Origin of the sequence: Pseudomonas sp. PDM18, from assembly GCF_014852585.1 — a bacterium.
Lineage (GTDB): Bacteria > Pseudomonadota > Gammaproteobacteria > Pseudomonadales > Pseudomonadaceae > Pseudomonas.
The window spans coordinates 57515-113507 of sequence record NZ_JACVBX010000004.1 but is presented as its reverse complement, the minus strand read 5'-3'; the positions used below and the strand labels follow the sequence as shown (position 1 = coordinate 113507).

The 55993-nt window shown below is 63.4% G+C and carries 55 protein-coding genes (1 of these 55 only partly in view); 15 read left to right on the top strand and 40 right to left on the bottom strand.

Translation table 11 applies throughout. The features are described 5' to 3' along the window. Positions 1-579 carry the 3' portion of an SDR family oxidoreductase gene (locus tag IB274_RS10555; protein ID WP_192431884.1) on the top strand. The gene continues 195 nt to the left of window position 1, outside the view, so 579 of the gene's 774 nt are visible here — the last part of the coding sequence; the start codon falls outside the window, past its left edge; its stop codon occupies positions 577-579. Between the two features lie 58 nt (positions 580-637). Continuing rightward, positions 638-1336 carry a tRNA (N6-threonylcarbamoyladenosine(37)-N6)-methyltransferase TrmO gene (gene tsaA / locus IB274_RS10550; RefSeq protein ID WP_192431883.1) on the top strand — a complete coding sequence of 233 codons (699 nt, stop codon included), beginning with the start codon at positions 638-640 and terminating at the stop codon, positions 1334-1336. Between the two features lie 8 nt (positions 1337-1344). Here the strand turns inward: tsaA and IB274_RS10545 are convergent, their stop codons facing one another. Further along, positions 1345-1647 (bottom strand): putative quinol monooxygenase, encoded by a 303-nt coding sequence (locus IB274_RS10545; RefSeq protein WP_192431882.1) that lies wholly within the window; start codon positions 1645-1647, stop codon positions 1345-1347. 60 nt (positions 1648-1707) lie between these two features. Between IB274_RS10545 and IB274_RS10540 the strand changes: the two genes are divergently transcribed. Beyond that, on the top strand, positions 1708-2121 hold the full coding sequence (locus tag IB274_RS10540; protein ID WP_192431881.1) for a VOC family protein: 414 nt from the start codon (positions 1708-1710) through the stop codon (positions 2119-2121). A gap of 190 nt (positions 2122-2311) precedes the next feature. Here the strand turns inward: IB274_RS10540 and fpr are convergent, their stop codons facing one another. Further along, the gene (fpr, locus tag IB274_RS10535; RefSeq protein ID WP_192431880.1) at positions 2312-3088 is read right to left on the bottom strand and encodes a ferredoxin-NADP reductase; all 777 of its coding nucleotides are present in this window, start codon (positions 3086-3088) and stop codon (positions 2312-2314) included. A 222-nt stretch (positions 3089-3310) separates the two neighbouring features. Here fpr and IB274_RS10530 point away from each other — a divergent pair, with 222 nt between their 5' ends. Next, positions 3311-4237, top strand: a complete 927-nt coding sequence (locus IB274_RS10530; protein WP_081517925.1) for a LysR family transcriptional regulator — start codon at positions 3311-3313, stop codon at positions 4235-4237. Between the two features lie 111 nt (positions 4238-4348). Here IB274_RS10530 and IB274_RS10525 read toward each other — a convergent pair whose 3' ends face one another. Both IB274_RS10525 and erdR read right to left on the bottom strand, forming a co-directional pair. Next, positions 4349-4720 carry a diacylglycerol kinase gene (locus tag IB274_RS10525; RefSeq protein ID WP_017518000.1) on the bottom strand — a complete coding sequence of 124 codons (372 nt, stop codon included), beginning with the start codon at positions 4718-4720 and terminating at the stop codon, positions 4349-4351. Between the two features lie 108 nt (positions 4721-4828). Continuing rightward, complete coding sequence (gene erdR, locus IB274_RS10520; protein ID WP_024765291.1) at positions 4829-5479, bottom strand: response regulator transcription factor ErdR; 651 nt, start codon at positions 5477-5479, stop codon at positions 4829-4831. A gap of 265 nt (positions 5480-5744) precedes the next feature. On the opposite strand from erdR, the gene IB274_RS10515 reads away from it, so the two are divergent. Then, complete coding sequence (locus IB274_RS10515) at positions 5745-6629, top strand: DMT family transporter (RefSeq protein ID WP_192431879.1); 885 nt, start codon at positions 5745-5747, stop codon at positions 6627-6629. 65 nt (positions 6630-6694) lie between these two features. On the opposite strand, the gene IB274_RS10510 is transcribed toward IB274_RS10515, so the two are convergent. Beyond that, positions 6695-7411 carry a tRNA-uridine aminocarboxypropyltransferase gene (locus IB274_RS10510; protein ID WP_192431878.1) on the bottom strand — a complete coding sequence of 239 codons (717 nt, stop codon included), beginning with the start codon at positions 7409-7411 and terminating at the stop codon, positions 6695-6697. A 364-nt stretch (positions 7412-7775) separates the two neighbouring features. On the opposite strand from IB274_RS10510, the gene IB274_RS10505 reads away from it, so the two are divergent. After that, positions 7776-8183 (top strand): quorum-sensing-regulated virulence factor family protein, encoded by a 408-nt coding sequence (locus IB274_RS10505; RefSeq protein WP_017518004.1) that lies wholly within the window; start codon positions 7776-7778, stop codon positions 8181-8183. A 9-nt stretch (positions 8184-8192) separates the two neighbouring features. Next, positions 8193-8408, top strand: a complete 216-nt coding sequence (locus IB274_RS10500; RefSeq protein WP_017518005.1) for a DUF3820 family protein — start codon at positions 8193-8195, stop codon at positions 8406-8408. A 40-nt stretch (positions 8409-8448) separates the two neighbouring features. On the opposite strand, the gene IB274_RS10495 is transcribed toward IB274_RS10500, so the two are convergent. Continuing rightward, positions 8449-10854: a xylulose 5-phosphate 3-epimerase gene (locus IB274_RS10495; protein WP_192431877.1), complete on the bottom strand. Its 2406-nt coding sequence runs from the start codon at positions 10852-10854 to the stop codon at positions 8449-8451. A 125-nt stretch (positions 10855-10979) separates the two neighbouring features. Here IB274_RS10495 and IB274_RS10490 point away from each other — a divergent pair, with 125 nt between their 5' ends. Beyond that, on the top strand, positions 10980-12401 hold the full coding sequence (locus IB274_RS10490; RefSeq protein WP_192431876.1) for an MBL fold metallo-hydrolase RNA specificity domain-containing protein: 1422 nt from the start codon (positions 10980-10982) through the stop codon (positions 12399-12401). A gap of 166 nt (positions 12402-12567) precedes the next feature. Beyond that, positions 12568-13641 (top strand): TIGR00730 family Rossman fold protein, encoded by a 1074-nt coding sequence (locus IB274_RS10485; protein WP_192431875.1) that lies wholly within the window; start codon positions 12568-12570, stop codon positions 13639-13641. A gap of 61 nt (positions 13642-13702) precedes the next feature. Here the strand turns inward: IB274_RS10485 and recX are convergent, their stop codons facing one another. From recX to IB274_RS10470, 3 genes are all read right to left on the bottom strand, one after another. After that, the gene (gene recX, locus IB274_RS10480; protein WP_192431874.1) at positions 13703-14167 is read right to left on the bottom strand and encodes a recombination regulator RecX; all 465 of its coding nucleotides are present in this window, start codon (positions 14165-14167) and stop codon (positions 13703-13705) included. Positions 14168-14172: 5 nt separating this feature from the next. Continuing rightward, the gene (recA, locus tag IB274_RS10475) at positions 14173-15234 is read right to left on the bottom strand and encodes a recombinase RecA (protein WP_192431873.1); all 1062 of its coding nucleotides are present in this window, start codon (positions 15232-15234) and stop codon (positions 14173-14175) included. An 85-nt stretch (positions 15235-15319) separates the two neighbouring features. Next, positions 15320-15832: a CinA family protein gene (locus IB274_RS10470; RefSeq protein ID WP_192431872.1), complete on the bottom strand. Its 513-nt coding sequence runs from the start codon at positions 15830-15832 to the stop codon at positions 15320-15322. A gap of 82 nt (positions 15833-15914) precedes the next feature. Between IB274_RS10470 and mutS the strand changes: the two genes are divergently transcribed. Continuing rightward, on the top strand, positions 15915-18488 hold the full coding sequence (mutS, locus tag IB274_RS10465) for a DNA mismatch repair protein MutS (protein WP_192431871.1): 2574 nt from the start codon (positions 15915-15917) through the stop codon (positions 18486-18488). A 65-nt stretch (positions 18489-18553) separates the two neighbouring features. Then, positions 18554-18877, top strand: a complete 324-nt coding sequence (gene fdxA / locus IB274_RS10460) for a ferredoxin FdxA (protein ID WP_192431870.1) — start codon at positions 18554-18556, stop codon at positions 18875-18877. A 434-nt stretch (positions 18878-19311) separates the two neighbouring features. On the opposite strand, the gene rpoS is transcribed toward fdxA, so the two are convergent. The 8 genes from rpoS to IB274_RS10420 form a co-directional block, all read right to left on the bottom strand. Beyond that, positions 19312-20316, bottom strand: coding sequence for an RNA polymerase sigma factor RpoS (gene rpoS, locus IB274_RS10455; protein ID WP_045210031.1), 1005 nt, complete (start codon positions 20314-20316; stop codon positions 19312-19314). Between the two features lie 95 nt (positions 20317-20411). Then, entirely contained in the window at positions 20412-21260 is an 849-nt protein-coding gene (locus tag IB274_RS10450; protein WP_401087222.1) for a peptidoglycan DD-metalloendopeptidase family protein, read from the bottom strand. Positions 21261-21333: 73 nt separating this feature from the next. Further along, entirely contained in the window at positions 21334-21969 is a 636-nt protein-coding gene (locus IB274_RS10445; RefSeq protein ID WP_139791561.1) for a protein-L-isoaspartate(D-aspartate) O-methyltransferase, read from the bottom strand. 25 nt (positions 21970-21994) lie between these two features. Continuing rightward, a complete protein-coding gene (gene surE / locus IB274_RS10440) occupies positions 21995-22753 on the bottom strand; it encodes a 5'/3'-nucleotidase SurE (RefSeq protein ID WP_192431868.1) in 759 nt (252 codons plus the stop codon). Continuing rightward, entirely contained in the window at positions 22741-23799 is a 1059-nt protein-coding gene (truD, locus tag IB274_RS10435) for a tRNA pseudouridine(13) synthase TruD (protein ID WP_192431867.1), read from the bottom strand. The genes surE and truD overlap by 13 nt, the downstream gene beginning before the upstream one ends. Then, positions 23796-24269, bottom strand: coding sequence for a 2-C-methyl-D-erythritol 2,4-cyclodiphosphate synthase (ispF, locus tag IB274_RS10430; RefSeq protein ID WP_192431866.1), 474 nt, complete (start codon positions 24267-24269; stop codon positions 23796-23798). Before ispF ends, truD begins: the two co-directional genes overlap by 4 nt. 59 nt (positions 24270-24328) lie before the next feature. Next, positions 24329-25180: an S-formylglutathione hydrolase gene (gene fghA / locus IB274_RS10425; protein ID WP_192431865.1), complete on the bottom strand. Its 852-nt coding sequence runs from the start codon at positions 25178-25180 to the stop codon at positions 24329-24331. Positions 25181-25225: 45 nt separating this feature from the next. Next, positions 25226-26338, bottom strand: a complete 1113-nt coding sequence (locus IB274_RS10420; protein ID WP_192431864.1) for an S-(hydroxymethyl)glutathione dehydrogenase/class III alcohol dehydrogenase — start codon at positions 26336-26338, stop codon at positions 25226-25228. 216 nt (positions 26339-26554) lie between these two features. Here IB274_RS10420 and IB274_RS10415 point away from each other — a divergent pair, with 216 nt between their 5' ends. The 3 genes from IB274_RS10415 (at position 26555) to yedF (ending at position 28957) form a co-directional block, all read left to right on the top strand. Then, on the top strand, positions 26555-27448 hold the full coding sequence (locus IB274_RS10415; RefSeq protein WP_192431863.1) for a LysR substrate-binding domain-containing protein: 894 nt from the start codon (positions 26555-26557) through the stop codon (positions 27446-27448). A gap of 68 nt (positions 27449-27516) precedes the next feature. Then, positions 27517-28743, top strand: a complete 1227-nt coding sequence (gene yedE, locus IB274_RS10410) for a selenium metabolism membrane protein YedE/FdhT (protein ID WP_192431862.1) — start codon at positions 27517-27519, stop codon at positions 28741-28743. Further along, a complete protein-coding gene (gene yedF, locus IB274_RS10405) occupies positions 28709-28957 on the top strand; it encodes a sulfurtransferase-like selenium metabolism protein YedF (protein ID WP_081517905.1) in 249 nt (82 codons plus the stop codon). The genes yedE and yedF overlap by 35 nt, the downstream gene beginning before the upstream one ends. 195 nt (positions 28958-29152) lie before the next feature. Here yedF and ispD read toward each other — a convergent pair whose 3' ends face one another. The 23 genes from ispD to rpsB form a co-directional block, all read right to left on the bottom strand. After that, positions 29153-29851: a 2-C-methyl-D-erythritol 4-phosphate cytidylyltransferase gene (ispD, locus tag IB274_RS10400; RefSeq protein WP_192431861.1), complete on the bottom strand. Its 699-nt coding sequence runs from the start codon at positions 29849-29851 to the stop codon at positions 29153-29155. Continuing rightward, positions 29848-30132, bottom strand: a complete 285-nt coding sequence (gene ftsB, locus IB274_RS10395; RefSeq protein ID WP_017521200.1) for a cell division protein FtsB — start codon at positions 30130-30132, stop codon at positions 29848-29850. Before ftsB ends, ispD begins: the two co-directional genes overlap by 4 nt. 61 nt (positions 30133-30193) lie before the next feature. Next, a complete protein-coding gene (gene eno / locus IB274_RS10390) occupies positions 30194-31483 on the bottom strand; it encodes a phosphopyruvate hydratase (protein WP_192431860.1) in 1290 nt (429 codons plus the stop codon). Between the two features lie 107 nt (positions 31484-31590). After that, positions 31591-32436, bottom strand: a complete 846-nt coding sequence (gene kdsA, locus IB274_RS10385; RefSeq protein WP_192431859.1) for a 3-deoxy-8-phosphooctulonate synthase — start codon at positions 32434-32436, stop codon at positions 31591-31593. 2 nt (positions 32437-32438) lie between these two features. Next, complete coding sequence (locus IB274_RS10380) at positions 32439-34067, bottom strand: CTP synthase (protein WP_192431858.1); 1629 nt, start codon at positions 34065-34067, stop codon at positions 32439-32441. A gap of 171 nt (positions 34068-34238) precedes the next feature. Next, complete coding sequence (gene tilS / locus IB274_RS10375; RefSeq protein ID WP_192431857.1) at positions 34239-35558, bottom strand: tRNA lysidine(34) synthetase TilS; 1320 nt, start codon at positions 35556-35558, stop codon at positions 34239-34241. 69 nt (positions 35559-35627) lie between these two features. After that, the gene (accA, locus tag IB274_RS10370) at positions 35628-36578 is read right to left on the bottom strand and encodes an acetyl-CoA carboxylase carboxyl transferase subunit alpha (protein WP_192431856.1); all 951 of its coding nucleotides are present in this window, start codon (positions 36576-36578) and stop codon (positions 35628-35630) included. A 114-nt stretch (positions 36579-36692) separates the two neighbouring features. Beyond that, positions 36693-40223, bottom strand: a complete 3531-nt coding sequence (gene dnaE / locus IB274_RS10365; protein ID WP_192431855.1) for a DNA polymerase III subunit alpha — start codon at positions 40221-40223, stop codon at positions 36693-36695. A gap of 154 nt (positions 40224-40377) precedes the next feature. Next, a complete protein-coding gene (gene rnhB / locus IB274_RS10360; protein ID WP_192431854.1) occupies positions 40378-40989 on the bottom strand; it encodes a ribonuclease HII in 612 nt (203 codons plus the stop codon). Continuing rightward, positions 40989-42131: a lipid-A-disaccharide synthase gene (gene lpxB, locus IB274_RS10355; protein WP_192431853.1), complete on the bottom strand. Its 1143-nt coding sequence runs from the start codon at positions 42129-42131 to the stop codon at positions 40989-40991. The genes rnhB and lpxB overlap by 1 nt, the downstream gene beginning before the upstream one ends. 2 nt (positions 42132-42133) lie before the next feature. Next, on the bottom strand, positions 42134-42910 hold the full coding sequence (lpxA, locus tag IB274_RS10350; RefSeq protein ID WP_192431852.1) for an acyl-ACP--UDP-N-acetylglucosamine O-acyltransferase: 777 nt from the start codon (positions 42908-42910) through the stop codon (positions 42134-42136). After that, positions 42907-43347, bottom strand: a complete 441-nt coding sequence (gene fabZ / locus IB274_RS10345) for a 3-hydroxyacyl-ACP dehydratase FabZ (RefSeq protein ID WP_081517895.1) — start codon at positions 43345-43347, stop codon at positions 42907-42909. The genes lpxA and fabZ overlap by 4 nt, the downstream gene beginning before the upstream one ends. A 48-nt stretch (positions 43348-43395) precedes the next feature. After that, positions 43396-44457, bottom strand: a complete 1062-nt coding sequence (gene lpxD / locus IB274_RS10340; protein WP_192431851.1) for a UDP-3-O-(3-hydroxymyristoyl)glucosamine N-acyltransferase — start codon at positions 44455-44457, stop codon at positions 43396-43398. Beyond that, positions 44457-44960, bottom strand: a complete 504-nt coding sequence (locus tag IB274_RS10335) for an OmpH family outer membrane protein (protein ID WP_045210010.1) — start codon at positions 44958-44960, stop codon at positions 44457-44459. Before IB274_RS10335 ends, lpxD begins: the two co-directional genes overlap by 1 nt. Positions 44961-45008: 48 nt before the next feature. Then, entirely contained in the window at positions 45009-47384 is a 2376-nt protein-coding gene (gene bamA, locus IB274_RS10330) for an outer membrane protein assembly factor BamA (protein ID WP_192431850.1), read from the bottom strand. Positions 47385-47457: 73 nt separating this feature from the next. Then, positions 47458-48810, bottom strand: a complete 1353-nt coding sequence (gene rseP / locus IB274_RS10325; protein WP_192431849.1) for a sigma E protease regulator RseP — start codon at positions 48808-48810, stop codon at positions 47458-47460. Positions 48811-48826: 16 nt separating this feature from the next. Continuing rightward, positions 48827-50017 carry a 1-deoxy-D-xylulose-5-phosphate reductoisomerase gene (gene ispC / locus IB274_RS10320; protein ID WP_192431848.1) on the bottom strand — a complete coding sequence of 397 codons (1191 nt, stop codon included), beginning with the start codon at positions 50015-50017 and terminating at the stop codon, positions 48827-48829. After that, positions 50014-50829 (bottom strand): phosphatidate cytidylyltransferase, encoded by an 816-nt coding sequence (locus tag IB274_RS10315; protein WP_192431847.1) that lies wholly within the window; start codon positions 50827-50829, stop codon positions 50014-50016. Before IB274_RS10315 ends, ispC begins: the two co-directional genes overlap by 4 nt. Further along, the gene (uppS, locus tag IB274_RS10310) at positions 50823-51578 is read right to left on the bottom strand and encodes a polyprenyl diphosphate synthase (RefSeq protein ID WP_192431846.1); all 756 of its coding nucleotides are present in this window, start codon (positions 51576-51578) and stop codon (positions 50823-50825) included. The genes IB274_RS10315 and uppS overlap by 7 nt, the downstream gene beginning before the upstream one ends. A 16-nt stretch (positions 51579-51594) precedes the next feature. Beyond that, the gene (frr, locus tag IB274_RS10305; RefSeq protein WP_045210004.1) at positions 51595-52152 is read right to left on the bottom strand and encodes a ribosome recycling factor; all 558 of its coding nucleotides are present in this window, start codon (positions 52150-52152) and stop codon (positions 51595-51597) included. Between the two features lies 1 nt (position 52153). Beyond that, a complete protein-coding gene (gene pyrH, locus IB274_RS10300) occupies positions 52154-52891 on the bottom strand; it encodes a UMP kinase (protein ID WP_017521181.1) in 738 nt (245 codons plus the stop codon). A gap of 206 nt (positions 52892-53097) precedes the next feature. Further along, on the bottom strand, positions 53098-53967 hold the full coding sequence (tsf, locus tag IB274_RS10295; RefSeq protein ID WP_192431845.1) for a translation elongation factor Ts: 870 nt from the start codon (positions 53965-53967) through the stop codon (positions 53098-53100). 125 nt (positions 53968-54092) lie between these two features. Then, complete coding sequence (rpsB, locus tag IB274_RS10290; protein ID WP_045210003.1) at positions 54093-54833, bottom strand: 30S ribosomal protein S2; 741 nt, start codon at positions 54831-54833, stop codon at positions 54093-54095. Between the two features lie 303 nt (positions 54834-55136). On the opposite strand from rpsB, the gene map reads away from it, so the two are divergent. Further along, positions 55137-55934 carry a type I methionyl aminopeptidase gene (gene map, locus IB274_RS10285; protein WP_225594795.1) on the top strand — a complete coding sequence of 266 codons (798 nt, stop codon included), beginning with the start codon at positions 55137-55139 and terminating at the stop codon, positions 55932-55934. Positions 55935-55993 lie beyond the last annotated feature (59 nt).

The following is a 55993-nucleotide window of genomic DNA, read 5'->3' as shown; positions in this document are numbered from 1 at the left end:
CTCGCCACCGAGGAAGGCGCCCGCGCGCTGGCCGCCGAGCTGAACGAGCGCCTCGACCACCTCGACATCCTGGTGAACAATGCCGGCACCACCTGGGGCGCACCGCTGGAAAGCTACCCCGCCTCGGGCTGGGAGAAGGTCATGCAGCTCAACGTCACCGCCGTGTTCAGCTGCATCCAGCAACTGCTGCCGCTGCTGAAGAAGGCCGGTACTGCGCAGAGCCCGGCGCGGGTGATCAACATCGGCTCGGTGGCCGGCGTCACCTCCCACGGCGAGAACGCCTACGCCTACGGCCCGAGCAAGGCCGCGCTGCACCAGCTGTCGCGCATGCTCGCCCGCGAACTGGTGAAGGACCACATTAACGTCAACGTCATTGCCCCCGGCCGCTTCCCCAGCAAGATGACCCGGCACATCGCCAACGACGAGCAGGCCATGGCCGAGGACACCGCCGTCATCCCCATGGGCCGCTGGGGCCGCGAGGAAGAGATGTCCGCCCTGGCGATCAGCCTGGCGAGCGCTGCCGGCGCCTACATGACCGGCAACATCATCCCCATCGACGGTGGCTTCCACCTCTGCTGAAACCAGCTACGAGGGGGAATCAGGTACCATGGCGGCCCCTGCAACAGCCCGTGCCGCCATGTCCCACAGCATCTCGCCGATCGGCCACGTCCGCTCCTGCTTCAAGGAGAAGTTCGCCATCCCGCGCCAGCCGCAACTGGCCCCGGCCGCGACCGGCGTGCTGGAACTGCTGCCGCCGTTCGACACCGGCGACGCAGTGGAAGGCCTGGAGCAGGTCAGCCACGTCTGGCTGATCTTCCTCTTCCACCAGGCGCTGGAAGACAAGCCGCGACTGAAAGTGCGCCCGCCGCGCCTGGGCGGCAACCAGTCGATGGGCGTATTCGCCACCCGCGCCACCCACCGGCCCAACGGCCTCGGCCAGTCGGTGGTGAAGCTGGAGAAGGTCGAACCCGGCCGCCTCTGGCTGTCCGGCATCGACCTGCTCGACGGCACCCCGGTCATCGACATCAAGCCCTACGTGCCCTACGCCGACATCGTGCCGGACGCACGCAACGCCATCGCCGACGCGCCGCCCGCCCCCATCGCCGTGCACTGGATCGACGAGGCCCTGTGCCAGGCCCATGAGCACGGCCTGCGCCTCGGCCAGCCGGTGCGCGAACTCATCGAGCAGTGCCTCGCCCAGGACCCGCGCCCGGCCTACCAGAAGCCGCCGCCCGAGCGCCGCTATGGCGTGCGCCTGTGGGACCTCGACGTGCACTGGCACTACCCCGCCGACGGCGAGATCCGCGTGCTGGACCTGCAACGCGCCGCTGACTGAAGCCTGCGTCAGTCCACCGGATTGAGGGCGATAACGTCGCTCTCGAAGCACTCCTGCTCGACGATCAGCGACTCCACCAGCGGGCGGCTGTCGCGGAAGTGCGCCGTCTTCGTGTGGGTCTCGTAAGCCGCGTCGTCGCGGTAGATCTCGTAGAGGTAGATCACGTCCGGATCGAGGCGATCCTGGGACACATCGAAGACCAGGCAGCCCGGCTCGCTGGACACGGAAGCGGCGGCATTGGCCTTGATGGTGTGGAGAAAATCCTCGGCGCTGCCAGGCTTCACTCGGGTCTTGATGAACAGACTGTACACAGGGTGTTCCTTTTGTTTTAAATTTGAAAACAAATTGTATACAAAAAAGGAACCGCGTCCATGTCCGATCTCCCTGCCCGCCCCGGCCGCCTCAACGGCCTGCGTCACCTCGCCCTGCTGGTGCCGAATCTCGAGGAGTGCGAGCGCTTCTACGTCGACGTGCTTGGCATGCAGGTGCTCAACCGCGCCAACGAAGACCTGGTCTACCTCACCTGCGGCAACGACAACCTCTCCCTGGGTCGCGGCTTCGGAGCGGCCAACGGCCTGCAGACAATGGATCACTACGGCTTCATCGTCGACAGCGTGGAAGAGCTGGAAGCCTGGTACCAGTATTTCAAGGCACGCGGTGTGACCCTACTGGACCGCCCCTTCGACCATGGCGACGGGGCACGCAGCTTCCACCTGCTCGACCCGGCGGGGAACAAGGTGCAGCCGCTGTCTCACCCGGCGGTGTCCGGCCAGCGCCTGGTGTGAGCCGTGCCTCGGCGCTTGCGTAGGGCGCATAACCCGGCACGGGTTATCCGCCAGTTCGGCGGATAACGCCGCTGGCGTTATGCACCCTACTCCCTGGCCTGGGCCTGCTCTGCAAAAACACCACGCAATAAAAAACGCCGCGCTCCCAAGGGAATCGCGGCGTTGTTTCGACTGAACTGTCGTGCGCGGTTTACTTCTCGACGAAGGCGCGCTCGATCAGGTAGTCGCCCGGCTCACCCATGCGCGGGGAGATCTGCAGACCGAAGCCGTTCAGCACTTCGCTGGTCTCGTCGAGCATGCTCGGGCTGCCGCAGATCATCGCGCGGTCGTCCTGCGGGTTCATCGGCGGCAGGCCGATGTCGGCGAACAGCTTGCCGCTGCGCATCAGGTCAGTCTGGCGGCCCATGCTGTGGAATTCTTCACGGGTGACCAGCGGGCAGTAGATCAGCTTCTCTTTCACCATGTCGCCGAAGTACTCGTGCTCCGGCAGAACCTTGGTGATGAAGTCCGCGTAGGCCAGTTCGCTGACCCAGCGTACGCCGTGGACCAGGATGACCTTCTCGAAGCGCTCGTAGACTTCCGGGTCCTGGATGACCGACAGGAACGGCGCCATGCCGGTGCCGGTGCTCAGCAGGTACAGGTGCCGGCCGGGCTTGAGGTCGTCCAGCACCAGGGTGCCGGTGGGCTTGCGGCTGACCATCAGTTCGTCGCCTTCCTTCAGGTGCTGCAGACGCGAAGTCAGCGGACCGTCCGGGACCTTGATGCTGAAGAACTCCAGGTGCTCTTCGTAGTTCGGGCTGGCGATGCTGTACGCGCGCATCAGCGGACGACCGTTGACTTCCAGGCCGATCATCACGAACTGACCGGTCTTGAAGCGCAGCCCCGGGTTACGGGTGGTCTTGAAGCTGAAGAGGGTGTCGTTCCAGTGGTGCACGCTGAGAACGCGCTCGGTGTACAGGTTGCTCATCAAGGACTCCTAGGAGAAACGTGGCGCACCCCAGCAGATCCCGGACGTAGCGCAATTGCGCGACATTTTATAGGCGGCGACAATATCCGCAAAATAAATTATCTGGATATTGCTAATCCAAAACGCAGATAAGGCCGCTCAGTCGCCGCAAAAGGATACCGTCAGGTGCTTCCTGCGCCGGGGTGACGAAATGTCGCGCAGCCTACTCCGGAGCCCCACAGAATGAAGTTCACCCTGCGCCAGCTCGAAGTCTTCGTCGCCGTCGCCCAGCAGGAAAGCGTCTCCCGCGCCGCCGAGGCGTTGTCCATGTCGCAGTCGGCCACCAGTACCTCGCTGGGCGAACTGGAGCGGCAGTTCGATTGCAAACTGTTCGACCGCTCCGGCAAGCGCCTGACCCTCAACGCCCTCGGCCGCCAGTTGCTGCCCCAGGCGGTGGCCCTGCTCGACCGCGGCAGCGAGATCGAAAACATGCTCAACGGCAAGAGCGCCTTCGGCTCGCTGGACCTGGGCGCCACCCTGACCATCGGCAACTACCTGGCGACCCTGCTGATCGGCACCTTCATGCAGCGCCAGCCCGACTGCCGGGTACGCCTGCACGTGCATAACACCGCCCACGTGGTGCAGCGGGTGGCGCACTACGAACTGGACCTGGGCCTGATCGAAGGCGACTGCCAGCACCCGGACATCGAGGTGCAGCCATGGATGGAGGATGAACTGGTGGTCTTCTGCGCACCGCAGCACCCGCTCGCCCGTGAAGGCCGCGCGAGCCTGGAGCGGCTGACGGAGGAAGCGTGGATTCTGCGGGAACAGGGCTCAGGCACGCGGCTGACCTTCGACCAGGCCATGCGTCACCACGTGGAACCGCTGAACGTGCGGCTGGAGCTGGAACACACCGAGGCGATCAAACGCGCGGTGGAGTCGGGGCTGGGGATCGGCTGCATCTCGCGCCTGGCCCTGCGCGACGCCTTCCGCCGTGGCAGCCTGGTGCCGGTGGAAACACCGGACCTGGACCTGCGCCGGCAGTTCTACTTCATCTGGCACCGGCAGAAGTATCAGACTGCGACCATGCGCGAGTTCCTGGAGCTTTGCCGCAGTGAAACGGCGGGAGTAACCCGCAGCGACGATATCGTCCTGCCGATGATTCCCTGACGGGAAACCGAACGGTGCGTAGGGCGAATAACCTGGAACAGGTTATCCGCCGGCTCTTCGCGGCGGATAACGCTGACGCGTTATCCGCCCTACAAAGGCGAAGAGGAACGATCAACCCAGCAGAATGCCCGCCCAGGTCACGGTGATGATGGTCAGCGCCACGAACTGGGCGGCGCTGCCCATGTCCTTGGCGTTCTTCGACAGCGGGTGGCGCTCCAGGGAAACCCGGTCCACCACCGCCTCAATGGCGGAATTGAGCAGCTCGACGATCAGCGCCAGCAGGCACACCGCAATCAACAGCGCGCGCTCGCCGCGGGTCACGTCGAAGAAGAACGACAGCGGGATCAGGATGACGTTGATCAGCACCAGCTGGCGGAAAGCTGCTTCACCCTTGAAGGCGGCGGCGAAGCCGGCCAGGGAGTAGCCGGCGGCGTTGAAGATGCGTTTCAGGCCGGTCTGGCCCTTGAAAGGGGAAGCGGACACGTGTGGTTCTCACAGGCAAAGGTCGCGGCACTCTATACCAGCGATCGTCAAAAAGGGGTCAAGGCCATTACAGAATGTGACGGCCTCAGGGGCTGAGTGTGACAGCGCTCAGGCGCCCGGAACCGACTCCATCTGCGCCAGCAACAGCGCCGCCTGGGTACGGGTGCGCACATTCAGCTTGCGGAAGATCGCCGTCACGTGCGCCTTCACCGTAGCTTCGGAGACACTCAATTCGAAGGCGATCTGCTTGTTCAGCAGGCCTTCGCAGACCATGGTCAGCACGCGGAATTGCTGCGGAGTCAGGCTGGCAAGACCAGCGCTCGCAGCGCGCACGTCGTCGCTCATCTCAGTCACGGCGTCCACCTGCGGCGGCCACCAGACATCGCCGTCAAGCACCGCGCGCACAGCCTGTTGCAACACGCTCAGCTCGCTGGACTTGGGGATGAAACCACTGGCGCCGAACTCGCGGGAGCGCTGCACCACGGCGGCGTCTTCCTGGGCCGAGACCATCACCACCGGAATCTGCGGGTACTGCCCGCGCAGCAGCACCAGGCCGGAGAAGCCATAGGCGCCGGGCATGTTCAGGTCCAGCAGCACCAGGTCCCAGTCGGCCTTCTCGTTCAGGCGCGTCTCCAGCTCCGCGATACTCGCCGCCTCCGACAGTCGCGCCTCGGGGCCGAGACCGATGGTCAGGGCCTGGTGCAGGGCACTGCGGAACAGCGGGTGATCGTCAGCGATCAGGATCTCGTAGGAAGCCATGAATTTTCCTTGAAGGCCGCGTCGAAGTCCGCCGTGGATAACAGCCAGACTTGCGCAGGAAAGGTCGGAGCACGGATAGAGCACTGCTTGTCACATTGTACGCAAAGAGCGGCTTCGCTGTCCGCCGCGAATACATCGCCAGACGGTACTTACACCGTGGCCTGAAAGCCCCTGCCACTGTGCCCGCCGGGAACCCGCTCCCCTTTCCAAAGGCCCGGCGTTACGGCAGAGTTCCGCTTTTTTTCCTGCCCGTTACGAGAACAAGATGAAAAGCCATGCGCTGCGCGCCGATTTCCTGATGCTGTTCACCGCGATGATCTGGGGGGTCTCCTTCGTCGCGCAGCGCCTCGGGATGGATGCCATCGGTCCCTTCCTCTATACCGGCCTGCGCTTCACCCTCGGCGCGGCGGCACTGCTGCCGCTGCTGGCCTGGTCGAGCAAGCGCGGCGCCCAGCCGTTCAACCGCGGCCTGATCCTGGCCGGCCTGGCCATCGGCACCGCGCTGACCGTGGGGATCAACCTGCAACAGGTCGGCCTGATGTTCACCAGCGTGACCAACTCCGGCTTCATTACCGGCCTGTACGTCATCATCGTGCCGCTGCTCGGCCTGCTGATCGGTCATCGCGCCGGTATGGGTACCTGGCTGGGCTGTGCACTGGCCGTGACTGGCATGGCCATGCTGAGCATCGGCCCGGGCTTCCACGTTGCCTCCGGTGACTGGCTGCAACTGACCGGCGCTTTCGTCTGGGGCGGCCACGTGCTGCTGGTTGGCCTGTTCGCCAGTCGCTACGATCCGATCCGTCTGGCCTTCCTGCAGTTCGCCACCTGCGCGGTGGTGAGCATGATCCTGGCGCTGCTGTTCGAGGAGATTCATCTGGATGCCATCATCCAGGCCGGCCCAGCTCTGATCTACGGCGGCCTGTTCGGCGTCGCCACAGGCTTCACCTTGCAGGTCATCGCGCAGAAGCACGCTATCGCCTCCCACGCGGCGATCATCCTTTCGCTGGAAGCCGTCTTCGCCGCCATCGCCGGCGCACTGTTCCTCAACGAAACCCTGCATGTGCGCGGCTACTTCGGCTGCGCGCTGATGCTCGCCGGCATGCTGGTGGCGCAACTGTGGCCGAAGAAGGCTGACGCCAGGGCGGCTTGAAACACCGAATCCCCTGCAGGCGCGCGCACGACCGGCGCCTGTATAGGTTGCATTGGCGAGTCAGGTTACCGCTGGGTAAACGGTCTCAACGCCTGATGCGCCGGGCTCTGCTCGTCCAGCGGCTGCTGGCGCTTGGAGCCCAGGTAGCGTTCGCTGAACACGTCCAGGTAGGCATCCAGCGCATCGCCGGCGCGGCGGTCGCCGGCAAGGCCCAGGCACAGCGCGGCAACCTCGGCGGTGCACAGGTGCTCATCGAACTTGGAGCGCCGCAGGCGATACCGCGACAGGGCGTCGGGGGTGATGCTCAGCACCGGAAAGCGATCCAGGTAGGGGCTCTTGCGGAACATCTTGCGCGCCTCATTCCAGGTGGCGTCGAGCAGGATGAACAACGGGCGCTTGCCGTCTTGCGGCTCTACCGTGGTGACCACGCGTTCGGACTGGACGAACTCGCCGGGGAATACCACGTACGGCTGCCACTGGGGATCATCGAGCAACGCCAGCAGCGCCGGGTCGACCTCAATGCGCGACCAGCCGAAAGCCCAGGTCGCGGGCACTGTCTCGGCGATAAGCCAGCCGGTGTTGCTTGGCTTGAGCGGTTCGGTGTCGAACATCACCAGGCACATCGCCGAGTTGGACTCGACCTGCGGACGCAGGCTGCACATGCAGTAGTTCGGCCGCAGGCGGCAACCGGGGCAGCGGGGCGAACGCGAGCCACGGGCGAAGAACGGCTTGATGCAGCGGGCCAGGCGTTCATCGCGCAGGCGGGCGACGGCGTGGCTCATGCTGCAGCCACCGGGATGAGGGAAAGTGGACGGGTCATCGAAGGCTCGAACGGAACGACGGTTGCGGACCGCCGATTGTACCAGAGCCGCCGCCCGCCTCCCCGCGGGCGGCCTAATGTCCAGCAGCAGCGATGCTTGATTAGCCGACAGATTGGGCACCAACTCCCGTGACGCCAGGCCTTCCGATCAAGCGCGAACCACCGCCATCCTTTGACGGGGTTGGACGCCCGGCGGCGCAGTCTGGGGCCTGAGGTAACAGTTCCTCGGCACGCGCGCCGTTTTAAGGGACAATAGGCGGCTTGAATGACCGTCGAACCCGGAAGGTTCGCCACGGTCGAATCGGCACCATTGTCAGGAGATGCCCATGCTGCGCCTCACCGCCCTCGCCCTCTGCCTCGTCATTCCCGTCGCGCACGCCGCGTCGAAGAAGGACTTCGAACTGACCCAGACCCTGGAAAAGGTCGCCAAGGAAAGCAGCGAAGGCACTCCGCGCGCGATCAACGAGGACATCCTCGACCAGGGCTACACCGTCGACGGTCCGCAACTGATCAACCACCTGAGCGTGCGCGCCAGCCATGCCGAGCGCATGCGCGAGAACCCCGACAGCGTGCGCAGCCAGCTGGGCGACAGCGTCTGCAGCAACACCGCCTACCGCCAACTGCTGGCCGAGGGCGCGATCCTCACTTACAGCTTCACCGAGTACAAAACCAACGCCCCGGTCGCCACCGAGCGCTTCGACGCCGGCAGCTGCAAGATCAAGCTGAAGAAGTAAGCCGCACCAATGCTCGACAAGGAACAATTGCTGAAGATCGCGCGTACGCCGATGCCCTTCGGCAAGTACCAGGGCCGGATGCTGGTGGACCTGCCTGACGAGTATCTGCTGTGGTTCTACAAGAAGGGCCAGTTCCCGCCCGGTGAACTGGGCCGACTGATGCAGCTGACCCTGGAACTGAAGATCGATGGCCTCGACGGCCTGATCAAGCCACTCAAGCGCTAAGGCCCGCGCAACCGCCCTGCGGTGGTTGCGCCAGCCCTCTTCAACGCAGCACGATCGGGTTTTCCTTGCCTGCCACCGCCGCCGCTTCATCCGGTGCCAGCAAGGCGCTTCGCGGCACGTCCAGCAAACGCGCACAGGCCGCCAGCACGTGAGCCCAACTGCAACGGTTGGCAAACAGCATGCCCGCCTCGTCCAGCGTCCCTCCCTGGTTGCGATAACCCAGCACCGCTGTCTTCAAGGCATCCGGCAGGATCGGCCAGAGGTGCCCGCGCGCCACTTCCGGACGCATGTGGGTAAGCAGCACGCGGCGCTCGTAGTGATCGGGGAACAGCCGCATGGCGATGGATTCATCCGTCAACGCCTGCAACTCCCAGTTGTCACGCGGCGCACGGAAGCGCCCCGGCTCCTGCAGATAGACCAGCCGATAGGGATAACCGGCCTCCTCCAGCCGCAACGCGGCGCGACGCATCTCGGCCAGTTGGTAACTGCCATTGGCAATCAGCAGCAGCGGCTCGGCGCCGGGATGCTCGTCCATCAGGATCGCGCCATCGCGAGCCAGCTGTTCCGCCTGGGCCTGGTTGAACACGGCCGGCCGCTCACGCTTAGGCGCCACGATGCAGGCCAGTTGCCCGCGACTGCGGTAGATATCCGGCAGCAGGGCCAGGTGACTGTTGTGGTCAGCCGGGAAGACCACCCGCACCATGTCGCTCATCTCGCCCAGCAACGCCTCGCAGAAGGTGGTGTCCTGGTGCGACTGCTGGTTCTTGCCGTTCTCCCAGGTATGCGAAGTCGCGACCAGCGGCCAGCCGAGCCAACCCGCCGGACGTCCGGCTTCCTTCTGCTGACGGGCGAAGATCAGCGTCTGACGCACGGCCCCGAGCATCTTCACGCAAAAGGCTTCGTAGCTGGCCACCAGGTTCAGCCCGCCCTGGTTGGCCAGGCAGGCGGAAACCACCGCCTCCTCGTTGAGCGCGGTGATGATTCGGCCATCCACGGCCTCCAGATCGCTTTCCGGCTCGCTCACCCGGTGCCGCAGCGTCTTGAGCACGCCGCCCAGGCGGTTGCTTGCGAGCTCGTCCGGATTGCCGACGCGAGCGCGCAGGTCCGGGTTCGCGCAGCACAGGTCGACATAAAAGCGATCCAGCGCAGCCATGGGCGAGCATTCGTCGTTGCGGTAATGCAGCAGCGGAATCGAGGGTTCGATGGGCCGCCGCACGGCCAACGGGTTGTCCCGTTCCATTACGCGGCCACTGCGTGAATCGGCAAACATCCGGCATGCTTCGGCCAACTCCTCCGGCGAGACCCACAGTGGCGCTGCATGCTGGTTGAACAGGTCGCGCGCCTCGACATCAACGCGGGGGTTACCCGGCAACGGCAGATTGTGCGCGGCATTGCTGCCTGCGCCGTAGAAGCCATAGCCCTTGGTCGTCTCGGCGATACCATAGGGAATCGGCAGCGGATAGCGCAGGATGCCACGCTCCTTCTCGTCGATGCGGTGTTGTAGGCGCTCTTCCATTTCCCACAGGGCGCAGACGAATGCCGCGGGGTCACGCCCGTCGAAGCTGATCGGGTCGAAGCCACAGCGCCGCAGGTGCAGCTTGAAGCCTTCCAGTCCTTCGTGAGTGCCCAGGTCGGTGCGCTGCTCGATACGCCGGCCATTGGCAATCATCACCGGCAGCGCCGTACCGCAGTCCTCGGCGCGCCACCAGCGGGGAATCCAGTCGCTGCCCCGCTGCTCCTCAGCGGCACCGTCAGAGAGAAACGCCAGCAGGGTCTCGCCCGGCAATGGCATGTGTGCATACATCAGCTCAGCAAAACCGAGGTAGCCGCCCTCGGCGATGCCGCCGGCCGTGTGCGGATTGACGTGGCTGCCCAAAGGCGCGGCGACCTTGCCGTCCGGCTTCTGCAAGTAGCTGTAGAAGTCCTGCACCAGGCGGTCCAGCCCCGACTCAAAGCTTCCATAGGCATCGGCCTGCTCCGGATGCAGGTTGCCGGTGAGCACATTGAGTGCATCGATTGCCGCCACGCAGTGACCCTGTCCCATCAGCCAGCCGCGGGTCTTGCCGCTCAGGGCGTTCAGGGCGAGGTAACCGGCGTAGGCCGGCACCATGTTAAGCGCGCCACCCGTGTGCCCTTCGGGCTGCACCTTGAAATCCTCTGCCTGCAAGGGCGCGCCGTCACGGCGAACGCGTCTGGCGTAGGTCATGTGCGCCACCAGCCAAAGGCCGGCGCAAGTGACGCGATCCAGCGCCCCGAATAAGCGGTAGACGCAGGCAAGATCAGGCTGCAGGCCGTACTGGACCAATTGATGAGCGACACGAAAGACTGCCGCCTGAGTCTGCACGCTATGCTGAAGCGGACCACGGCCTTGCAGCCAGCGGGCATATTCCGGCTCGGCTGCCGCATGGGCGGCAAGCTCCTCGGGGCTTGGCAGGATCTGTGACATGTCGGCTCTCCCTTGGCTATGGCGGAAAGTCTAGGTCGTCACAGATCGGACGGGCGCTGACATGTATCAACGAGCGCCCCGACCATTCGAGCAAGTCTGAAAGAGAATTCCCACAAGGAGACGACATGGCGCTTCTCACTTTCATCGGCGCGATCCAGGAAGTCACCGGTTCCTGCTACCTCCTGGAAACCCGCGACGGCGTCCGCGTGCTGCTCGAATGCGGGATGCGCCAAGGGCGCGGCGGCAACAAGGGCACCCGCGAAAACGAGGCGACCAACCGCACGCCCTTCCCCTTTGACCCGAAAGAACTCGATGCTGTGGTCCTGTCCCACGCCCACCTGGATCACAGCGGCCTGCTGCCGCGCCTGGCGAAGGAAGGCTACAAGGGACCGATCTACGCCACCGAATCCTGCTGCGACCTGCTGGAGCTGATGCTGATGGACTCGGCGCACCTTCAGGAGAAGGACGCCGAGTGGGAGAACAAGTGGCGCGCGCGCCTGGGTAAGCCTCCGGTCAAACCGCTGTACACCATCGAGGACGCCTCCCGCGCCCTGAACCAGCGTCGCCGCGTCAGCTATGGCAGCACCGTGGACGTGGCGCGAGGCATTCGCGTGACCTTCCACAACGCCGGGCATATCCTTGGCTCGGCCATCGTCGAACTTGAAATCCACGAATTCGGTTCCACCCGCCGACTGGTCTTCTCCGGCGACCTGGGCAGCACCTGCTCACCACTGATGCGCACACCGACGCCGCTGAATCGTGCCGACGTGGTGCTGCTGGAATCCACCTACGGTGACCGTGACCACCGAGACGCCAACGAAACCCTGCTGGAGCTGGCCGGCATCCTGCAGCGCGCGCAGAACGAAGGCGGCAACGTGCTGATCCCCTCCTTCGCCGTAGGCCGCACCCAAGACCTGATCTACTACCTTGGCCGCTTCTACCAGGAAGGCCGCCTGCCGCAGCAGGTCGTCTACCTCGACAGTCCCATGGCCGCCCGCGCCAACAGCATCTACCTGCAGCACATCGGCGAAATTGCGGACGTCGACCGCGAGTACATGCGCGGCACCGGAACGGCCAAGGTCGGCGAGTGGCTGCCGATCCTCAAGACGACCCAGAGCGCCGACGAATCCATGGCGCTGAACCGCATCAAGAGCGGCGCCATCATCATCGCCGGCAGCGGTATGTGTACCGGCGGGCGCATCGTCCATCACCTCAAGCACAACCTCTGGCGCGAGGAGTGCCACATCGTCTTCCCCGGCTTCCAGGCCAAGGGCACCTTGGGCCGCGCCATCGTCGATGGCGCAGAGACGGTACGCATCCTGCGCCAGCGCATCAGCGTGAAAGCACAGATCCATACCCTCGGCGGGTTCTCCGCTCACGCGGGACAATCACAATTAATTCAGTGGGTTGGCCACTTCGAGAACAAACCCGAGCTATACCTGATACATGGCGAGCGGGAAAAGATGGATGTACTCAAGGGTGCACTCCAGGATCGCCTGAACTGGACGGCCAACATTCCGGAGCCCGGAGACCGGATCGCCATCTGAAATCGGGGCCTCACCGACTGTCACACCCGCGTGCCAGACTGGGCAGGCCTCCTGCTGAACCCTGTGCGTGCGGCGAAGCGCCAATGCGCGACTGCCAGAGCCACCCTACGTGGCCGGCGCCGCCCATGGACAGGCGATCAGGGGTTGATGAACAAGGAGTATCAACATGCCCTATGAGCCCGACGACTACCTCTCCAGACACTTCCAGACCAGCGGCACCGACCTCGCACAAAAGATCGAGGAACTGGCAGAACTGGCCGCCCCCGGGAACAGCCAGAACCTGCCGCTGTATCGCGAGATGCTCACCACCGTAGCCCGCATGGCCCAGGCCGACCGTAACCGCTGGGACGCCAAGATCATGCTGCAGACCCTGCGCGAGATGGAGCACGCCTTCAGCACCCTGGAGCAGTTCAAGCGTCGCCGCAAAGTCACGGTGTTCGGCTCGGCCCGTACACCGGCCGACCACCCCGTCTACGCCCTGGCCCGCGAACTGGGCGAAACCCTGGCTCGCTACGACCTGATGGTCATCACCGGGGCTGGCGGCGGAATCATGGCCGCAGCCCACGAAGGCGCCGGGCTGGAAAACAGCCTTGGCTTCAATATCACCCTGCCCTTCGAGCAGCACGCCAACCGCACCGTGGACGGCACCAGCAACCTGCTGTCGTTCCACTTCTTCTTCCTGCGCAAGCTGTTCTTCGTCAAGGAAGCCGACGCCCTGGTGCTCTGCCCCGGTGGCTTCGGCACCCTGGATGAAGCGCTGGAGGTGCTGACCCTGATCCAGACCGGCAAGAGCCCGCTGGTACCGGTGGTCCTGTTCGACCAACCTGGCGGGCACTACTGGGATCACGCCCTGGAATTCATCAAGGAACAGCTTGAAGACAACGGCTACATCCTGCCCAGCGACATGAACCTGATGAAACTGGTACACACCGCCGAGGAAGCCGCCGAGGAAATCGCCCAGTTCTACAGCAACTTCCACTCCAGCCGCTGGCTCAAGGATCGCTTCGTGATCCGCCTGAACCACCCGCTGAGCGTGCGCGCATTGCAGTTGCTGGAGCGCGAGTTCGGCAACCTGTGCGTCACCGACGGTTTCCACCAACAGCCCTACAGCGAATCGGAACTGGACGAGCCGGAGTTCTCCCACCTGACCCGCCTGGCCTTCGCCTTCAACGGCCGTGATCAGGGGCGCCTGAGGGAACTGCTGAACTTCATCAACCAGCCGGAGAACTGGGAGCGCTGATTTCCTGGGCAACTTCCAGAGCAAGAAAACAAAAAAGGCACCCGGTGGGTGCCTTTTTCGTTCAATCATCTGATCGTCGACCGCTCAGAAGCCGGCTGATGGCCTCCATCGAGTAGCCCCGATAGCTCAGGAACCTGCCCTGCTGGGCTCGCTCGCGGGCGTCCTGCGGCAGCCGGGTGAACTTGCGGCGCCAGACCTCACGCAGGTTCTCGTTCCAGTCGACATCCGACTCGCTCAACGCACCGTCGATCTCGCCACGGGGCAAACCTCGCTGCGACAGCTCCTCGCGAATCTTCACCGGACCGTATCCGGCCCGCGCACGGCTGGCGATGTAGCTTTCCAGGTAGCGGCTTTCATTGAGCAACCCCTCCTCGGCCAGACGTTCGAGGGCGGGGTCGATCAGGTCCTGCGCTGCGCCGCGTTGCCGCAGCTTACGCGAGAGCTCCGCCCGGCCGTGCTCGCGTCTGGCCAGCAGGTCCATGGCGACCCGCCGCACCGCGACGGGGTTATCGAGCTCCACGGCCATCGCTATCAGTAGTCGGCTTCAGCTTCCGCTTCGGCTTCGGCTTCGGCCGCAGCGAGCTCGGCCTTGGTCGGCGGAGTCTGCTTGGACAGCAACTGATCACGGATAGCTTTGTCCAGGGTGGTGCAGACCTCGGCGTTTTCTTCCAGGAACTTGGCAGCGTTCGCCTTGCCCTGGCCGATCTTGCTGCCCTGATAGCTGTACCAGGCGCCGGACTTCTCGATCAGGCCCAACTGTACGCCCAGGTCGATGATCTCGCCGGTGCGGTAGATGCCGCGGCCATACATGATCTGGAACTCGGCCTGACGGAACGGCGGAGCAACCTTGTTCTTCACGACCTTGACGCGGGTTTCGCTGCCGACCACCTCGTCGCCTTCCTTCACCGCACCGGTACGGCGGATGTCGAGACGGACGGAAGAGTAGAACTTCAGCGCGTTACCACCGGTGGTGGTTTCCGGGTTGCCGAACATCACGCCGATCTTCATGCGGATCTGGTTGATGAAGATGACCAGGCAGTTGGCGTTCTTGATGTTGCCTGTGATCTTACGCAGCGCCTGGGACATAAGGCGGGCCTGCAGGCCGACGTGCTGATCGCCCATCTCACCTTCGATTTCGGCTTTCGGTACCAGGGCGGCCACGGAGTCGACGATGATCACGTCAACGGCGTTGGAACGCACCAGCATGTCGGTGATTTCCAGGGCCTGCTCGCCGGTGTCCGGCTGGGAAACCAACAGGTCGTCGACATTGACGCCCAGCTTGCCGGCGTAGTCCGGGTCCAGAGCGTGTTCGGCGTCGACGAAGGCGCAGGTGGCGCCGATTTTCTGCGCCTGGGCGATGACCGAGAGAGTCAGCGTAGTCTTGCCCGAGGATTCCGGGCCGTAGATCTCGACGATACGGCCGCGGGGCAGACCACCAATGCCCAGCGCGATGTCCAGGCCCAGCGAGCCGGTGGAGATGGCGGGGATTGCCTGGCGCTCATGGTCGCCCATGCGCATGACCGCGCCTTTGCCGAATTGGCGTTCGATCTGTCCCAGGGCCGCGGCCAGGGCGCGCTTCTTGTTGTCGTCCATTGAAGTCCTCGCGAAGTCAGGCGGCCGGGCGGCCACGAACAACTGTATAAGTAGCCAGTATTATTCCACAGGGCAAGCCGCTCGCCTACCCCTGAATCGGATTTTCGCCGTCCGCCAGTCGCAACAGCCCTTCCAGAGCGGTCGCCACGGTCTGCCGGCGCACAGCTTCCCGATCACCGGCATACAGACGGCGTTCGCTGAACACCTGTTCGCCTTTCCTCCAAGCCAGCCAGACGGTGCCCACCGGCTTCTCGGCAGAACCGCCATCCGGCCCGGCAATACCGCTGACCGCTACGGCAATATCTGCCCCGCTACGCGGCAAGGCCCCCGCGACCATCGCTTCTACCACTTCACGACTCACCGCGCCGACTTGCGGGAACAGTTCGGCAGGCACATCCAACTGACGGGTCTTCTGACTGTTGGAATAGGTGACGTAGCCCGCCTCGAACCAGGCGGAGCTTCCGGAGATACGCGTGATCGCCTCGGCGATGCCGCCCCCGGTGCAGGATTCCGCGGTAGTGACGCGCAGCCTCTTGGCGGCGAGCCGTACCCCCAGTTGGGCAGAAAGATCGGTAATGAAGGAATCGGTGACGGGCACAGTGCGCTCCGGGGTTAAAGAAGACCAAGCGGATACCGTACACTAGGCGCTTTTGCATGTTGAAGCCGGACAGCCAGAAGCCATGAGTCAGAGCGACCTCTCCGCCCACACACCGATGATGCAACAGTACTGGCGACTGAAGAACCAGCACCCAGATCAGCTGATGTTCTATCGCATGGGCGACTTCTACGAGCTGTTCTACGAGGACGCCCAAAAGGCCGCCAAACTGCTGGACATCACACTGACCGCACGTGGCCAGTCCGCCGGCAACTCCATTCCCATGGCCGGCATTCCCTTCCACTCCGCCGAAGGCTACCTGGCCAAGCTGGTGAAGCTCGGCGAATCGGTGGTGATTTGCGAACAGATCGGCGATCCAGCCACCAGCAAGGGACCGGTTGAACGTCAGGTCGTACGCATCCTGACCCCCGGTACCGTCAGCGACGAAGCACTGCTCGACGAGCGCCGCGACAACCTGATCGCCGCCGTGCTGGGCGACGAGCGACTGTTCGGCCTGGCCGTGCTGGACATCACCAGTGGCCGCTTCAACGTCCAGGAAATAAAAGGCTGGGAAACCCTTCTGGCCGAACTGGAGCGCCTGAACCCCGCTGAGCTACTGATCCCCGACGACTGGCCCCAGGGCCTGCCGGCAGAGAAGCGCCGTGGCGCGCACCGCCGAGCACCCTGGGACTTCGATCGTGACTCGGCAAAGAAGGGCCTGTGCCAGCAGTTCGGCGTGCAGGACCTCAAAGGCTTCGGCTGCCAGGAACTGACCCTGGCCATCGGCGCCGCGGGCTGCCTGCTGACTTACGCCAAGGAAACCCAGCGCACTGCCTTGCCGCACCTGCGCAGCCTGCGTCACGAACGCATCGACGACACGGTGATCCTCGATGGCGCCAGCCGTCGCAACCTGGAGCTGGACACCAACCTCGCCGGCGGCCGTGACAACACGCTGCAGTCGGTCGTCGACCGCTGCCAGACCGCGATGGGCAGTCGCCTGTTGACCCGCTGGCTGAACCGCCCGCTGCGTGACCGCGCCGTCCTCGAAGCCCGCCAGGAATCCATTGCCTGCGTGCTGGATCGCTATCGTTTCGAAATCCTCCAGCCGCAGCTGAAGGAAATCGGTGACGTCGAACGAATTCTTGCCCGAATCGGCCTACGCAATGCCCGCCCGCGCGATCTCGCTCGCCTGCGCGACGCCCTCGCGGCCCTTCCGGAACTACAGAAAGGCATGACCGAGCTGGAGGCCCCACACCTGGGCGAACTGGCCGTCAGCATCCGCACTTACCCGGAACTGGCCGACCTGCTGGCCCGCGCGGTGATCGAGAACCCGCCAGCCGTGATCCGCGACGGCGGTGTCATTGCCCGGGGCTACGACGCCGAGTTGGACGAGCTGCAGATGCTCAGCGAGAACGCCGGGCAGTACCTGATGGACTTGGAAACTCGCGAGAAGGCCCGCACAGGTCTGCCAAACCTGAAGGTCGGCTACAACCGCATCCACGGCTACTACATCGAACTACCTCGCGTGCAGGCCGAACAAGCCCCGGCCGACTACATCCGCCGCCAGACCCTGAAAGGCGCCGAGCGCTTCATCACGCCGGAACTGAAGGCTTTCGAAGACAAGGCGCTGTCGGCCCAGAGCCGTGCCCTGGCCCGCGAGAAGCAGCTCTACGAAGAACTGCTGGAATTGCTGATCGGCCAACTGGCGCCACTGCAGGACACCGCTGCCGCCCTGGCCGAACTGGACGTGCTGTCCAACCTCGCCGAGCGTGCACTGAACCTCGACCTGAACCGCCCGCGTTTCGTCGAAGAGTCCGGCATCCTCATCGAGCAAGGCCGTCACCCGGTGGTCGAGCAAGTGCTGGATACGCCCTTCGTCGCCAACGACCTGAACCTCGACGAAGACACCCGCATGCTAGTGATTACCGGCCCGAACATGGGCGGTAAATCTACCTATATGCGGCAAACAGCGCTGATCGTGCTGCTAGCACATATCGGCAGTTTCGTACCGGCCGCGCGCTGTGAGCTGTCCCTGGTGGACCGCATATTTACCCGAATCGGCTCTTCCGACGACCTCGCCGGAGGCCGCTCCACCTTCATGGTGGAGATGAGCGAAACCGCCAACATCCTGCACAACGCCAGCGACCGCAGCCTGGTACTGATGGACGAAGTGGGCCGCGGCACCAGCACCTTCGACGGGCTGTCGCTGGCCTGGTCTGCAGCCGAACACCTCGCCAAACTGCGCGCCTTTACCCTGTTCGCAACGCACTATTTCGAGCTGACCGTGCTGCCCGAAAGCGAACCGGCGGTAGCCAACGTTCACTTGAATGCCACCGAGCACAACGAACGCATCGTGTTCCTGCACCACGTACTGCCCGGTCCGGCCAGCCAGAGTTACGGCCTTGCGGTTGCGCAATTGGCTGGCGTGCCGGGTGCGGTCATTCAGCGCGCCCGCGAGCATTTATCGCGCCTGGAAACCACCAGCCTGCCGCATGAAGCACCACGTTCTACCGACCCGAAAAGCCCAGCGCCACTGCAAAGCGACCTGTTCGCCAGCCTGCCGCACCCGATCGTCGAAGAGCTGATGCGTCTCAGCCCCGATGACCTGACTCCGCGTCAAGCTCTCGAATTGTTATATGCATGGAAGATGCGGGTCTGACGGACTACTGGACAAGCTGCTAGAATCGCGCGCGCTTAGCCGCCCGCCTGAGGAGAAAATTAGAAATGACCTTCGTCGTCATCGACAACTGCATCAAGTGCAAATACACCGACTGCGTGGAAGTATGCCCGGTGGACTGCTTCTACGAAGGCCCGAACTTCCTGGTCATCCACCCAGATGAGTGCATCGACTGCGCCCTGTGCGAACCGGAGTGCCCGGCACAGGCGATCTTCTCCGAGGACGAAGTCCCGGATGGCATGCAGGAGTTCATCGAGCTGAACAAGGATCTGGCCGATGTCTGGCCGAATATCACCGAGAAGAAGGATTCCCTGCCGGACGCTGAAGAGTGGGACGGCAAGCCGAACAAGCTGCAGTACCTGGAGCGCTGATCCGGGGCTCCACCAAAAACAGAAAAGGCCCGCCGAGTGCGGGCCTTTCTGCATCTGGAGCTTCACTTTTCTGCGGGCAAAAAAAGGGGCGGGATAACCCGCCCACTCTTTCTTCCCTTCTTCATCATCCTGATGAACCGCATCCTGCGGTGGGTCCTGACCGACATCCTTACCGGCCTGCGCCTTTCCGTGTACGCAGGAGTGATATTACCCGCCTGCCTGAACGCGGCAACTGGGACACTTCCGCACAGTCGCCACTTCTGGCACTCCGGACTTTAAATAAAATACCTATAAAACAATAAGATACGAATAGTCGACGTCAAAGCTCGCGGCACTTCAAGCTGAACGCTCACACACTATGTAAGTGAATGCTTACATCCCGACGCATAAAAAAGCCCGGAATCATCCGGGCTTCTTCGTTGTCGGCCTGAACGCTACTGGAACAGTGCGTCGCTCGACAGGCCGTTCTTCTCGAGAATCTCGCGCAGACGCTTGAGGGCCTCGACCTGGATTTGCCGAACCCGCTCGCGGGTCAGGCCGATTTCCTGGCCGACTTCCTCCAGGGTGCTGCTTTCATGGCCGCGCAAGCCGAAGCGGCGAATCACCACCTCACGCTGCTTGTCGGTCAACTCCGACAGCCAAAGATCGATGCTCTCGCTGAGGTCGTCGTCCTGCAGCAGTTCGCAGGGATCAGTGGGACGGTCGTCGGTCAGGGTATCGAGCAGGGTCTTGTCCGAATCCGGGCCGAGGGAAACATCCACCGAAGTGACTCGCTCGTTCAGACCAAGCATCCGCTTGACCTCTTCCACCGGCTTCTCGAGCAGGTTGGCGATTTCCTCGGGCGACGGCTCGTGGTCCAACTTGTGGGTCAGCTCGCGAGCTGCCCGCAGGTAGACATTGAGCTCCTTCACCACATGGATCGGTAAACGAATGGTGCGGGTCTGATTCATGATGGCCCGTTCGATGGTCTGACGAATCCACCAGGTTGCATAGGTGGAGAAGCGGAAGCCACGTTCGGGGTCGAATTTCTCCACCGCGCGGATCAGCCCGAGGTTGCCCTCTTCGATCAGGTCGAGCAGGGAAAGGCCGCGGTTGACGTAACGTCGCGCGATCTTCACCACCAGGCGCAGGTTGCTTTCGATCATTCGCCGCCGACCGGCCGGGTCGCCCTTCTGCGCGAGACGCGCAAAATGGACTTCCTCTTCTGGAGTCAGGAGCGGCGAGAAACCGATTTCATTCAGATACAGCTGGGTCGCGTCGAGCGCGCGGCTGTAGTCGATGTGCTTGTGTTGTTTGAGAGACGAGAGTGAGGTGGCTTTAGGAGTGACTCGAAGCGATACCTGCTCTTCGGCAAATGACTCTTCGAGGATGATGCCAGGCTCCAGCAGGAGCACTTCATCATCGACGTCAAACTCCGGCCCTTCTTTTTTAAGTGCCATGTCGTTATCCCTTGCTGAGTTCGACAACAAGCCCATGTGTTTCCTTATCCTTAGGACACCTAGGCCCGCTCACCCACGCAGGGGAACAGCTACCGTCAACGACTTGGCAGGTATTGCAGCGGATCTACAGGTTTACCCTGGCGGCGAATCTCGAAGTGCAGCTTCACCCGGTCGGTCCCTGTGGAGCCCATCTCGGCAATGTTCTGCCCGACTTTGACCTGTTGCCCTTCCCGCACCAGCAACCTGCGGTTGTGACCGTAGGCGCTTACGTAGGTATCGCTGTGCTTGATGATCACGAGTTCGCCGTAGCCCCGCAAACCACTACCGGCATACACAACCGTGCCATTAGACGCAGCCAGGACAGGCTGGCCCAATTGCCCGCCTATATCAATCCCTTTATTCAAACTGCCGTTTGATGCAAAACGCCCAATAAGAGTGCCATTGGTTGGCCATATCCAGCCCCCCGGAGCGCCCCCTGCGACCGCCGGAGTTCCGCCGCTGGCGGGCGGCTGCGCGGGAGTGGTGACGGCAGGAGTGGTCGGTTTGCTGGCGGTCGCTGGAGTAGATGTCGGTTTGTTGACAACTACCGGCGCGACAGGCGTCGTATTTTTCGCGACAGACGGCGCTGCTGAAGAGCCACCATCGAATCGGATGGTTTGGCCAGGGCGAATGGTGTACGGCGCTGAGATGTTGTTGCGCGCGGCCAGGGCTTTCCAGTCCCAACCGTAGCGGAAGGCGATGGAATAGAGCGTGTCACCGCGACGCACCAGGTACTGCCCGCTGGTGACAGCCGGCTTCTGCTGGGCGTTGCGATCCACCACGGTCGCGGTGCTGCGCGAGGTTGAAGAACAGGCCGCCAGCAGAGAGCAGACGGCAATGGCCACCACAGAGTGGCCCAGGCCCTTGATCCAGTTCCGTTGATACAGGGTCGCTGTCAAGCTCACCCATCCCCCTTATCCATGAATTGACGTCCAGCCTCACTGGCCGGCAGTTACCGCAGCCTTGACCGGCTTGCTCTCAGCCTAGCGGACCGTTGAGCAGCGGGACGAAGCGTACGGAATCCAGCACCTGGCGCTGGAAGCCGTCCTCGGTGCGGACGATCAGCATCAGTTGCTGCACCTCACCGCCGCCGACCGGAATCACCAGCCGCCCCCCGGGCGCCAGTTGGTCCAGCAATGCCTGCGGAACTTCGGCCGCAGCGGCGGTAACGATGATGCCGTTGTAAGGCGCAAGGGCGGGCCAGCCTTCCCAGCCATCGCCCCAACGAAAGACAACATTTCTCAGGTTTAGCTCCGCAAGTCGCTCCTTGGCTCGATCCTGCAGGGCCTGGATGCGCTCGACGGAGAACACCCGCTCCACCAGCTGCGACAGCACGGCGGTCTGGTAGCCAGAGCCGGTGCCGATCTCCAGCACCTTGTCCAGCGGGCCCGCCGCCAGCAGCAGTTCGGTCATCCGCGCCACCATGAAGGGCTGCGAGATGGTCTGGTTGTGTCCGATGGGCAGAGCGGTGTCTTCGTAGGCGCGGTGCGACAGCGCCTCGTCGACGAACAGGTGGCGCGGCGTACGACGGATCACTTCCAGCACGCGGGCGTTGGACAGGCCCTCTTCGTACAGACGCTGGATCAGACGCTCGCGGGTGCGCTGGGAGGTCATGCCGATCCCGCCGCGACGCGACAATTCATTGGCCATGGTCGAGCCCTCCGAGCCAGTCGCCAAGGACATTGAACGCCTCCCGGTAGGTCCGGTCCATCTGCAGCGGCGTGATCGATACGTAACCCTGCATGACGGCGTGGAAATCGGTGCCCTCGCCACCATCCTCGGCATCTCCGGCAGCGGCGATCCAATAGCCTTCCTTGCCGCGCGGATTGACCACCTTGACCGGCGGCTTGGCGCGGGCGCGATGGCCCAGGCGAGTCAGCTGGACGCCCTTGATGCGCTCCAGCGGCAGATTGGGAATATTCACGTTGAGCACGGTGCGCGGCGGCAGCTCGAGCTTCTCGTGGGACTCCACCAGCAGGCGGGCGAAGTGCATGGCGGCCGGCAGGTTGTCCGTCAGGCGCGAGCACAGCGAGAAGGCGAAGGCCGGGCGGGAAAGGAAGCGCCCTTCCAAGGCCGCTGCCACGGTACCCGAATAGAGCACGTCGTCGCCCAGGTTGGCGCCGAGGTTGATGCCCGAGACGACCATCTCCGGCACTTCTTCGAGCAGGCCGTTGAGGCCCAGGTGCACGCAGTCGGTCGGGGTGCCGTTGAGGCTGATGAAACCATTGCCCAGGCGATGGGGATGCAGCGGCCGATCCAGCGTCAGCGAACTACTCGCTCCGCTACGATCGGCTTCCGGGGCGATCACGATGCAGTCCGCATAATCGGACAGCGCGTCGTGAAGCGCGGCGATACCGGGTGCAGTGACCCCGTCGTCGTTGGCAATCAATATGCGCATGGGCTTTCCGTCTGCCCTGCCGGCACGAGGTCGATCAGCTCGCGCACTACCACGGTGGCGAAGCAGCCTGCCGGCAGGACGAATTCCAGTTGCAGAATGTCAGGGGCGGGATAATGCCATGTAAGCCCCGGGATGGGGAGGCGCAGAATGCGCCGTTCGTGCGCCATGTCCGCACCGGCAAGCCACTGGCAAAGCGCCATCTCGGCTTGCTGCACGCTGCGCTCGATCTCTCCGGGCTGGTTCGTCGCCGGTGAATCGCCCTCACCCCACATCGGGCCGGTGGGGTGCAGGTCGAGTACGGCGAGGCGCGGGTCGGAGCATTCCGCTTCGCCAGCGGGGAAGAAGCTGCGGCTGTCGGTGAACGCCAACAGGTCGCCGACCAGCGCCTGGTTCCAGGTGCCCCCCGCCACACGGCGGGCCAGCACCTGATTGAAGACGTAACTGCGCGCCGCCGAAAGCATCCGCGAGCGCATGTTGCGATGCTCCGGCAGCTTGCCGCGCTCGGCGAAGCCGCGGGCGTCGAAGACGTTTCCGCCGCCATGGCCGAAACGCTGGGTACCGAAGTAGTTCGGCACACCCTGGGCGAGGATGGCCTTCAGACGTGCTTCTAGCTGCTCGCGATCCGCCTGCAGCTCGGTCAGGCGCAGGGTGAAGCCGTTGGCCGAATGCGCGCCGCGTTGCAGTTTGCGCCGATGGCGATTGCGTTCGAGGATGCGCAGGCTATCGTCCTCGGCGGCAGCCAGGTCCGGATCGGACTTGCCCGGCAGGTGCAGGCTGAACCACTGGCGGGTCAATGCTTGGCGATCCTTGAGGCCGGCATAGCTGATCATCTTCACCGGCACGCCGGCGGCACGAGCCAGGCGGCGGGCGGCCTCCTCGGTGTTCAGGCCGCGCTTCTCCACCCACAGCCAGAGGTGTTCGCCGTCGCCAGAGAGCGGGATATCCAGCACTTCGTCGACCTGGAAATCTTCCGCCACGGCCTTGAGCACGGCTCTTCCGCAGGCTTCGCCATGGGCGCGCGGGCCCAGCAGTTCCAGCTCCGTCATGTGCGAACCAGCAGGGCGACAGCGTGAACCGCAATGCCCTCTTCCCGGCCGGTGAAACCAAGTTTCTCGGTGGTGGTGGCCTTGACGTTAACTTGGTCCAGCTCGACCTTCAGGTCGGCGGCGATGGTCTCGCGCATGCTCTGGATGTGCGGCGCCATCTTCGGCGCCTGGGCGATGATGGTGGTGTCGACGTTCTCCACCTTCCACCCCTTGGCCTCCACCAGGCTCAGCACGTGGCGGAGCAGCGCGCGGCTGTCGGCGCCCTTGAACTGAGGGTCGGTATCGGGGAAGTGCTTGCCGATGTCGCCCAACGCGCAGGCGCCCAGCAGGGCATCGGAGAGCGCGTGCAGCAGCACGTCCCCGTCAGAGTGGGCGATGAGCCCGAACTTGTGGGGAATACGCACGCCGCCGAGGGTGATGAAGTCGCCCTCGGCGAAGCGGTGCACGTCGTAGCCATGTCCGATACGCATGAAAAAACGCCCTGTAGATGTCAGGGCGTCGATTCTACCGGATCACTGCCCCGAGGGTGTCAGCCACACAGCGCCGCGGCGTGGTGGCGCAGGTGATCTTCGATGAAGCTCGCAATGAAGTAATAGCTGTGGTCATAGCCGGGCTGCAGGCGCAGTTCCAGCGGATGGCCAACGGCAGCAGCCGCTTCGCGCAGGGCTTCAGGCTTGAGCTGCAGGGCGAGGAAGTCGTCGCGCTCGCCCTGGTCCACCAGGATCGGCAGGCGCTCACTGGCATTCGCTAGCAGTTCGACGGCATCCCACTCGCGCCAGGCCGCCGTGTCTTCACCGAGGAAGCGGCCCAGGGCCTTCTGCCCCCACGGGCAATCACTGGGATGTGTGATGGGCGCGAAGGCCGACAACGACAGGTAGCGTCCGGGGTTGCGCAGGGCGCAGATCAGCGCGCCATGGCCGCCCATGGAGTGGCCACTGATGCCGCGCTTCTGCGACACCGGGAAGTTCGCCTCGATCAGCGCCGGCAGCTCCTGCACCACGTAGTCGTGCATACGGTAGTGGCGCGCCCAGGGCTCCTGGGTGGCATTGACGTAGAAGCCGGCGCCGAGCCCGAAGTCCCACGCACCGTCCGGGTCGCCCGGCACTTCCGGCCCTCGCGGGCTGGTATCCGGCGCGACGATGACAATCCCCAGCTCGGCGGCCATGCGCTGGGCGCCGGCCTTCTGCATGAAGTTTTCGTCGGTGCAGGTCAGGCCGGACAGCCAGTACAGCACCGGTAGGCCCGCCTCGGGCTCGGCCTGGGGCGGCAGGTAGACCGCGAAGACCATGTCACAGCCGAGGGTTGCGGAACGGTGGCGGTAGCGCTGGTGCCAGCCGCCGAAGCTCTTCTGGCTGCTGATGAGTTCGATGGATTCCGTCATGGAGCCTCCTGTGAGGCCGGGCGCGCAGGGCGCCCGGCGGTTCGATCAGTAATGGATGACGGAGCGGATGCTCTTGCCTTCGTGCATCAGGTCGAACGCCTCGTTGATGCTCTCCAGGCCCATGGTGTGGGTGATGAAGGTATCCAGCGGGATTTCGCCCTTCTGCGCCTTCTCCACGTAGCTCGGCAGCTCGGTGCGGCCCTTCACGCCGCCGAAAGCGGAACCGCGCCAGACGCGGCCGGTGACCAGCTGGAACGGACGGGTGCTGATTTCCTGGCCGGCGCCGGCGACGCCGATGATGGTGGATTCGCCCCAGCCCTTGTGGCAGCACTCCAGCGCCGCACGCATCAACTGGACGTTGCCCACACACTCGAAGGAATAGTCCACGCCGCCATCCGTCATTTCGACGATGACTTCCTGAATCGGCTTCTGATGATCCTTCGGATTGACGAAATCGGTGGCACCCAGTTCCTTGGCGATGTCGAACTTCGCCGGGTTGATGTCCACCGCGATGATGCGGGAGGCCTTGGCCATCTTCGCGCCGATGATCGCCGCCAAGCCGATGCCGCCCAGGCCGAAGATGGCGACGGTGGCGCCCTCTTCCACCTTGGCTGTGTTCAGTACAGCGCCTATGCCGGTGGTCACGCCGCAGCCGAGCAGGCAGACCTTCTCCAGCGGCGCTTCCTCGGGGATCTTCGCCAGGGAGATTTCCGGCAGCACGGTGTACTCGGAAAAAGTCGAGCAGCCCATGTAGTGGAAGATCGGCTCACCCTTGTAGGAGAAGCGGCTGGTGCCGTCGGGCATCAGGCCCTTGCCCTGGGTGGAGCGTACGGCCTGGCAGAGGTTGGTCTTGCCGGATTTGCAGAATTTGCACTCGCGGCATTCGGCGGTGTACAGCGGGATCACGTGGTCGCCCACTTTCAGCGAGGTCACGCCCTCGCCCACCGCTTCGACGATGCCGCCACCCTCGTGGCCCAGAATGCACGGGAACACGCCCTCGGAATCCTGGCCGGACAGGGTGTACGCGTCGGTATGGCAGACGCCGGTGGCGACGATGCGCACCAGAACTTCGCCCTTCTGCGGCGGAGCCACATCCACTTCGACGATTTCCAACGGCTTGTTGGGGGCGAAGGCGACGGCGGCACGGGACTTGATCATCGGGAAACTCCTGAACGAAGGAAACGACAACGCCCGCCTGGGGCGGACGGGTTCGGCGCGGCGGCCGAGAAACCGGGACGGGCCTGAGCCACGTCGGGGAGCGTTAGGGGCAGCGCGGCAAAAGCACGCCCCAAAGCCTTGGAAGTGTAGAAAACCCCGTTTCAGGGAATAATCGGGCAATAATCAAAACATTATTGCCATACAGGGACAATCCAGATGCACCGCTGGGAAGGACTGGACGAATTCGTCGCCGTCGCCGAAACAGGCCAATTCACCGCTGCTGCCGAGCGCCTCGGGGTTTCTTCGTCCCACGTCAGCCGGCAAGTTGCGCGACTGGAAGAGCGCCTGCAGACGCGCCTGCTCTACCGCAGCACGCGCAAGGTGACGCTTAGCGAAGCTGGGCAGACCTTCCTGCAGCACTGCCGGCGCCTGCAGGATGCCCGCGAGGAAGCGCTGCGTGCGGTCAGCGATCTGTCCGCCGAACCCAAGGGACTACTGCGTATGACCTGCGCAGTGGCTTACGGCGAGCGCTTCGTGGTGCCGCTGGTAAACGAGTTCATGGCGCAGTTTCCGCAATTACGGGTGGAGATCGAGCTGTCCAACCGTCAACTTGATCTGCTCCACGAAGGCTTCGACCTCGCGATCCGCCTCGGCCGCCTGAGCGATTCGCGGCTTGTGGCGACGCGTCTGGCGCCGCGCGTAATGTATCTCTGCGCTACCCGGGAATATCTGGCTCGCCACGGCGCACCACAGAGCGTCGCGGAGCTTGCGCACCACAACTGCCTGGTGGGCAGCAGCGACCAATGGAGCTTCCTTGAGGACGGCCGCGAAACCCAGCACCGGGTGCAGGGCAACTGGCGCTGCAACAGCGGCCAGGCGGTGCTCGATGCGGCACTGCGCGGTTTCGGCCTTTGCCAGCTGCCGGACTACTACGTACTGGAACACCTGCGCAGCGGCCGCCTGGTGTCCCTGCTGGATGCGCACCAGCCGCCCAACACGGGAGTCTGGGCGCTTTATCCACAGCAACGGCACCTGTCGCCCAAGGTGCGGCAGTTGGTGGATCATCTGAAGGAAGGCCTGCAGCATCTTCAACCCACTCCGTTGCCCTGAAACAAGCGCCTGAAAGGTGCGTTGGCTAGAATGGGCGGCTTCCCACCCTTCGGATCAAGGACGACACGATGTCAGCCCTTTCTTCCTTCCGGGAGCGCTACCTGCTGCGCTTCTGGTCGCCCCTGCCGACCCTGGTTGCCCTCGGAGTCATCTCCGCCTATTACTTCGCCATGACCGGCACCTTTTGGGCGGTCACCGGCGAGTTCACCCGCTGGGGCGGCCACGTGCTGTCCTGGTTCAGCCTGCAGCCCCAGGAATGGAGCTACTTCAAGATCATCGGCCTGCAAGGCACGCCGCTGGATCGTGTCGATGGCGTGATGATCATCGGCATGTTCCTCGGTGCACTGGTCTGCGCACTCTGGGCCGGCAACGTGAGCCTGCGCTGGCCGACCAGCAAGCGCCGCCTGCTCCAAGGCCTGATCGGCGGGGTCATCGCCGGCTTCGGTGCGCGTCTGGCGATGGGCTGCAACCTTGCCGCGTTCTTCACCGGCATCCCGATGTTTTCGGTGCACGCCTGGGCCTTCATGTTCTCCACCGTGATCGGCGCCTGGTTCGGCGTGAAGATCAGCCTGCTGCCCTTCCTGCGCATCCCGTTGAAAGTCGGCGGCAAGGCCGCGGCCCTGCCGAGTGCCGAGGCCCTGGCACGCCGCGCCAAGCTGCAATGGCGCCTGGGCATGGGCGTGCTGGCTCTCGCCGCAATCTTCGCCGCCTGGCGCTTCGAAGTCTCGCTGGTGCTGGGCATGGCCTGTCTGTTCGGCCTGCTGTTCGGCGGCCTGATCGAGCGCGCGCAGATCTGCTTCACCAGCGCCGCCCGCGACCTCTGGACCACCGGTCGGACCCAGGCTGCACTGGGCATCCTGCTGGGCATGGCAGCCGCCTGCGTCGGCACTTTCGCGGCGATCCACAACGGCCTGCCGCCGAAGATCTTCTGGATGGGCCCGAACGCGGTGATCGGCGGGGTACTGTTCGGGATCGGCATCGTCCTCGCCGGCGGGTGCGAGACTGGCTGGATGTACCGCTCGATGGAAGGTCAAGTGCATTTCTGGGTGGTAGGCGTCGGCAACGTGATCGGCGGCACCCTGGTCGCGGTGTACTGGGACCAGCTCGGCACCAGTCTCGCCCTGCCCTATCCCAAGCTCAACCTGCTGCAGGAGTTCGGCCCCGGCGGCGGCTTGCTGTTCACCTTCGCCGGCCTCGCCCTGTGCATGCTGCTGGTACAACTCAACGCGCAACGCTTCACCCGTAAACGGAAACCGTCCGATGCCCGACACCAAGACGCCGACGCTGTCGCTTGATCTGCGCGGCGAACACTGCCCCTACAACGCCATCGCCACCCTGGAAACCCTGGAGACGCTCAAACCAGGCGATCTCCTGGAGGTGATCACCGACTGTTCGCAGTCGGTGCACGGCATTCCGGAAGACACCAAGCGCCATGGCTACCACTGTTTGGCGGTGGAACAGCACGGTGCGCTGTTCCGCTTCCTGATCGAAGTGCCGCTGCTGGGGTAATTGGCTTCCTACGGTTCGGTCCAGAGTCGTAGGGCGCATAACGCGCCAGCGTTATCCGCCGCACAACGCCGGCGGATAATCTGCTCCAGATTATTCGCCCTACAGGTTCGGTGCTGGGGGGCGCGAGCAATAACGATGGCGTCCCCCTCGCTCCTACAGGGACCGGATATGCTGGAGCATTGGCGCCGGCGGGCTTCAGTGCTTGGAGAAGTTACGCTGCAGGCGCTGCAGGTCTTCCGGGGTGGTGACCTTGATGTTGTCTACCCGCCCTTCCACCATGCGCGGCGCATAGCCCGCCCACTCCATGGCAGAAGCCTCGTCGGTAATGGCCGCGTCGGCCACCAGCGCATCGGCGAGCGCACGATGCAGCGCGCCGAGGCGGAACATCTGCGGGGTATAAGCCTGCCAGACCACGCTGCGATCAACGGTTTCCAGCACGCGCCCGTCTGCGCCAACACGCTTCAAGGTGTCCCGTGCGGGTACGCCGAGCAGGCCGCCCACGGCGTCGAACTCCAGCTCGCCCAACAGGCGATCCAGATCCGCGCGAGCCAGGTTCGGCCGGGCGGCATCGTGCACCAGCACCCAGTCGTCGCTGGCGGCGCCCAGCTCGGTCAGGCGCAGCAGGCCATTGAGCACGGAATCGGCGCGTTCGCGGCCACCGTCGGCACGCTGGATCAGTTCGTTGGAAGCGCTCGGCAGGGTCGGCCACCACGGGTCGTCTGCAGCCAGGCACACCACAAGGCCCTTCAGCCGGGGATGACCGAGGAAGCAGTCGAGGGTGCGTTCGAGAATGCTGCGACCGGCGAGGTCGAGGTATTGCTTGGGGCGGTCGGCGCGCATCCGCGAACCGATGCCAGCGGCCGGGATCACGGCCCAGAAGGCGGGTGTGGTCATTGCGCGAGCTGGTAGAGGGTTTCCTTGTCCTTGACCATGCCGAGTTCGTGGCGGGCACGCTCCTCGACGGTCTCGGTGCCTTTCTTGAGTTCGGCGACTTCCGCCTCGAGGATGCGGTTACGTTCGAGCAGGCGCTCGTTCTCGCCCTGCTGGTCGGCGATCTGCTTCTGCAGGTCGCGCACCTGCGCCAGGCTGCCATCGCCAACCCACAGGCGATACTGCAAGCCAGCCAGCGCCAAGATTAGCACGACGAACAGCCAGTAAGGGCTACGTAACCTCAAACCATCAGCTCCATACGCAAAGGGGTGGCTCCTGCCACCCCTTCACCGTACCAGACTAGGATCAGCCGCGGAATTCCGCGCGACCACGGTACGGCGCCTTGGCGCCCAGCTGCTCTTCGATGCGCAGCAGCTGGTTGTACTTGGAAACGCGGTCGGAGCGGCAGAGGGAACCGGTCTTGATCTGACCAGCGGCAGTGCCGACAGCCAGGTCAGCGATGGTGCTGTCCTCGGTTTCGCCCGAACGGTGCGAGATGACGGCGGTGAAGCCGGCGGCCTTGGCCATCTGGATGGCTTCCAGGGTCTCGGTCAGCGAGCCGATCTGGTTGAACTTGATCAGGATCGAGTTGCCGATCTTCTCGTCGATGCCGCGCTTGAGGATCTTGGTATTGGTCACGAACAGGTCGTCACCGACCAGCTGTACCTTCTCGCCGATCTTGTCGGTCAGGACTTTCCAGCCAGCCCAGTCGGACTCGTCCATGCCGTCTTCGATGGAAATGATCGGGTAGCGCTGGGTCAGGCCGGCCAGGTAGTCAGCGAAACCTTCGGCGCTGAACACCTTGCCTTCACCTTCCAGGTCGTACTGGCCGTCCTTGAAGAACTCGGAGGAAGCGCAGTCCAGTGCCAGGGTGACGTCGTCGCCCAGCTTGTATCCGGCGTTGGCGACGGCTTCGGCGATGGCGGCCAAGGCATCTTCGTTGGAAGCCAGGTTCGGCGCGAAGCCACCTTCGTCACCCACGGCAGTGTTCAGACCACGGGCCTTCAGCACGGCTTTGAGGTGATGGAAGATCTCGGCGCCCATGCGCAGTGCGTCGGCGAAGTTCTGGGCGCCAACCGGCTGAACCATGAATTCCTGGATGTCGACGTTGTTATCGGCGTGCTCGCCGCCGTTGATGATGTTCATCATCGGAACCGGCATGGAGTACTGGCCCGGGGTGCCGTTCAGGTCGGCGATGTGCGCGTAGAGCGGCACGCCCTTGGCCTGAGCGGCAGCCTTGGCGGCGGCCAGGGAAACGGCCAGGATGGCGTTGGCGCCCAGCTTGCCTTTGTTCTCGGTGCCATCGAGATCGATCATCGCGTGATCCAGACCTTTCTGGTCAGCCGCGTCCTTGCCCAGCAGCAGGTCGCGGATCGGGCCATTGATGTTGGCCACGGCCTTCAGCACGCCCTTGCCCAGGTAACGGCTCTTGTCGCCATCGCGCAGTTCGAGAGCCTCGCGGGAACCGGTGGATGCACCGGACGGGGCGCAAGCGCTGCCGACGATGCCGTTGTCCAGGATCACGTCCGCTTCAACGGTCGGGTTGCCGCGGGAGTCCAGGACCTCACGGCCCTTGATGTCGACGATCTTTGCCATTCTTGATAACACTCCGAAGATAGAGATAAACGGGGCGGCTGGTGAGACATCAGAACCTGCCCGATGCCCCGCCGAGCTTGACGCTACGGGGCACATCGGGCGGATTCTCAGGCAGTCTCGATAGTGGGGAAACTCTTGACCAGGTCGTCCAGCTGCTTGAGCTGGGACAGGAAAGGCTCGAGCTTGTTCAGGCGCAGGGCGCACGGACCGTCGCACTTGGCGTTCTCGGGGTCCGGATGAGCCTCCAGGAACAGACCGGCGAGGCCCTGGCTCATGCCGGCCTTGGCCAGGTCGGTGACCTGGGCGCGGCGGCCGCCGGCGGAATCGGCGCGACCGCCCGGCATCTGCAGGGCATGGGTCACGTCGAAGAACACCGGGTACTCGAACTGCTTCATGATGCCGAAGCCGAGCATGTCCACCACCAGGTTGTTGTACCCGAAGGAGGAGCCGCGCTCGCAGAGGATCAGCTGGTCGTTACCCGCCTCCTCGCACTTGCGCAGAATGTGTTTCATCTCCTGCGGCGCGAGAAACTGGGCTTTCTTGATGTTGATCACCGCGCGGGTCTGGGCCATGGCCACGACCAGATCGGTCTGCCGGGACAGGAAGGCCGGCAGCTGGATGATGTCGCAGACCTCGGCCACCGGAGCGGCCTGATAGGGCTCGTGCACGTCGGCGATGACCGGCACGTTGAAGGTCTTCTTGATCTCTTCGAATATCTTCAGCCCTTCTTCCATGCCCGGACCACGGAACGAAGTGATCGAGGAACGGTTGGCCTTGTCGAAGCTGGCCTTGAACACGTAAGGGATACCGAGCTTCTCGGTGACCTTCACGTACTCTTCGCAGACCTGCATCGCCAGGTCACGCGACTCAAGCACGTTCATGCCGCCAAACAGCACGAACGGCAGGTCATTGCCGATCTGGATATCACCGACGCGGATGATCTTCTGGCTCATGCTCAGGCTTTCCCGGCTTGTTTCAGGGCGGCGTTGACGAAGCCGCTGAACAGCGGGTGGCCATCACGCGGGGTGGAAGTGAATTCCGGGTGGAACTGGCAGGCCACGAACCACGGATGGTCCGGCGCTTCCACGACTTCCACCAGCGCACCGTCGCCGGAGCGGCCGGAAATCTTCAGGCCAGCGGCTTCCAGTTGCGGACGCAGGTTGTTGTTCACTTCGTAGCGGTGACGGTGACGCTCGACGATCACTTCCTTGCCGTAGCAGTCGTGCACCAGGGTGCCGGCGGACAGCAGGCATTCCTGGGCGCCCAGGCGCATGGTGCCGCCCAGGTCGGAAGCTTCGGTGCGCACTTCGGTGGCGCCGGTAGCGTCCTGCCATTCGGTGATCAGGCCGACGACCGGGTGGCCGCTGGACTTGTCGAACTCGGTGGAGTTGGCATCGGTCCAGCCCAGCACGTTGCGGGCGTATTCGATGACGGCCACCTGCATGCCCAGGCAGATGCCCAGGTACGGAATCTTGTTCTCACGGGCGTACTGGACGGCGGTGATCTTGCCTTCCACGCCGCGCAGGCCGAAGCCGCCCGGAACAAGGATGGCATCGGCGCCTTCGAGCAGGCTGGTGCCCTGCTGCTCGATGTCCTCGGAGTCGATGTAGCGCAGGTTGACCTTGGTGCGGCTCTGGATGCCGGCATGGGTCATGGCTTCGATCAGCGACTTGTAGGCATCGAGCAGTTCCATGTACTTGCCGACCATGGCGATGGTGACTTCACGCTCGGGGTTGAGCTTGGCGTCGACCACGCGGTCCCACTCGGACAGATCGGCCGGGCCGCACTCCAGGCCGAAGCGCTCGACGACGAAATCGTCAACGCCCTGGGCATGCAGCACGGACGGAATGCGATAGATGGTATCGACGTCTTCCAGCGAAATGACCGCGCGCTCTTCCACGTTGGTGAAGAGGGCGATCTTGCGCCGGGAGGAAATATCCACCGGGTGATCGGAGCGGCAGACCAGGATGTCCGGCTGCAGGCCGATGGAGCGAAGTTCCTTGACCGAGTGCTGGGTCGGCTTTGTCTTGGTCTCGCCAGCGGTGGCGATGTACGGGACCAGCGTCAGGTGCATCAACATGGCGCGGCGCGAACCGATCTCCACGCGCAGCTGGCGGATGGCCTCGAGGAAGGGTTGCGACTCGATATCACCGACGGTGCCGCCGACTTCAACCAGGGCAACGTCGGCATCGCCGGCGCCCTTGATGATGCGACGCTTGATCTCGTCGGTGATGTGCGGGATCACCTGTACGGTGGCGCCCAGATAGTCACCACGGCGCTCCTTGCGCAGCACGTCCATGTAGACGCGACCGGTGGTGAAGTTGTTGTTCTGGGTCATCGTGGTACGAACGAAACGCTCGTAGTGGCCCAGATCGAGGTCGGTCTCGGCACCGTCGTGGGTGACGAACACCTCACCGTGCTGGAACGGGCTCATGGTGCCCGGATCGACGTTGATGTAGGGGTCCAGCTTGAGCATCGTGATCTTCAGGCCACGCGCTTCCAGAATGGCAGCCAAGGAAGCCGAGGCGATGCCTTTCCCCAATGAAGAAACAACACCACCCGTGACGAAGATGTAGCGCGTCATGAAAAGCCCTGAATGTCAGCGTTTAGGCGGCTCGGCCGCCGGGGAAGCGAAGGTGTCGGGTCCAGGACCCGGCTCACGACTTCGTCGTGAAAATAGCGAACTCCCACTGATTCGAAGGCGAATCAACAGGAGCGGTACAAGACGGGAGCGTAGTCTACCGGAAAGCCGCTATCAGCTCAAACCCGAGTCATTCGTCGGAGGTGTCCAGCGCAGAGTCCAGCCCTGCCCTGCCTCTCCCCGCAGGTCCGGCAGCAGGGCCACGCCAAGCAGTTCGTCGGCTCGCCAGAGCAGCGGCAAACGAGCGCGCAGGAAGACCGGAATGGCCGCTTCGTTGAGCAATCGCTTGAGATCGCGGGAGCCTCGACCGGCCAGCAGCATGACCTCCCCGCCCTGCCGGTAGCGAACCTCCAGGGGCCCGTCCGGCGGTTCGCCCTCGAAACGCAGCGAGCCATTCTCCGGTAGCGAAAGCGGTTGCGACGGATCGCGCCAGGCCTTATTCGCTGGCACGAAACCGAGCCAGGGATTGGCCAACCACCAGAGCCGCCCATGAGCACGGCGCAGTTCGCCATCGGCAAGGCGCCAGATCGGCTCAGCGTCCTCGCGGGCGTCGCGCAGATCTCGCCAGCCGGCCCAGTGAACGCTGTCAGGCAAGCGTGCCAGAGGTGAAAGCCAATGGCGCAACGCATTGCGCTGGCGAGGTTCGCTCAGCTCCACCAATGCGGCGATGGCCAGCGAGGGCAATTGCATACCGATGTATTCGTTGCGCGCCCCGGCGGAAACCAGGTCGTTCTGCGCCAACTCCCCCAGCAGCCCGTCGGCTTCCGCCAGGTGATCCGCGCTGCGGGCAATGGTTTCGACGGCCGAGGGCCAGCGCTGGACAATGCCCGGCAACACCCTGTTGCGCAGGTAATTGCGATCGTATTCGTCGCTGACATTGGACGGGTCCTCTACCCAACTCAGCCCATGGCTGCGGGCGTACCGCTCCAGCTCCGCGCGATTGAACCCCAGCAGCGGGCGCAGCAGCATTCCAGCGCCGAGCGGACGACTGGCCGCCATACCGGACAAACCGCGCACACCGGCACCACGAAACAGCCGGAACAGAACGGTTTCCGCCTGATCGTCACGGTGCTGGCCGGTCAGCAGGCATTCGCCCTCCCCCAGCGCCGCAGCGAAAGCCGCGTACCGCGCCTCGCGCGCCGCGCGCTCGCGGCTGGCGCCGATATCGACTTGAACCCGCGCCACCTGCATCGGCACACCAAGGGAGTCGCAGAAACGCTGGCAATGTTCCGGCCACGCATCAGCGACAGCCTGCAGGCCGTGGTGTACATGAATGACAGAGATGGGCGGCAAGGCCTCGCGGGCAGCGAGTTGCGCCAGAAGATGCAGGAGAACGGTGGAATCCAGCCCGCCGGACAAGGCGACACGCCACGTCGGTGCGTTGCGCCAGGGCGCGAGAAAAGTCAGCAGTCGGGATGGAAAATCAGCAGACATGGCGCAGATCGGCAGGGTCGGGGACGAGGCAAGGATACCTCGTCACCCGCGCTGCGCCGAAGGTGTCGATCAGGCGACGCCGTAGCTCATCAGGCGCTCGTAGCGACGCGCGAGGAGCTCTTCGGTGCTCAGTTGGTTCAGCGTATCGAGCTGGCCGAGCAGGGACGTGCGGATGGTCTCGGCCATGGCAGCCGGGTCGCGGTGGGCGCTGCCCAGCGGCTCGGGGATGACGTTGTCGACGATACCCAGGTCCTTCAGACGGTTGGCGGTAATACCCATGGCTTCGGCCGCTTCCGGCGCCTTCTCGGCAGTACGCCAGAGGATCGAGGCGCAACCTTCGGGCGAGATCACCGCGTAGGTGGAGTACTGCAGCATGTTCAGCTGATCGCACACACCGATGGCCAGGGCGCCGCCGGAGCCGCCTTCGCCGATCACGGTGGCGATGATCGGGGTTTTCAGACGTGCCATGACGCGCAGGTTCCAGGCGATGGCCTCACTCTGGCCGCGCTCTTCGGCGTCGATGCCCGGGTAGGCGCCGGGGGTGTCGATGAAGGTCAGGATCGGCATCTTGAAGCGTTCGGCCATTTCCATCAGGCGGCAGGCCTTGCGGTAGCCTTCGGGGCGCGGCATGCCGAAGTTGCGGCGAACCTTTTCGCGGACTTCGCGGCCCTTCTGGTGGCCGATGATCATCACCGGCTGGTCTTCCAAGCGGGCGACGCCGCCGACAATCGCAGCGTCATCGGAGAAGTGACGGTCGCCGTGCAGCTCTTCGAACTCGCTGAAGATGTGCTCGATGTAATCCAGGGTGTAGGGGCGACGCGGATGGCGCGCGAGCTGGGCGATCTGCCAGCTGGACAGGTTGCCGAAGATGTTCTCGGTCAGCGCCTTGCTCTTCTCCTGCAGACGGGAGATTTCGTCGGTGATGTTCAGGGCGTTGTCGTTACCGACCAACCGCAGCTCTTCGATCTTGGCGTGCAGGTCGGCAATGGGCTGTTCGAAATCGAGAAAATTCGGGTTCATGGGCTATCCGTCGTTCTGTTGGCGGCTGGGCCTGGTCCGTAGGCGCCCTACCTTACGGTATCGGGCGCCGAGGGTCGAGACTGGCGGGCGGGCGGCCTTCGGCCACCGCTCACGCTAGCGGTAGTTCAGGAAGACGTTGTCGCGGCCGAACTGGTCACGCAACGCTTGAATCAGGTTGTCTGCGGGGTCGATCCGCCACTGCTCGCCGAACTGCAGCAATGCACGGGCCGACTCGCCGCTGTAATCGACAGTGACCGGACAGCTGCCGCGGTGACGGGTGCACAAATCGGCCAGCCAGCGCAGGCGGTCGCCCTTGAGGGCATCGGCATGGACACGCACGCGCAGGCTTTCCGCCAGCGAGGTACGGGCCTCTTCCAGGCCCATCACGCGCTTGGCGCGCAGGCGCAGGCCGCCGGAGAAGTCGTCCTGGCTGACTTCGCCCTCGATCACCACCAGCGCGTCAGTCTGCAGCAGCGCCTGGTTGGCGGCGAAGGCTTCGGCGAACAGCGAGGCTTCGATGCGGCCGGAGCGGTCGTCCAGGGTTACGAAGCCCATCTTGTCGCCGCGCTTGTTCTTCATCACCCGCAGGTTGACGATCAGGCCGGCAACAGTCTGGGTGTCGCGCGCGGGCTTCAGTTCGACGATGCGCTGGCGGGCAAAACGTCGCACCTCGCCTTCGTACTCGTCGATCGGGTGACCGGTCAGGTAAAGGCCGAGGGTGTCCTTCTCGCCCTTCAGGCGCTCCTTGAGGTTGAGCTCCTTGACCTTGCGGTGGTTGGCGTAGACATCGGCCTCGGGCTCGGCGAACACACCGCCGAACAGGTCCATGTGGCCGCTGTCATTGCTGCGCGAGGTCTGCTCGGCGGCTTTTACGGCTTCTTCCATGGACGCCAGCAATACGGCGCGGTTGATGTCGACGTGGGCGTGGTAGGCCTTCTGCTCTTCATGGAAGTGCGGGCCAAGACGATCCAGGGCACCGGCGCGGATCAGCGCTTCCAGGGTGCGCTTGTTGACGCGCTTGAGGTCGATACGGTCGCAGAAGTCGAACAGGTTCTTGAACGGCCCGCCTTCGTTGCGGCACTCGGTGATGGCTTCCACCGGACCTTCGCCGACGCCCTTGATCGCGCCCAGGCCGTAGACGATCTGGTTGTCCTCGTCGACGGTGAAGCGGAACTCGGAGTTGTTCACATCCGGCGCCAGGATGCGCAGCTTCATGTGGCGGCACTCTTCGATGAGCGTCACCACCTTGTCGGTGTTCTGCATATCCGCGGTGAGAACCGCGGCCATGAACGGGGCTTTCCAGTGGGTCTTCAACCAGGCGGTCTGGTACGACACCAGGCCATAGGCGGCCGAGTGCGACTTGTTGAAGCCGTAGCCGGCGAACTTTTCCACCAGGTCGAAAATGTTGCCCGCCAGGTTGGCGTCGATGCCGTTGCTGGCACAACCTTCGATGAAGCCACCGCGTTGCTTGGCCATTTCCTCGGGCTTCTTCTTGCCCATGGCGCGACGCAGCATGTCCGCGCCGCCGAGGCTGTAGCCCGCCATCACCTGGGCAATCTGCATCACCTGCTCCTGGTACAGGATGATGCCGTAGGTGGGCTTGAGCACGGGCTCGAGGCCGGCGTACTGGTAATCCGGGTGCGGATAGGAGATTTCTTCCCGACCGTGCTTACGGTTGATGAAATCGTCCACCATGCCCGACTGCAGCGGACCGGGACGGAACAGCGCCACCAGTGCGATGAGGTCTTCCAGGCAGTCCGGCTTGAGCTTCTTGATCAGCTCCTTCATGCCGCGCGATTCAAGCTGGAAGACCGCAGTGGTTTCTGCCTTCTGCAGCAGGTCGTAGGTCTTCTTGTCGTCCAGCGGGATGCGGTCGATATCGACCAGATCGGTCTCGCCAGCCTTTTTCTGGATGCGGTGGATGATCTCCATCGCCCACTTGATGATGGTCAGGGTACGCAGGCCGAGGAAGTCGAACTTCACCAGGCCGGCGGCTTCCACGTCGTCCTTGTCGAACTGGGTCACCAGGCCGGCGCCCTCTTCGTCACAGGCGATGGGGGCGAAGTCGGTCAGCTTGGTCGGCGCGATCACCACGCCACCGGCGTGCTTGCCGGTACCACGGGTGACGCCTTCGAGCTTGAGCGCCATGTCCCAGATCTCCTGGGCTTCCTCGTCTGACTTGAGGAAATCGCGAAGCATCTCCTCCTGCTCGAAGGCCTTTTCCAGGGTCATGCCCACTTCGAAGGGGATCATCTTCGACAGCTTGTCGGCCAGGCCGTAGGACTTGCCCTGCACCCGCGCGACGTCGCGCACCACCGCCTTCGCCGCCATCGAGCCGAAGGTGATGATCTGGCTGACCGCGTTGCGGCCATAGGCACCGGCCACGTAGTCGATCACCCGGTCGCGGCCCTCCATGCAGAAGTCGACGTCGAAGTCGGGCATGGAAATACGTTCGGGGTTCAAGAAACGTTCGAACAGCAGGTCATAGGCCAGCGGGTCGAGGTCGGTGATCTTCAGCACGTAGGCGACCAGCGAGCCGGCACCCGAGCCCCGGCCCGGGCCGACCGGCACGCCGTTGTTCTTGGCCCACTTGATGAAGTCCATCACGATCAGGAAGTAGCCGGGGAAGCCCATCTGGATGATGGTGCCCAGCTCGAACTCCAGACGATCGACGTAGATCTGCCGCTTCTCTTCGTAATTGGGCGTGGTTTCCTTCGGCCAGAGCACCGCCAGGCGCTCTTCCAGGCCCTCATACGAAACATGGCGCAGGTACTGGTTGATGTCCATGTCGTCGTAGGGGATCGGGAAGTTGGGCAGGAAGTACTTGCCCAGTTGCACGTCGATGTTGCAGCGCTTGGCGATCTCGACAGTGTTTTCCAGAGCCTCGGGGATATCGCTGAACAGCTCAGCCATTTCCTCCGGACTTTTCAGATACTGCTGGTCGGAATAGCTGCGCGACCGGCGCGGGTCATCCAAGGCGCGACCTTCGCCGATGCACACCCGAGTTTCATGGGCTTCGAAGTCTTCCTGCTTGACGAAGCGCACGTCGTTGGTCGCCACCAGCGGTGCACCGCTGCGCTCGGACAGGGCCACGGCGGCATGCACGTGCTCTTCGTCGTTCACACGACCGGTGCGCTGGATGTCCAGGTAGAAGCGATCCGGGAAGACCTCCAGCCACTCGGCCAACAGGGAATCCGCAAGGGCGTCGTCACCCTCCAGCAGCGCCATGCCGATCTCGCCTTCCTTGGAACCGGACAGCGCGATCAGGCCCTCGGCGGCCTCCTTCACCCACTGCCGCTCGATGATGATCTCGCCATTGCGCTGACCTTCCTGCCAGCCGCGGGAAATCAGCTCGGTCAGGTTGCGGTAGCCCTTGGCGTTCATCGCCAGCAGGGTCAGGCGAGTGAGCGGGCCGTCCTCGTCACGGTTGGCCAGCCAGATGTCAGCGCCGCAGATCGGCTTGATGCCGCCGCCCATGGCCGTCTTGTAGAACTTCACCAGCGAGCACATGTTGCTCAGGTCGGTCACCGCCACCGCCGGCATACCCGCCCCGCCGACCGCCTTGATCAGCGGCTTGACCCGTACCAGGCCGTCGACCAGGGAGAATTCGGTGTGCAGACGCAGGTGAACGAAGGTGGCGGTCATGGTGGTCCTTGGCAAACGCGAAAAACGGCAAGCCCCGGATTGTACCGGGGCTGTCCGCAAAGCTACAGGGATCAATGGGCCAGCCGTCGCGCCGGGTGATTGAAGTCACCGTCGAGACCCTGGCCGCGAGGAATTCCAGAGTAATAACAGGGTGTTACAGGATACCGGCGGGGTTTTCCAGCAACGCGCGCACCGGCCCGAAGGAACGACGGTGGATGGGCGTCGGGCCCAGACGCTTGAGCGCCTCCAGGTGCACAGGCGTCGGGTAGCCCTTATGGCCCCCGATGCCGTAGCCGGGGTACTGCGCTTCAATTTCCTGCATCTCGCGGTCGCGGCTGACCTTGGCCAGGATCGAAGCAGCGGCGATAGCTGGCACCTTGGCGTCGCCCTGCACGACCGGCGCAGAAGGTACCTTCAGCTTCGGGCAGCGGTTGCCGTCGATCAGAGCCAGTCTCGGCGTGACGCTGAGACCTTCCACCGCACGCTGCATGGCCAGCATGGTGGCGTGAAGGATGTTCAGCTGGTCGATCTCATGCACCTCGGCACGGGCGATGCACCAAGCCAGGGCCTTCTCGCGAATCTCGTCGAACAGCGCCTCGCGGCGGGCCTCGCTGAGTTTCTTCGAGTCGTTGAGACCCTTGATCGGCCGAGCCGGATCGAGGATGACCGCCGCGGTTACCACGGGACCGCAGAGCGGACCACGACCGACTTCGTCGACGCCGGCAACCAGCTCTTCCACCAGGGTGAAGTCCAGACCCATCTGCATCAGCGTTTCTCCACCAAGGCGAGCACCGCCTCGGCGGCCTGCGCGGATGCATCCTGGCGCAGCGCGCGATGGATGGCATCGAAGGGTTCAGTCTGCACGCTGCCGTCGTCGAGCAGGGGCAACAAGGTAGTGGCCAGCGCCTCGGGAGTCGCCGCGTCCTGGATCAGTTCCGGCACCAGCAGGCGTCCGGCCAGCAGGTTCGGCAAGGAAATGTACGGACTCTTCACCAGCCGCTTGAGGATGCGGTAGGTCATGGGCGCCACCTTGTAGGCGACGACCATTGGCCGCTTGTACAGCAGCGCTTCCAGCGTGGCGGTACCGGAGGCAATGAGTACGGCGTCGCAGGCGGCGAGCGCCTCGTGGGAGGCACCGTCGAGCAATTGCACCGGCAGATCGCGACCCGCGAGCATCGTTTCGAGCTGCACGCGGCGTTCGGGGCTCGCGCAAGGCAACACGAAGCGCAGGCCGGGGCGATCCTGAAGCAGGCGCTGAGCAGTATCGAGGAACAGCGCGCCGAGCTTGCCAACCTCCCCTCCCCGGCTCCCGGGCAGGAGCGCGACGACGCTGGCGTCATGCGGCAGACCGAGGCGCTCGCGCGCACCGGCGCGGTCGGCTTCCAGCGGAATAGTGTTGGCCAGCGGATGGCCGACGAACCGCACCGGTACCGCATGCTCTTCGTAGAAACGCGCCTCGAAGGGGAAGAGCGCGAGCATCAGGTCGCAGGATTCCTTGATCTTCAGTACACGCTTCTGCCGCCAGGCCCAGACGGAGGGACTGACGTAGTGCACGGTACGGATACCGGCGCGGCGCAGCTTCAATTCGAGAGTCAAATTGAAGTCCGGCGCATCGATGCCAATGAAGACGTCCGGCTTGGCAGCGATCAGCATCTTGACCAAGTCCTTGCGCCGGCGCAGCAGTTCGCGCAGGCGGCCAAGTACCTCGACCAAGCCCATGACAGCCAGGCGTTCCATCGGGAAATGCGATTGCAGCCCTTCGGCCTGCATGCGCGGACCGCCGACACCGATGAACTCGATGTCGGGGTGACGCTGCTTGAGCGACTGCATGAGGCCGGAGCCGAGGATATCGCCGGACGCCTCGCCCGCGACTAGGGCGACGCGCAGCTTGCGTGCGGTCGGTTGCATGGTCAGCGGGTGATGCCGCGGGTGGAGCTCTGGATGGAGTCACGGAACACCGCGACTTCCGGGAACTGCGCGGAGACTTCAGCCAGCTCGGCCAGCGCCTCGTCCACCGTCAGGCCCTGGCGGTAGACCACCTTGTAGGCCCGGCGCAGAGCCTGAATCGACTCAGCGCTGAAACCACGACGGCGCAGGCCCTCGAAGTTCATGCTGCGGGCCTCGGCGGGGTTGCCGAAGACCGTGACATAGGCCGGGACGTCCTTGCCGATAGTGGTACCCATGCCGGAGAAGGCGTGGGCGCCGATGCGGCAGAACTGATGCACCAGGGTGTAGCCGGAAAGGATCGCCCAGTCGTCCACGTGAACATGCCCCGCCAACGCGGTGTTGTTCACGAGGATGCAATGGTTGCCGATCACACTGTCATGGCCGATGTGCACATAGGCCATGAGCAGGTTGTGGTCACCAATGGTGGTTTCCGAGCGATCCTGGATGGTGCCGCGATGAATGGTTACACCCTCGCGGATCACATTGTTGTCGCCGATCACCAGGCGAGTCGGTTCGCCCTTGTACTTCAAGTCGGGGGTATCTTCACCCACGCTGGAGAACTGGAAAATCCGATTGTTCTTACCGATCTTCGTGGGGCCTTTGACCACCACGTGCGGACCGATCACCGTACCTTCGCCGATCTCCACATCTGGCCCGACCATGGACCAGGGGCCCACTTCTACGTCGTCAGCCAGCTTTGCGCGCGGGTCGATGATGGCGCGAGGATCGATCAAACTCATAGTTTGCGTTCCGCACAGATGATTTCGGCCGAGCATACCGGCTTGTCATCGACGGTGGCATGGCAATCGAACTTCCAGATGCCGCGCTTGACGCTCAGGAACTGGGCGTTGAGCTGCAGCTGGTCGCCCGGCAGCACCGGCTGGCGGAAGCGCAGCTTGTCGGAGCCAACGAAGTAATACAGGGTACCGTCAGCCGGCTTCACGTCGAGCATCTTGAAACCGAGGATGCCGGCAGCCTGGGCCATGGCCTCGATGATCAGCACGCCCGGCATGATCGGATGCTGGGGAAAGTGGCCATTGAAGAACGGCTCGTTGATGCTGACATTCTTGTAGGCGCGAATGCGCTTGCCTTCGATGTCCAGCTCGACCACCCGATCCACCAGCAGGAAGGGGTAGCGATGAGGCAGGTATTCGCGAATCTCGTTGATGTCCATCATGTTCAGGGGAGCCTGTTCAGAAAAGGGAAACGCCATAAAATGCGTGGATCACGCATCTGATGGAGCGTCTCCACTTGGGGTCACGGCGGCCACGCGCTTTTCCAGCTGCTGCAGACGACGGGCCATGTCATCCAGCTGACGAATGCGCGCGGCACTCTTCTTCCATTCAGCCGCAGGCTGCATGGCGGTACCGGACGAGTAGGAGCCCGGTTCGGTGATCGAACGGGTCACCATGGTCATCCCGGTGACGAAGACGTTGTCACAAATCTCGATATGGCCAACCAGGCCAACACCGCCGGCAAGCATGCAGTGCTTGCCGATCTTGGCGCTGCCGGAAATCCCGCAGCAACCGGCCATGGCAGTGTGATCACCGATCTGCACGTTGTGGGCGATCATGATCTGGTTGTCCAGCTTCACGCCATTGCCCACCAGGGTATCGGACAGCGCACCACGGTCGATGGTGGTGTTGGCGCCGATCTCGACGTCGTCACCCAGGGTCACGCCGCCAATCTGGGCAATCTTCTGCCAGATGCCCTTGTGGTTGGCGAAGCCGAAGCCCTCACCACCCAGCACGGCGCCGGACTGGATCACCACGCGCTTGCCAATGCGCACGTCGTGGTAGAGCGTCACGCGCGGCGCAAGCCAACCACCGTCGCCAACCACGCTGCGCGCACCGACGAAGCAGTGGGCACCGATGGTGACGTTGGCACCGATCTGCGCACCGGCCTCGATCACGGCATAAGGCCCGACACTGGCGCTCGCGTCGACCTGTGCGCCTTCATCGACCACCGCGGTGGGATGAATGCCGACCGGCGTCTTGGGCTTGCGGTCGAACTGGTGGGACAGTCCGGCGTAGGCCAGGTAGGGATTGGGGACGATCAGCGCATTGCCGGTAAAGCCTTCGGCATCAGCGGCAGTCAGCAGGATTGCGCTGGCTTTGCTGCCTTCGAGGAACTTGCGGTACTGCGGATTGGCCAGGAAGCTCAACTGACCGGCGCCTGCATCCTGCAGGGTAGCCAGCCCGCTGATCACCTGAGCGGGATCGCCGCGCAACTCGGCATCGAGTTGCGCAGCCAGTTCGGCGAGGGTAAAGGACAGCTCGGTCATCATCAGCGCAGTTGGTTCATGCGCTCGATGACTTGGCGGGTGATGTCGTACTGCGGCTTGACGTCGACCACGGCACCACGCTCGACCACGAGGTCATAACCACCTTTCTTGATGGTTTCCTCGACAGCCTGGTCCAGCTTCGGCTTCAGCTTCTTCAGCATATCGCGGTCAGCAACGGCCTTGGCTTCGTTCAGCTCCTTGGACTGGAACTGGAAGTCACGAGCCTTCTGCTTGAAGTCGCCCTCGGCCTTTTCACGCTCGGCGTTGGACATCTTGCTACCACCGTTGACCAGCTTGTCCTGTAGGGCCTTGGCGTCGGTTTCAAGGGCCTTGAGCTTGGTCAGTTGGGGACCGAACTTCTTCTCGGCGTCGACGGCGTACTGCTTGGCCGAATCGGACTCGAGGAGTGCCATCTGATAGTTGAGCACCGCGATCTTCATGTCGGCGAACGCGGGGCTCGCTGCCAGGGCGGCGGTGATCAGGACGAACTGGGTCAACTTACGCACAATGCACTCCTGCACAAAGCATGGTTGTCATTACAACGATACGGCCAATTAGAAGGTCTGTCCCAGGGAGAACTGGAAGATCTGGGTTTCGGCGTTATCCGGTTTCTTGATCGGAGTAGCCAGGCTGAAACTCAGCGGGCCCAGTGCGGTGATCCAGGTCAGACCTACACCCGCGGACATGGCCATGTCCTGGAACTTGACGCCGTCACAACCTTGGGTAGTGGAGATCGGGCAATCAGTGTCGAACACGTTACCGATGTCGTAGAACAGCACGGTACGCAGTTGACGCTGGTCCTTCACGAAGGGCAGCGGGAACAGAAGTTCGGCGCCGCCGGTGATCAGAATGTTACCACCGAAGGCCTGCGGATCCTGATCCGGGTCGGTGTAGCGGCCGTCCGCATCAGGACCGTCGCCGTTGCTGCGCGCCTTGCTCGGCGTACTGCGCGGCCCCAGGGTACTGTCCTTGAAGCCGCGCACCGAGTTGAAGCCACCCGCGTAGTAGTTCTCGTAGAACGGCAGACGATCAGTGTCGCCGTAGGCGCCGCCGTAACCGAGCTCGGTATGGAAGCGCATGGTGTAGGTCTCGGTGAGCGGGGCGAAGATCTGGCCACGGTAGTCGAGCTTGTAGAACGACAGGTCGCTGCCCGGAATGGTGGATTCCAGCACCAGGCTCTGGGAGTGACCACGGTTCGCCAGCACGCCCTTGTTCAGGGTCGACTCGGACCAGCCGATGGACGCCTTGAAGTTGGTGAAGCTGTCGCCTTCCTTCTCGATGAAGTCGAAGATCTCGTCGACGGTATAGGCACCGGTGTCGATTTCGTCGCGTTGTACGGTCAGGCCGTATGTCAGGCGCGATGTCTCGCTGATCGGGTAGCCGATGCTGACCCCAGCCCCCAGGCTGTTCACCGAGTAGCTGGATACGTCGACATCGAGCTTGTCGTAGTCAGTCTTGCGGTAGAAGGCGTTGTAGCCCAGGCTCACGCCGTCGACGGTCCAGTAGGGGTCGACGAAGCCGAAGTTATAGCGGGTCTGGTAGTCGGACTTGGTCAGGCCGATGCTGACCTTGTTACCGGTACCCAGGAAGTTGTTCTGGCTGATCGAGCCGCCAAGGATCAGACCGGCGCTCTGAGCGAAGCCCACACTCGCGGTGATCGACCCGGACGGCTGCTCTTCCACGCTGTAGTTGACGTCGACCTGGTCGTCGGTGCCCGGAACCGCCGGGGTCTCGACGTTGACTTCCTTGAAGTAACCCAGGCGCTCGAGGCGCTGCTTGGATTGGTCGATAAGGTAGGTCGAAGCCCAGCCGCCTTCCATCTGGCGCATCTCGCGACGGAGTACTTCGTCCTCGGTCTTGGTGTTGCCACGGAAGTTGATGCGGTTGACGTAGGCGCGCTTGCCCGGATCGACCACGTAGGTGATCGATACGGTCTTGTTCTCGTCGTTCGGCTCGGGAACACCGTTGACGTTGGCGAAGGTATAACCCTCGTTACCCAGGCGACGAGTGATAAGGTCCGAAGTGGTTGTCATCACCTTGCGGGAGAACACCTGGCCTTTCTTCACCAGCAGCAGTTTCTTCACTTCATCTTCCGGCACCTTCAGGTCGCCGGAGAGTTTCACGTCGCTGACGGTGTACTTTTCGCCTTCGTTGACGTTGACGGTGATGTAGACGTGCTTCTTGTCCGGAGTGATGGACACCTGGGTGGAGGCGATATCCATGTGGATGTAGCCGCGATCCAGGTAGTAGGAACGCAGACGTTCCAAGTCGCCGGAGAGCTTCTCGCGGGAGTACTTGTCGTCGTTCTTGAAGAAGGACAGCCAATTGGTGGTCTTCAGCTCGAACAGGTCAGTCAGGTCTTCTTCGGAGAAGACGGTGTTGCCCACCACGTTGACATGGGCAATGGCCGCCACGGTGCCTTCGTTGATGTTGATCTTCAGCGCGACGCGGTTGCGCGGCTGCGGCACCACTTCGGTCTCGATCTCGGCGGAGTAGCGGCCCTGCGCCACGTACTGGCGCTGCAACTCGTTGCGAACGCCTTCGAGGGTCGCACGCTGGAAGATTTCGCCCTCAGAGAGGCCGGACTGCTTCAGACCTTTCATCAGATCTTCGGTGGTGATGGCCTTGTTGCCCTCGATCTCGATGCTGGAGATGGACGGACGCTCGACCACGTTGACGATAAGCACATTGCCATCACGGCTGAGCTGGATATCCTGGAAGAAGCCGGTCTTGAACAGCGAGCGGGTCGCTTCGACCAGGCGGCGATCATCGATCTGCTCGCCCACGTTCAGCGGCAACGCCGCGAACACGCTGCCGGCAGACACGCGCTGCAGGCCGTTGACCCGGATATCGGAAACAGTGAAGGACTCGGCGTGAACCTGGGCGATCATCAGCGCGGAAAGGGCCGCGGGAAGCAGAAAGCGTTTCATGGAGTCCTTTTATTCCAACTGACAAATAGAGAATCTGCCGCAAAGGGCGGCAGATCCGAAAACCAACGGGCGGTTACAGTCGACTCAGATCGTTGACCAGGGCCAACAACATGACCCCGACTACCAGGCTGATGCCAATCTGCATCCCCCAAGCCTGGACCCGCTCCGACAGTGGGCGACCTCGCACCCACTCGACCATGTAGAACAGCAGATGCCCGCCATCGAGGACGGGAATCGGCAACAGGTTGAGAACCCCCAAGCTGATGCTCAGATAGGCGAGGAAATGCAGAAAATCCCCTACGCCGGACTGGGCTGAAGCGCCCGCCACTTTAGCAATGGTTATCGGCCCGCTCAAGTTTTTTACCGAGAGCTGCCCGAGCACCATTTTCTTTAGAGAATCCAGAGTTAGCAGGCTCATGGACCAGGTTCGGGAGAGCGCCTGCCCCACCGCTGCCACCGGCCCATAGCTCACTTCGCGGAGCATTTCCGGAGGCCACTGGCCACCCGCAACACCCGCGCCCAAGTAGCCGGTACGGGCCTTACCCTCGCCTTTGGCCGCCAAGGTCAGGGCAAGCTCCTCGCGCTGGCCTGCGCGCTCGATGCCCAGCGTCACCTTGCCTTCAGGCATGGCGCGGACACGCGAGACCACTTCCTGCCAATCCGTGACCGACTGGCCATCCAGACTGACGAGCCGGTCACCAATCTGCAGACCGGCAGCCTTGGCAGGTCCTTTTTCGTCCAGTTCGGCGATTACCGGTGCGACAGCGGGTCGCCACGGTTGAATCCCTAAACCACCGATGGGATCGGGATTATCTTCGCTCTTCAGCCAGGAGCTGATGCGCACCTGGTGCACGGCCGGAGCGCTCGAACCTTGCTCCAGCACCGAAACGCTCACCTCGCCGGTTTCACCGAGACGGCGCACCAACTGCAGGTTGACGCCGCTCCAGCCGTCAACGGCCTCGCCATCCACCGCCACGACCTCCTGACCGGACGTCAGGCCGGCGGTCGCCGCAGGACTGTTCGCTACCACGGAGCCGATGATCGGCTTGATCTGCTGGCTGCCCAACATAGCCAGGACCCAGAAGAACAGGATAGCCAGCAGGAAGTTGGCGATTGGCCCCGCCGCCACGATGGCGATGCGCTGGAATACGGTCTTGCGATTGAAGGCGCGGTCGAGCAGCTCGGCGGGAACATCACCTTCCCGCTCATCGAGCATCTTCACGTAGCCGCCCAGGGGAATGGCAGCGACGACAAACTCGGTGCCGTGGCGGTCGTGCCAGCGCACCAGAGGCGTGCCGAAGCCAACGGAGAAACGCAGGACCTTGACCCCGCAGCGGCGGGCAACCCAGAAGTGTCCGAACTCGTGGAAGGTGACCAGTACGCCCAGGGCGACAATCAGTCCCACCACCATATAAAGGGCACTCATCGCTACCTCCTCGGGCTCAATGCCCGCGTTCCTGCAACCACGCCTGTGCAGCGCCGCGTGCGCGCTGATCGGCCGCCAGCACCGCATCGAGCGATTCGACCGGCGTGCGTGCCTCGCGGTTCAGCACTTCGTCGATGATAACCGGGATATCCGTGAAGCGGATGCGCTGCTCGAGGAACGCCGCGACGGCCACCTCGTTCGCTGCATTGAGCATCGCTGGCACGCTGCCGCCCGCTTCGGCTGCCTGGCGCGCCAGGCGCAAGCAGGGGAAACGCCGCTCATCGGGCGCACTGAAGTCCAGCCGGGCGATGGAGAACAGGTCAAGCGGCGAAACGCCGGAATCGATCCGCTGCGGCCAGGCAAGGGCATGGGCAATAGGGGTCCGCATATCCGGATTTCCCAACTGCGCCAGTACCGAGCCGTCGACGTAGTCCACCAGGGAGTGGATAACGCTTTGCGGGTGAATCACCACCTCGACCTTTGACGGCGCCGCGTCGAACAGCCAGCAGGCCTCGATCAGCTCCAGACCTTTATTCATCATGCTGGCCGAATCGACGGAAATCTTTCGCCCCATCGACCAATTAGGGTGTGCGCAGGCCTGCTCCGGCGAAACCTGGGCCAGTTGCTCCAGCGGGGTTTCACGGAACGGGCCGCCCGAGGCGGTCAGGAGGATGCGCCGAACGCCGACCTCCCCCAGGCCCCGGGCGTAGTCCGCCGGCATGCACTGGAAGATCGCATTGTGCTCACTGTCGATGGGCAGCAGCACGGCGCCGCTGGCTCGCACGGCATTCATGAACAGTGCGCCGGACATCACCAGCGCCTCTTTATTGGCAAGCAAGACTCGTTTGCCAGTCTCTACGGCTGCCAGAGTAGGCTTCAGACCAGCAGCACCGACAATGGCCGCCATCACCGCGTCCACTTCGGGATGGGCGGAAATCTCGCAAAGGCCAGCCTCGCCGACCAGCACCCAGGCTTCGAGGCCCGCGGAACTCAGGCGATCCTGCAGCGCACGCGCCTGCTCTGTCTCCGGCACTACGACAAACCGCGGTCGATGACGCAGGCAAAGCGACTCAAGCTCAGCCAGCCGGGAAAAGCCGCTGAGCGCAAAGGCGCGATATCGATCAGGGTGACGCGCGATGACGTCGAGGGTGCTGAGGCCAATCGAACCGGTCGCCCCCAGCACGGTGATCCACTGCGGATGACTCACGGCGTCCCCCAACCCACGGCCCAAAGCAACGCGGTGAACACCGGGATGGCTGCAGTCAGGCTGTCGATGCGGTCCAGCACGCCACCATGCCCCGGCAGCAGGTTGCTGCTGTCCTTGAGGCCGGACTGGCGCTTGAACATGCTTTCGGTCAGGTCACCAATGACCGACAGGGCCACCACGATGGCCGCGCATGGCAACGCCAGGAGCAGCTCACGGACAGTCCAATCGCGGTAGATGGAGACGGCGACGGTGATCGCCAGGCACAGCGCCATGCCGCCGAAGAAGCCTTCCCAGCTCTTGCCCGGGCTGACGCGCGGGGCGAGCTTGCGCTTGCCGAAGGCCTTGCCGGAGAAGTAGGCGCCGATGTCGGCAGCCCAGACCAGCACCATCACGGCAACGATCAGCCAGTTGGACAGCGGCCACTGCTTGAGCAGGACCAGCCCCTGCCAGGCCGGCAGCAGGATCAACAGGCCGATCAGCAGGCGGCGCCAGCGCCCACCCCAGCTCGACGCGCTATCCGGATAGGTCAGCACCATGACGATGGCAAGGACCCACCAGAGCAGAGCCAGCACGAGCACCGCACCTGCCAGTTGCGGCAGCCAGGCCAGTACCAGCATCAGCGCAGCGACGACGGCGGCGTAACCAACGCGGGCGGACTGTTCGTTGTAACCGGCCAGACGTGCCCATTCCCAGGCACCGAGGCTGACTACCAGACCGATGAACAGCGAGAACGCCGCACCATCGAGCAGGAAGAAACCACCCAGCGCGATCGGCAACAGGATCAGCGCCGTGATGATTCGTTGTTTCAACATGACGGGGGTGCCTCGGCCTCGACCTGCTCGCTGGTCTTGCCGAAGCGGCGCTGACGAGAGGCATAGTCCTGCAACGCAGCCTGCATGGCTTCGTGCTTGAAGTCGGGCCAGTAGAGATCGGAGAAATACAGCTCGGCATAGGCCAGCTGCCAGAGAAGGAAGTTGCTGATGCGGTGCTCGCCACCGGTGCGGATGCACAGGTCGGGCAGCGGCTGGTCACCGGTGGAGAGGCAGCCCTGGATCAGCTCCGGGGTGATTTCCTCTGCCGCCAGATGGCCGGCCTGTACTTCACGGGCGAGACGCTGGGCAGCCTGGGTGATATCCCACTGGCCGCCGTAGTTCGCTGCCACCTGCAACAGCATGCTGCCGCCTTTGGCGGTCAGTGCCTCTGCCTCGCGCATCGCCGCCTGCAATTCGGGAGCGAAGCGGCTGCGGTCACCAATGATGCGCAAGCGGATGCCGTTGGCACTGAGCTTGCGCACCTCACGGCGCAAGGCCATGAGGAACAGCTCCATCAGCGCACCAACCTCATCTGCCGGGCGCTGCCAGTTCTCACTGGAGAATGCGAACAGCGTCAGCACTTCGACGCCTGCCTCGGCGCAGGTCTTGATCACCGCACGAACGGCATCCACGCCAGCCTTGTGCCCGGCCACACCGGGCATCAGACGCTTTTTCGCCCAGCGATTGTTGCCGTCCATGATGATCGCCACGTGCCGGGGCACGGGCGTCACCTGCTTGGTCTTTTCCATGACGAGAGCCCGGCCGTCAGACGGCCATCAGGTCCGCTTCCTTGGCCTCGAGGGCCTTTTCGATCTCGGCGACGAACTTGTCGGTGATCTTCTGCACATCGTCACCAGCGCGACGCTCTTCGTCTTCGCTGATTTCTTTCTCTTTCTGCAGGTCCTTCAGCTGAGCCAGGGCGTCGCGACGGATATTACGCACGGAAACGCGGGCTTGCTCGGCCTCGGCGCGAGCCTGCTTGGTAAAGCCCTTGCGGGTTTCCTCGGTCAGGGCCGGCATCGGTACACGAATGGTGGTACCGGCAGTCGCCGGGTTCAGGCCCAGGTCGGAGGTCATGATGGCCTTCTCGACCGCCTGGATCATGCTCTTGTCGAACACGCTGAGGGCCAGAGTGCGGGAGTCTTCCACGGTGACGTTGGCCACTTGGCGCAGCGGAGTGTCGGAACCGTAGTAGGACACCATTACGCTATCCAGGATGCTCGGGTGCGCACGGCCGGTACGAATCTTGGCGAAGGCATGGCCCAGGGCTTCCAGGGTTTTGCCCATACGATCCTGCGCTTCCTTCTTGATCTCGTTGATCATCTCAATCCTCCTCGATCAGGGTGCCTTCAGCACCACCTACAACAATATTCAGCAGCGCGCCGGGCTTGTTCATGTTGAACACGCGCAGCGGCATTTTCTGGTCCCGGCACAGGCAGATGGCGGTGAGGTCCATCACACCCAGCTTGCGATCGAGCACTTCATCGTACGTCAGACGTTCGAATTTCTCGGCATTCGGGTCCTTGAACGGGTCGGCAGTGTACACGCCGTCCACCTTGGTCGCCTTGAGTACTACGTCAGCATCTATTTCGATGGCGCGCAGGCAGGCGGCGGAATCGGTGGTGAAGAACGGATTGCCGGTACCGGCAGAGAAGATCACCACTTCGCCACTCTTCAGGTGGCGCATGGCCTTGCGGCGGTCGTAGTGATCGGTCACGCCGACCATGGAAATGGCCGACATGACGATGGCGGTGATGTTGGAGCGCTCCAGGGCGTCACGCATGGCCAGGCCGTTCATCACGGTGGCGAGCATGCCCATGTGGTCGCCGGTGACGCGATCCATGCCGGCCGCGGACAGCGCCGCACCACGGAACAGGTTGCCACCACCGATCACCAGGCCGACCTGCACGCCGATACCGACGAGCTGGCCGATTTCCAGCGCCATGCGGTCCAGCACCTTTGGATCGATGCCGAACTCCTCGGAGCCCATCAGGGCTTCGCCGCTCAGTTTTAGAAGAATGCGTTTATAGCGAGGTTGACGAGCGCTCAGCTGCTGAGCCATGACCTTTTTCTCCTGCGGCGATTGAATGCTGTGCGCCTTGCGGGCGCTTGGCGGAAAGCTTGGACCAGCCAGCCTTACGGCGCTCTTAAACCCGCCTTGCGGGCCCGCGCCGTGGAAACCGCCCCTTTTGGTTTCCCCAGTTTGGCAAAGAGGCCGCGCGCGTTAGCGGGCAGCCTCTTGCGGGGCGACAGTCGTGAGACTGTCTATTACTGCTTGGAAGCGGCTACTTGAGCAGCAACCTCAGCAGCAAAGTCAGCTTCGACTTTCTCGATGCCTTCGCCTACTTCGAAGCGAACGAAGGAAACGATTTCAGCGCCGGCTTTCTTGGCCAGGTCACCGACCTTGACTTCCGGATCCTTGACGAACGCTTGCTCGACCAGGCTGGCTTCGGCCAGGAACTTCGAGATACGGCCTTTGACCATATTCTCGACGATGTTTTCCGGCTTGCCAGCGATTTTGTCGGCGTTCAGAGCGAGGAAGATTTCCTTCTCTTTGGCGACGGCTTCTTCGGAAACCTGCGACGGATCGAGGAACTGCGGGTTGCTGGCAGCAACGTGCATGGCGATGTCGCGAGCCAGCTCAGCGTTGCCGCCCTTCAGGGTGACCAGAACGCCGATGCGGTGGCCGTGCAGGTAGGCGCCAACCACTTCGCCTTCGGTGCGAGCCAGGCGACGGATGTTGACGTTCTCGCCGCACTTGGCAACCAGGGCTTCACGGGCCGGCTCTTGTTCCGCGATCAGCGGAGCAGCATCGGTCAGCTTCTGGGTAACAGCCTTGTCCAGGCTGGCAGCGACGAAGTTCTTGAAGTCGTCCTGCAGAGCCAGGAAGTCGGTCTGCGAGTTGACTTCGATGATGGTGGCCGATTTGCCGTCGTCAGCCACTTTGGCGGCGATGGCGCCTTCGGCGGCGATGTTGCCAGCCTTCTTGGCAGCCTTGATGGCGCCCGACGCGCGCATGTCGTCGATGGCCTTCTCGATATCGCCTTCGGCGGCTACCAGTGCCTTCTTGCACTCCATCATGCCCTGGCCGGTACGCTCACGCAGTTCCTTGACCAATGCTGCAGTAATTTCTGCCATTTCGAAATCCTCTTGAGTTGTTCTCAAAACCAGATCGCCCGGATACCCGGGCGGAATTCTCAGGGTGGCAAAAAGGGGGCCTAGCCCCCTTCCTGCTCACCGTAGGACGTCTGGACGTCCTGGAATCAGCCTTCGGCGGATTCGGCCGGTGCTTCTTCGACGAACTCGTCAGCAGTCACGCCGCCGGCATTCTTGCCGCGCAGGACGGCTTCAGCCATCGAGCCCAGGTACAGCTGCACGGCGCGGATGGCGTCGTCGTTACCCGGGATAACATAGTCAACGCCTTCCGGGCTGCTGTTGGTATCGACGATGCCGATAACCGGGATGCCCAGCTTGTTGGCTTCGGTAATAGCAATGCGCTCGTGGTCAACGTCGATCACGAACAGAGCGTCCGGCAGGCCGCCCATGTCCTTGATGCCACCCAGGCTGCGATCCAGTTTTTCCAGATCGCGGGAGCGCATCAGAGCTTCTTTCTTGGTCAGTTTGGCGAAGGTGCCGTCCTGGGACTGCACTTCCAGCTCGCGCAGACGCTTGATCGACTGACGGATGGTCTTGTAGTTGGTGAGCATGCCGCCCAGCCAACGGTGGTCGACGTACGGCATGCCGCAACGGGCAGCTTCTTCGCGAACGATCTTGCCGGCAGAACGCTTGGTGCCGACGAACAGGATCTTGTTCTTGCCCTGGGCCAGGCGCTCAACGAAGGTCAGGGCCTCGTTGAACATCGGCAGGGTTTTTTCGAGGTTGATGATGTGGATCTTGTTACGCGCGCCGAAAATGAACTTGCCCATTTTCGGGTTCCAGTAACGGGTCTGGTGGCCGAAGTGCACACCGGCCTTCAGCATATCGCGCATATTGACTTGGGACATGATAGTTCCTCGATAAGTCGGGTTAGGCCTCCATGCATCCCAACGGCCAACCCTCCGACTGTGTCGAAAGGCACCCAGGCCATCGTGTCGATGCATGTGTGGGTTAATGCTCCGAAATGGCCGTAGCCTTCAGAGCGGGGCGCTTTATACCACAACCTCGGCCAGAACAAAACCCGAAAGGACGCCCGGCACTTTCACCGCCGCCTCGCCTGGGCAGCACCCTCGGCCACCTACGCTTAATAGAAAGGCGCCGAATCTGATAGACTTGCGTATTCCTCTCATTTACCCGCGCGTACGCAGCGCCTGAAGAGAAGTCGCATGACCGTCACCATCAAGACGCCCGAAGACATCGAGAAAATGCGCGTCGCCGGCCGTCTGGCCGCCGAAGTGCTGGAAATGATCGGCGAGCACGTCAAGCCCGGCGTCACCACCGACGAACTGGACCGTATCTGCCACGACTACATCGTCAACGTGCAGAAGGCCATTCCCGCGCCGCTGAACTACAAGGGCTTCCCCAAATCCATCTGCACCTCGATCAACCACGTGGTGTGCCACGGCATCCCCAACGAGAAGCCGCTCAAGGAAGGTGACATCGTCAATATCGACGTCACCGTGATCAAGGACGGCTACCACGGCGACACCAGCAAGATGTTCTCCGTCGGCAAGACCCCGGAATGGGCTGACCGCCTGTGCCAGATCACCCAGGAATGCATGTACAAGGGCATCGACGTAGTCAAGCCCGGCGCGCGCCTGGGCGACATCGGCGAAGTGATCCAGAAGTACGCCGAGAAGAACGGCTTCTCCGTGGTGCGCGAGTACTGCGGCCACGGCATCGGCCAGGTATTCCACGAGGAGCCGCAGGTGCTGCACTACGGCCGCGCCGGCACCGGCCTGGAACTCAAGGAAGGCATGATCTTCACCATCGAGCCGATGATCAACCAGGGCCGACCGGAAACTCGCCTGCTGGGCGACGGCTGGACCGCCATCACCAAGGACCGCAAGCTGTCCGCGCAGTGGGAGCACACCGTGCTGGTCACCGCCGACGGCTACGAGATCCTGACCCTGCGTAACGACGAAAGCTTCCCGCGCACCTCAGCCTGAATGATTGTTCAAAATCTTGCGAGCTAGAGCAGAACAAGGCAAAAACAGGCGAGGACGCG

Bases quoted from the DNA above. Each gene is read 5' to 3' on its own strand.
- tsaA (WP_192431883.1), top strand. From the start codon at position 638: ATGTCCCACAGCATCTCGCCGATCGGCCACGTCCGCTCCTGCTTCAAG.
- IB274_RS10540 (WP_192431881.1), top strand. From the start codon at position 1,708: ATGTCCGATCTCCCTGCCCGCCCCGGCCGCCTCAACGGCCTGCGTCAC.
- fpr (WP_192431880.1), bottom strand. From the start codon at position 3,088: ATGAGCAACCTGTACACCGAGCGCGTTCTCAGCGTGCACCACTGGAAC.
- IB274_RS10530 (WP_081517925.1), top strand. From the start codon at position 3,311: ATGAAGTTCACCCTGCGCCAGCTCGAAGTCTTCGTCGCCGTCGCCCAG.
- erdR (WP_024765291.1), bottom strand. From the start codon at position 5,479: ATGGCTTCCTACGAGATCCTGATCGCTGACGATCACCCGCTGTTCCGC.
- IB274_RS10515 (WP_192431879.1), top strand. From the start codon at position 5,745: ATGAAAAGCCATGCGCTGCGCGCCGATTTCCTGATGCTGTTCACCGCG.
- IB274_RS10510 (WP_192431878.1), bottom strand. From the start codon at position 7,411: ATGAGCCACGCCGTCGCCCGCCTGCGCGATGAACGCCTGGCCCGCTGC.
- IB274_RS10505 (WP_017518004.1), top strand. From the start codon at position 7,776: ATGCTGCGCCTCACCGCCCTCGCCCTCTGCCTCGTCATTCCCGTCGCG.
- IB274_RS10500 (WP_017518005.1), top strand. From the start codon at position 8,193: ATGCTCGACAAGGAACAATTGCTGAAGATCGCGCGTACGCCGATGCCC.
- IB274_RS10495 (WP_192431877.1), bottom strand. From the start codon at position 10,854: ATGTCACAGATCCTGCCAAGCCCCGAGGAGCTTGCCGCCCATGCGGCA.
- IB274_RS10490 (WP_192431876.1), top strand. From the start codon at position 10,980: ATGGCGCTTCTCACTTTCATCGGCGCGATCCAGGAAGTCACCGGTTCC.
- IB274_RS10485 (WP_192431875.1), top strand. From the start codon at position 12,568: ATGCCCTATGAGCCCGACGACTACCTCTCCAGACACTTCCAGACCAGC.
- recX (WP_192431874.1), bottom strand. From the start codon at position 14,167: ATGGCCGTGGAGCTCGATAACCCCGTCGCGGTGCGGCGGGTCGCCATG.
- recA (WP_192431873.1), bottom strand. From the start codon at position 15,234: ATGGACGACAACAAGAAGCGCGCCCTGGCCGCGGCCCTGGGACAGATC.
- mutS (WP_192431871.1), top strand. From the start codon at position 15,915: ATGAGTCAGAGCGACCTCTCCGCCCACACACCGATGATGCAACAGTAC.
- fdxA (WP_192431870.1), top strand. From the start codon at position 18,554: ATGACCTTCGTCGTCATCGACAACTGCATCAAGTGCAAATACACCGAC.
- rpoS (WP_045210031.1), bottom strand. From the start codon at position 20,316: ATGGCACTTAAAAAAGAAGGGCCGGAGTTTGACGTCGATGATGAAGTG.
- IB274_RS10445 (WP_139791561.1), bottom strand. From the start codon at position 21,969: ATGACCTCCCAGCGCACCCGCGAGCGTCTGATCCAGCGTCTGTACGAA.
- surE (WP_192431868.1), bottom strand. From the start codon at position 22,753: ATGCGCATATTGATTGCCAACGACGACGGGGTCACTGCACCCGGTATC.
- truD (WP_192431867.1), bottom strand. From the start codon at position 23,799: ATGACGGAGCTGGAACTGCTGGGCCCGCGCGCCCATGGCGAAGCCTGC.
- ispF (WP_192431866.1), bottom strand. From the start codon at position 24,269: ATGCGTATCGGACATGGCTACGACGTGCACCGCTTCGCCGAGGGCGAC.
- fghA (WP_192431865.1), bottom strand. From the start codon at position 25,180: ATGACGGAATCCATCGAACTCATCAGCAGCCAGAAGAGCTTCGGCGGC.
- IB274_RS10420 (WP_192431864.1), bottom strand. From the start codon at position 26,338: ATGATCAAGTCCCGTGCCGCCGTCGCCTTCGCCCCCAACAAGCCGTTG.
- IB274_RS10415 (WP_192431863.1), top strand. From the start codon at position 26,555: ATGCACCGCTGGGAAGGACTGGACGAATTCGTCGCCGTCGCCGAAACA.
- yedE (WP_192431862.1), top strand. From the start codon at position 27,517: ATGTCAGCCCTTTCTTCCTTCCGGGAGCGCTACCTGCTGCGCTTCTGG.
- yedF (WP_081517905.1), top strand. From the start codon at position 28,709: ATGCCCGACACCAAGACGCCGACGCTGTCGCTTGATCTGCGCGGCGAA.
- ispD (WP_192431861.1), bottom strand. From the start codon at position 29,851: ATGACCACACCCGCCTTCTGGGCCGTGATCCCGGCCGCTGGCATCGGT.
- eno (WP_192431860.1), bottom strand. From the start codon at position 31,483: ATGGCAAAGATCGTCGACATCAAGGGCCGTGAGGTCCTGGACTCCCGC.
- kdsA (WP_192431859.1), bottom strand. From the start codon at position 32,436: ATGAGCCAGAAGATCATCCGCGTCGGTGATATCCAGATCGGCAATGAC.
- IB274_RS10380 (WP_192431858.1), bottom strand. From the start codon at position 34,067: ATGACGCGCTACATCTTCGTCACGGGTGGTGTTGTTTCTTCATTGGGG.
- tilS (WP_192431857.1), bottom strand. From the start codon at position 35,558: ATGTCTGCTGATTTTCCATCCCGACTGCTGACTTTTCTCGCGCCCTGG.
- accA (WP_192431856.1), bottom strand. From the start codon at position 36,578: ATGAACCCGAATTTTCTCGATTTCGAACAGCCCATTGCCGACCTGCAC.
- dnaE (WP_192431855.1), bottom strand. From the start codon at position 40,223: ATGACCGCCACCTTCGTTCACCTGCGTCTGCACACCGAATTCTCCCTG.
- rnhB (WP_192431854.1), bottom strand. From the start codon at position 40,989: ATGCAGATGGGTCTGGACTTCACCCTGGTGGAAGAGCTGGTTGCCGGC.
- lpxB (WP_192431853.1), bottom strand. From the start codon at position 42,131: ATGCAACCGACCGCACGCAAGCTGCGCGTCGCCCTAGTCGCGGGCGAG.
- lpxA (WP_192431852.1), bottom strand. From the start codon at position 42,910: ATGAGTTTGATCGATCCTCGCGCCATCATCGACCCGCGCGCAAAGCTG.
- fabZ (WP_081517895.1), bottom strand. From the start codon at position 43,347: ATGATGGACATCAACGAGATTCGCGAATACCTGCCTCATCGCTACCCC.
- lpxD (WP_192431851.1), bottom strand. From the start codon at position 44,457: ATGATGACCGAGCTGTCCTTTACCCTCGCCGAACTGGCTGCGCAACTC.
- bamA (WP_192431850.1), bottom strand. From the start codon at position 47,384: ATGAAACGCTTTCTGCTTCCCGCGGCCCTTTCCGCGCTGATGATCGCC.
- rseP (WP_192431849.1), bottom strand. From the start codon at position 48,810: ATGAGTGCCCTTTATATGGTGGTGGGACTGATTGTCGCCCTGGGCGTA.
- IB274_RS10315 (WP_192431847.1), bottom strand. From the start codon at position 50,829: ATGTTGAAACAACGAATCATCACGGCGCTGATCCTGTTGCCGATCGCG.
- uppS (WP_192431846.1), bottom strand. From the start codon at position 51,578: ATGGAAAAGACCAAGCAGGTGACGCCCGTGCCCCGGCACGTGGCGATC.
- frr (WP_045210004.1), bottom strand. From the start codon at position 52,152: ATGATCAACGAGATCAAGAAGGAAGCGCAGGATCGTATGGGCAAAACC.
- pyrH (WP_017521181.1), bottom strand. From the start codon at position 52,891: ATGGCTCAGCAGCTGAGCGCTCGTCAACCTCGCTATAAACGCATTCTT.
- tsf (WP_192431845.1), bottom strand. From the start codon at position 53,967: ATGGCAGAAATTACTGCAGCATTGGTCAAGGAACTGCGTGAGCGTACC.
- rpsB (WP_045210003.1), bottom strand. From the start codon at position 54,833: ATGTCCCAAGTCAATATGCGCGATATGCTGAAGGCCGGTGTGCACTTC.